A 57,671-nucleotide genomic window follows, 5' to 3' on the forward strand; every position below is an offset into this window, starting at 1 on the left:
CCCAGGATGATCGGGTTCAGCACGATGATGTACGCCATCGCGAAGAAGGTGGCGAAACCGCCGCGGATCTCCCGCGGAAGGCTGGAACCCCGCTCGGAGATCTTGAAGAAGCGGTCGAGGGCGCTCTGCGCGGGCCGGGACTCCGGCTCCTGCGGGGCGGGGGCCTTGGTGGCGGCCGAGGTGGACATGCGGGTCCTCAAACGTGCGGGGGACGGGGAACATGATCGAGCCTGGTCAGTGATCGACCACCAGAAGGTTTCCCCCAGATCCCTTTTGGTGATTCATACGAATACAACTGGCCAGACTCGGACCGTTTCAGTATGAACATATGAGTCAGAAATCGCTATCTCCGCGCGTAGACCCTTGCCGCACAAGGGGAGGCCGGGTGCGGACACAACCGGTCGCCGACCCTCGTAAGCTGTGCACATGGCGAAGTGGACCCCCAAGCACGAGGCGCCGGAGCCCCTGGAGGGCCCCGTCGTCGCCACCATCACGGGCGGCACGATCCTCTGGTTCGTCCTCTTCCTGGTGCAGCTGCCGTTCTACGGCTGGTTCGACGACCACGGACACCTGTGGTGGCTGTGGACCTGCCTGGCCGGCGCGGGCCTCGGCCTGATCGGCATCTGGTACGTCCGCAAGCGTGACGCCGCGATCAAGCGCGCCCGGACGGACGGCTCCCCCGCCACCCCCGTGACGGAGTAGGGGCCTGTAAGGGTCTTCTCCACCCAGGGCAGCATTGCCCGCCGCCTCCTCTCCTCCCCAAGTCGGAGGTTTGGCCCACTCGGCGGGTGAAGCCGCAAATCCGCACGTACCGTCGAGGGCATGACCCACACCGACGCGGACGCCGGACTCGATCCGGTTCACCCGGTGCCCATACCCGTCTCCCGGCGTGCCGAGGGGCTGTCGGCCGCCGAGGTGGCCGAGCGGGTCGCGCGCGGCGAGGTGAACGACGTCCCGGTGCGCAGCAGCCGCTCCGTCGGCGAGATCGTCCGGGCGAACGTGTTCACCCGGTTCAACGCGATCATCGGAGTCCTCTGGCTGGTCATGCTGATCGTGGCGCCGTTCCAGGACAGCCTGTTCGGCTACGTGATCATCGCCAACACCGGGATCGGCATCATCCAGGAGTGGCGGGCCAAGAAGACCCTGGACTCGCTCGCGGTGATCGGCGAGGTGAAACCGACCGTCCGCAGGGACGGGGTCGCCGCCGAGGTGAGTTCCTCGCAGATCGTGCTCGGGGACCTCCTCGAGATCGGGCCGGGCGACAAGGTCGCCGTCGACGGCACCTGCGCCGAGGCCGACGGGCTGGAGATCGACGAGTCGCTGCTCACCGGCGAGGCCGACCCCGTGGTCAAGCACGCCGGCGACCCGGTGATGTCGGGCAGCTTCGTGGTCGCGGGCAGCGGCGCCTTCACGGCGACGAAGGTGGGCCGGGAGGCGTACGCGGCCCAGCTCGCGGAGGAGGCCTCGCGGTTCACGCTGGTCCACTCGGAGCTGCGCAGCGGTATCTCCACGATCCTCAAGTACGTGACGTGGATGATGATCCCGACCGCCATCGGCCTGATCATCAGCCAGCTCGTCGTCAAGCAGCACGGCTTCAAGGACTCCGTCGCGCGGACCGTCGGCGGGATCGTGCCGATGGTCCCGGAGGGCCTGGTCCTGCTCACCTCCGTCGCCTTCGCGATCGGCGTCATCCGCCTTGGCCGAAAACAGTGCCTCGTACAGGAACTTCCCGCCATCGAGGGCCTCGCCCGCATCGACACCGTCTGTCTCGACAAGACCGGCACCCTCACCGAGGGCGGCATGGACATCACCGAGCTGCGGCCGCTGAACGGCGCCGACGAGTCGTATCTGCGCAAGGTCCTCGGCGCCCTCGGCGAGTCCGATCCGCGGCCGAACGCCTCCCTCCAGGCGATCATCGCCGCCTACCCGGACAGCGAGGAGTGGCGCTGCACCCAGTCCCTGCCTTTTTCCTCCGCCCGCAAATACAGCGGCGCCGGCTTCAGCGAGGGCAACGGCGAGTCGAGCACCTGGCTGCTCGGCGCCCCCGACGTCCTGCTGGCCCCGGGGGACGCGGCACTCGCCGAGACCGAGCGGCTCAACGAGGCGGGGCTGCGGGTGCTGCTGCTCGCGAGGACCACCAAGGACCTCGACGACGCCGGTGTCGCGGAGGCCGCCCGGCCCGCCGCCCTGGTCGTGCTGGAGCAGCGGCTGCGCCCGGACGCGGCCGACACCCTGCGCTATTTCGCCGATCAGGACGTCAAGGCCAAGGTCATCTCCGGCGACAACGCGGTGTCGGTGGGCGCGGTCGCCGGGAAGCTGGGGCTCACCGGCGAGGTCGTGGACGCGCGCCGGCTGCCGGACGAGCGCGAGGAGATGGCGAAGTCCCTGGAGAAGGGCACGGTCTTCGGGCGGGTCACCCCGCAGCAGAAACGGGACATGGTCGGCGCCCTGCAGTCGCGCGGGCACACGGTGGCGATGACCGGCGACGGCGTGAACGACGTCCTGGCCCTGAAGGACGCCGACATCGGGGTGAGCATGGGCTCGGGGTCCGAGGCGACCCGCGCGGTGGCCCAGATCGTGCTGCTGAACAACAGCTTCTCGACGCTGCCCTCGGTGGTCGGGGAGGGCCGCCGGGTCATCGGGAACATCACCCGGGTCGCGACGCTGTTCCTGGTGAAGACGGTCTACTCGGTGCTGCTGGCCGTCCTGGTGGTGTGCTGGCAGGTCGAGTACCCCTTCCTGCCGCGCCACCTGACCCTGCTGTCCACCCTCACGATCGGCGTCCCGGCGTTCTTCCTCGCCCTCGCCCCGAACAAGGAGCGCGCCCAGCCCCACTTCGTGCGGCGGGTGATGCGGTACTCGATCCCGGGCGGCGTCGTCGCGGGAGCGGCGACCTTCGCGATGTACCTGATCGCGCGCCACTACTACACGGGAGAGGGCTCGCTGGAGGCGGAGACGAGCGCCGCGACACTGACGCTGTTCCTGGTCTCGATGTGGGTGCTCGCGATCATCGCCCGGCCCTACACCTGGTGGCGGATCTGCCTCGTCGCCTCGATGGGCGGGGCGTTCCTGCTCGTGCTCGTGGTGCCGAGGCTCCAGCACTTCTTCGCGCTGAAGCTGGTCGGCACGACGATGCCGTGGGTCGCGGTGCTGATATCGGTGACAGCGGCGGCCGTCCTGGAGTTCCTGTGGAGACGGGTCGACCGCCGCGTGCCCGCGTAGGGCTACGTCACCTGATGGCTGTGCGTCCGGTCACTGCACGTCGACGTGGTCACCCGCAGACGAAAATCCCCGGCCCTGGGGCCGGGGATCTCCGCTGATGTCAAGCGATCAGGTGTTACTGCACGTCGACGTAGTCACCCGCGGCGCTGACGGCCGGGGTGGTCGAGGTGCCCGCGAAGCTGTAGCGGAAGTAACCGTCGACGGTGGCCGTCGTGGTGGTCTTCAGGTTGCCGGAGCTGTCCGTCTTGACCGTCTTCAGCGTGGTGTAGGTGCTGCTGGTCTTCTTGCGGAACTGCAGCTTCACCGGCTGGCCCGTGTAGCCGTGGTACTGGAGGTCGTCCCAGTTGGCGCGGGACAGCTTGCCGGTGACCGTGACGGTCTTGCCCTTCTTCACCGGCTCCGGCGCGGCGTTGACCGTCAGCGTGGAGGCGCGCTGCACCCGGGCGGTCTTGTAGGCGTCGATGATGGTGTAGTCACCGTCGTTGCCCATGGCGCCGGCCCACACCTTCCAGGTACCGGCCAGGATGTTGGCGTAGATGTTGTCGTTCGGGTCGGCGATGACCGTGACCTTGCAGGTCCCGGTGGTGGCGCCGGTGGCGGTGCAGGTGCCCATCTCGGCGTCCGGGACGATCGCGCCGTCGACGTTGTCCAGGTCCGAGCCGTGCCACAGCATGGCGTAGCCGTCGTAGATGCCGGTCGGGTCGGTGGCCGACACCGAGATGGTGAAGGTCTTCTTCTGGGTGGTGCCGACGACGATGTCCTTGCCGCTGTTCACGGTGACACCGGTGATCTTGGTGTCGCCGACGACCTCGTCCGCGGGCGTGGAGCCGGTGAACGGCGTGATCTTCGAGGTGGACGGCGTCATCGAGGCGAGCGACCCATGGCCGTCCGCCTGCGCGGCCGGCACAGCGAGAGCGGACAGAGCCAGGGCGCCGGAGACGGCGGCCACAGTGGCACGTATGCGCATGCGTTCCCCACGTAAGGAGTGGGGCCCCGGCGATGCCAGTCCTGACAGTTCGTCACCACAGGGGCCCAAGTGATGGTGGAGTCTGATGACCCGGAAGAGAAGATCGCTCAGGACCACCAATAGTTGTACGCCGGATGAATTTTTTTCTGCGGCCGTACGAGCGGGCAGGGACAGACAGGAATCCCCGGCCCGAGGAGGGCCGGGGATTCAGGTCGGATCAGGTGACCGGGTCACGCGACGGGATCACGGGACCGGATCAGGTGCGACCGCAGGCGGCGATCAGGTGCTACCGCACGTCGACGTAGTCACCCGCGGCGCTGACGGCCGGGGTGGTCGCGGTGCCCGCGAAGCTGTAGCGGAAGTAACCGTCGACGGTGGCCTTCGTGGTGGTCTTCAGGTTGCCGTGGCTGTCCGTCTTGATGGTCTTGACGGTGGTGTAGGTGCTGCTGTTCTTCTTGCGGAACTGCAGCTTCACCGACTGGCCCGTGTAGCCGTAGTAGTCGTGCAGCTCCCAGTTCGCGCGGGTGAGCTTGCCGGTGACCGTGACGGTCTTGCCCTTCTTCACCGGCTCCGGCGCGGCGTCGACCCTCAGCTTGGAGTAGCGCTGGAGCTTGCTGGTGGTGAGCGCGTCCTGGTCGATGTAGCCGACCTTGCTCAGGTCGGCGTCGTCGTCGCTCGGGTCGACCCCGTTGAAGGCGACCGCGAGGCCCATGGCCTTCCACGTGGTGGCGTCGGCGTTGACCAGTTCGTCGCCCGGGTAGATGTCGATGGTGCTCTTGCAGGTGGCGGTGGTCGACGAGGTGACGGAGCAGGACGGGAAGTCGTCACCGACCAGGACGCCGACCGGCTCGTCGAAGGAGCCGCGGTAGAGCTCGACGTCCAGGAAGAAGTCGTCGGCGGTGATGTCGACGGAGGCGCCGTGCTTGACGCTGAAGGTGACCGGGACGGTGACCTGGTTGGCGATACCGGCCACGATCGGCTTGCCGTTGTTGACCTTCACGTTCGAGAAGGAGAGGTCGAGGGCGTAGGGAGTGCCGGTGGTGGCGCCCGTGGATCCGGTGTACGCGGCCTTGCCCGAGGCGCTGCGGGCGGCATCCTGCACCTTGGCGATGTCCGCGCGGTGGTCGGTGGAGCCGGCGGCGTGGGCGCCCGGCGCGACGAAGGCGGAGAGAGCCAGGGCGCCGGAGACGGCGGCCACGGTGGCACGAAGACGCATGCGATCCCCCAGTGAAGACAGGGCCCGGTTGTGGTCGTTCCTCACGGCTCGCGGTCACAGGGGCCCAGGTGATGGCGGAGTCTGATGACTCGTTGGGAAAGATCGCCGGGGTGCTCGAATGGTTGCACGAGAGATGAAATCTTTGTGCGGTCCATACGGAGATCGGGACGGAGATCGGGACAAACAGAAATCCCCGGCCTAAAGGCCGGGGATTTCCGGTGACATCAGGTGGTACCGCGCGTTCAGGCGGTACCGCGTGTTCAGGTGTTACTGCACGTCGACGTAGTCGCCCCCGGCGCTGACGGCCGGGGTGGTCGTGGTGCCCGCGAAGCTGTAGCGGAAGTAACCGTCGGCGGTGGCCGTCGTGGTCGTCTTCAGGTTGCCGGAGCTGTCCGTCTTGACCGTCTTGAGCGTGGTGTAGGTGGTGCTGCCCTTCTTGCGGAACTGCAGCTTCACCGACTGGCCCGTGTAGCCCTGGTACTTGGCGTTGTCCCAGTTCGCGCGGGTCAGGGCGCCGGTGACCGTGACGGTCTTGCCCTTCTTGACCGGCTCGGGGGCGGCGTTGACCGTCAGCTTGGACAGACGCTGGACGTTCTTGGTGCCCAGGTCGCCCTGCCACTTGTCGTTGCCGCTGTCGTCGATGGCGAGCGCGCCGACCTTCCAGGCACCGGCCTGGGCGTCGGTCAGATCCACCTCGGCGGAGCCGGCCGGACGGAACTCGATCTTGGCCGTGCACTTGGCCACCGTGGAGGAGGAGGCGGTGCAGGTGCCGGGCTCGTCGCCGAAGACGACGTCGGTCGGCGAGGTGACCGAGGTGCCGCGGTAGAGCATCGGGCCGCTCGCGAAGGAGCTCAGGCTGACGCTGGAGGGGTGCGTCACCGTGTAGGTCGCGCTGATCGTGACCTGCGCGGAGGCGCCGACCACGATGTTCTTACCACTGTTGATCACGACGCTGGAGAAGGTGACGCCGGACACCGAGTTGCCTGCGGCCTGCGCGGCCGGCACGGCGAGAGCGGAGAGGGCCAGGGCGCCGGTGACGGCGGCCACGGTGGCTCGTATGCGCATGGGGTTCCCCAAGTGGAGAAAGGGGGTCCCGGCGGTGGTCGTTCCTCACGGCTCGTCGTCGGCACGGGACCCAAGTGATCGATGAGTCTGCTGACTCAAGAGATGAGATTAGTGAGGGGTGGGACTGGTTGTACGGGCGGGGTGAAGGAGTCGCAGTTTTTAGGTTCGCGTTACGCGGGGATGGCGAAACCCAGAGCACAGCCCGGCCCCGGAATTCCCGGGACCGGGCGAAACGCGCCGTCCGAAATACGGCGGAACCCGACCGGCCCGACCGCCCGGTCCGCCGTGAACAGTCGGCCGGGACGATCGGTCGGACCAGCGGTCACGGGGTCAGTCGAACCAGCGGTCCCGGGCCAGCTCCTCCGTGCGGGACGGGTCCTCGAGCAGGGCGGCCACCTCGAAGCGGCGCGGCCACTGGCCCGCCGACCAGGCGAGCCCGGCGGCGACACCCTCCAGGGTGGCGGCGTGCAGCACCCCGTCCCGGCTCCGGCGCCAGTCGAGTTCGGTTCCGTCGACCACGAGCTCCTCGTGCTCGACGTACGAAGCGGGGGTCGCGGGGCCCAGCAGGACCCGTACGGACTCCGGTACGTCGTGCTCGGTGCCCTCCGAGGTCACCTCGCCGGTGACGGACTCACTGAGCCGCCGCACCTGGAACAGCTCGGCGAGCTCCGCGGCCCGTGACGGCGGCACCGGCAGCAGCGGCACCCCGTCGGTGAACGCCAGGAGATCCGGTGAGTCCACGACCATCGCGTCGGCCGCGTCCACGACCTTCACCTCGCCGTCCACGACCGCCCGCAGCTCGTCCGGCAGGGTCACGCGCTCGGGGTCGAGATCGGCCAACGCGCTGTACAGGGCGTGCAGTTGGGCTCCGGAGACCCGGCGTCCGGGGTCGGCGAGCCGGTCGAGCAGTTCGGCCGCGCCGCCCGGCTCGTCGAGCAGGGCTGCCACGGACGTACGGACACCGAGCGCCCGCAGGACCTGCTCGTCGTCGAAGCCGGTCGCGTCGGCCTCGTCGTACAGGCCGCGCAGCAGCGGATCGCCGCCGGAGGCCAGTAGACCGGCCGGCCTGCGCCCGTCGAGCACCGGATGCCCGCGCAGCCACCACGCCGTGTACGGGCGGACGATCTCGTGCGTGCCGTCCGGAAGCAGGACGCGCACCTGCTGGATGATCGCGTCCCGCAGCGGCGGCTGGGCGAGCAGCGCCAAGGCCTCCGGCCACCGGTCGTCGTCCACCAGGTCCAGATCCCGTACGGCCACGATCTCGGTGGCGACGGGCGGCACCGGCGAGTCGGGCAGCCGGTCCAGGACGTCCTCGCACCACACGTCCACCGCGTCCAGCAGCCCCGCGTCGTCGGGTTCGGCGAAGTCCCCTTCGCGCGGCTCCAGTTCGTCCGGATCGAGGACGACGTCGGTGGCCCGCACCAGGGCGAAGCCGGCCAGCACGCCGCAGGCCGCGAGGGGCTGCTCGCCCCAGCGGTCGGCGAGCTCGGCGTCGACGAGGGCGAGTTCGTCCTCGCGCATGATCCGGGCGAACGGGCTGCCGGGAAGGACGAGTTCACCGGCGGGCACGAGCTCACCCTCCTCGTCCGGCAGGGCGAGAGCACCGAGCCAGGGCTCGTCGCCGGGTTCGAGCGCGGCGTCACGGACCAGCGCGAGAACGGTGTCCGCGAGCTCCTCCGCGTCCAGGGTGTCCTCGTCCCACGCCCCGCCCTCGTCGTCGAGCGAGGCGGCCACCGCGGCCCGCACCTGCGGGGTGGTGAGCACCGCGCGGGCCGAGGCCGGGAGAGCGCCCAGCTTCTCCAGCAGGGGGTGGGCCGCGTCCGGGTGCGCGACCTTGAGGCCGAGCCGGGCGAGCGTGCCGGGGGCCACCAGGGACCCCTCGGCGGTGGGCAGCAGGATCTGGCGGGGCCCGATCGTCGTACGGCCGTCGGCCAGCGGCACCGGCAGTCCCGACAGCCGGTCCGGGTCCACCCCGGCGAGGCTGTCGTACAGGCGGTACCACCACTCCGGGTCCTTCTCCAGGCCGGCCAGCCGGTCCACGGCCTCGGTGAGCGGCACCCGGGCGACGCCCAGCGTGCGCAGCTCCACCCGCCGTTCGAGCCCGGCCGGCAGCAGGCCGGTCAGCACCTCCGCGAGCACCCGGACGGTCTCGGCGCCCGCGCCCTCCACCACCTCGGCGTCGCGCGGCCGCAGGGCGGCGGGGTTCTCCGCGGGGCTGCTCCCGGGCCAGTCCTCGGGGGCGTCGACGTCCGGCAGCCGGGCCGGCGGGGTGGCGGGCGGCAGGAACGCGGTGCGCGGCAGCCGGTCCAGGATCGCCCGGCGCAGCGCTCCGTCGAGTTCGCCCTTGCCGAGCGGGCCGGGCACCAGGTCGATGATCCCGGTGTCCACCGGCCGCCAGTCGGCGAGGAGTTCGGCGTAGGCGTCGGCCGCGCGCTCCACCAGGAAGTCGGTCAGCGGGCCGGGGGCCGCGTGACGCCGGGTGGTGTCGAGGGGGAGCGAGGCGATGAGGAGCGCCGGGACGCCGAGGGCTTCGTCGCTCGGTGTCGGCGCGTGCACGACGGGGCTGGTCCTCGGGCGGGCCGGGGATCCCTCCGGGTCGACCGGGACGGCCCAGGTCACGGACCAGTGCGGGCGCAGCCGCTCCTCGACCGGGCGGCCGGCGAGCAGGGCGGGGTCGAGGGGGCCGTGCGCCGCGACGGTGCGGTAGCGGGTGGTGCCGTCGCGGGAGTCGTCGATGAGGGCGCCGTGCTCGGCGGCGGTCCGGCGCAGGGTGCGGATCTCCGCGTCGCCGATCTCCACCACCACTTCCTCCAGGCCGGGAAGGGCCAGCAGGAGGGCGTCGTCGATGGTCCGCAGGAGGCGCTCGGCGAGATCCTCCGCGGCGGTGTCGCGCAGCGGCATGATCACGGCGGTGTCGTACGGGTCCGGGGCGGTGCCCTCGGCCGCGAACGGCAGCCTCAGCAGCGGCACATGGCCGTCCCGTCGGCGGATCTCGTCGCCGAGACCGGGGCTGTCCGCAGCGATGCCGGCGGCGAGGTCGTGGGCCTCGGCGAGCGCCCAGCGGACGCCGCCGTGCCGGCCGACGACGGCGGGCTCGTCGGTGACGGCGAGGACCGCGGCGAAGCCGACGCCGAAGCGGCCCACGGCGGTGTCGTGCGCGTCCCGCTTCGCGGAGGCCCTGAGGGTGGCGAGGGACTCGACGCCGGCCGCGTCGAGGGGGGCGCCGGTGTTGGCCGCCACCAGGACGCCGTCGCGGAGCGTGAGACGCAGCCGTCCCGGGGTGCCCGCGCGGGCCGAGGCGTCCGCGGCGTTCTGGGCGAGTTCCACGACGAGCCGGTCGCGGTACCCGCCGAGGACCAGGTCCTCCTCGGCGTTGGCGTCCTCGCGGAACCTGGCCGGGCTGGTCGCCCAGGCGTCCAGTACTCCGCGGCGCAGGCGGGCCGTGCCGAACGGGTCCGCACCCTCGGCAGCAGGCCGCACGAACTTACTCACGGGTTCACTCTCCCTCTAGCCTGGCGCGACCGCGAATGCTGCACCGGGTCGCGGCTTGAAGGTACCGCGCGCTGTCCCCCGCTCCGGGCGGGGTCCGCGTGCCGGTTCGCTGCGCTGGCGTCTGCGGGTCTCGGTCCGGTTCGGTGGGGGGGCGGCGCCGTGCCGGTACATCCGCCCGTCGCCGTTGGATCAGACGTGAGTTTTCCGGGGAGCCGCTGCTCGATCCGAACGTAAGCGACGGGCATCCGATGTACCGGCACGGCCCCTCACGCCGGATCCCGGCTGCGGGTGCGAGATCCGGTCCGTACGGACCACTTTTGGCTGCGGGGGCAAGATCCAGCCCCTCCGGCGTTTGAGGAGCGGGGTCTGGGGCGGAGCCCCAGGTACGGGACGGGTAGGGGCGGAGGGGGCGAGAGAAGGCTGGGGGTACACCCGGCTGGGGGTACACCCGTGCCGGGAACGGTGAGAGCACCGGTTCCTGGCCCCGGGACCAGTGAAAAGCACCGGTTCCAGGCCCCGGGGCCAGTGAAAAGCACTGGTCCCCCCGGACCCGGGTGAAACCTACGAGTGGCCCAGTTCCGCCGTGGATTCGTCCGTGGTGGCCGGCACCGAGCCCGAGTCGGGGGACGGTCGGAGCGGGAAGGGGTCGACCTGGGTCTCGTCGATCACCGGAAGCGGCGGCCGCGGAGGCGTCGGCATGACCGCCGCCTCGGAGTGCCCACCGCACCCGTACGCGAGAGACACCACACGCCCGTCCGCCGGCGAGAACTCATTCGCACAGACACCGAACGCCTGTCCGAGCGAGCCCCCGATACGGTTCAGGAAGCCACAGCTCACGCACGTCGCGGGCGCGGCCTGCGCCATCGCCGTCTTGGCGCCGTACGAGTCCTCCCAGCGGTCGGCCGCGACATGCAGCCCGTACCGGGAGAGCACCCGGGCCCGGCGCAGCCCCAGTTCCTCGGCCACGGCGGCGATCGAGCCCCGGCGCGGAGCCATCGGCAGGTTCGCGGGCGTTCCCGCGGTCACCTCCGCGTCCTCCGCCTCCACCAGCTCGGCCATGTCCTCGGAGACCGCGGAGTTCGGCGCGGGCTCGTCCTCGCCGGAGTAGCCCGGCTCCAGCCGCAGATCCTCGGCGTCCGTGGGGAGCAGGTCCCCCGGTCCCATGTCGCCGGGGCGGAGCCGCTCGCTCCACGGCACCCACTCGGGGGCCAGCAGAGCGTCCGTGCCGGGCAGCAGAACCGTCTCGTCAAGAGTGACGATCTTCGCCCGGGAGGCGCGGGCCACGGTCGACGCCCAGCGCCAGCCGCGGTACCCGGGTTCCTTGCACTCGAAGTAGTGCGTGACAACGCGGTCCCCCTCGGAGACCAGCCCGAGGTGCTCGCCGACGACGCCGGGGTACGCGGCTTCCTCGGCGGCCGCGCGGGCGAGATCGACGGCCTCTGCGCACAGGCGGTCAGGGGTGCGGCTTCGCGTTGTCGCTGCGCTCACAGGTATCGCTTCTCTCCTACGCCGTCTCACGGGTGCGCCATTCCTCCGGCGGGGGTGCGGACGGAGCGGACCGGTGGGCCGCGTCGACGTCCGCGCCCGATCGCACTCGGGCGCACCTACGCCATCCATTCTGCGGGATGGCCGAGAGGCGCGCGGCCGAGAACAATCGCCGCAGGCGCGTTACGCACGCTACCTTCTCCTGGCCCCTGGGCCCACACCGGCGGCCGTCTTCGGCGCTCCGCGCCGGGATCTTCGCCGCTCCACGGCTCCCGGACCCGGCCGCTCCGCAGCCCGTTCCCCGCCGCTCCACGTCAGAAGTTTCCCATCCGCCCACCCGTCTCGCCCAGTCCGATGGGCCCCACTCGGCACCCATACGCGCGGTAACCGCACTACGCACCCCGAAGTCGGGGCACTATGGCGGAGTGGCGTCCGCAAGGTCACCCCAGGGAGCAACCGGTGTCGGTGGCTCCAAGGGGAACAACCGAAGTGGCGGATCGGGCCGGGTGACCGGATCCGTCCGTGCGGTGGGTCGTGCCCTGCACTTCCCGGTGACACGGACCGCCCGCGGCATCCGCAAGGCGACGCACGCGCACGGAGCGGGCGAGTCCGGCCTCGGGAAACTGATCGAACTGCACGCGGTGAACGGCGCGGGCGACGTCATGATCACGGTGGCTCTGGCGTCCACCGTGTTCTTCTCCGTGCCGACCGACGAGGCCCGCGGAAGAGTCGCCCTCTACCTGGGCATCACCATGGCGCCCTTCGCCGTCCTGGCCCCCGTGATCGGCCCGCTGCTCGACCGTCTGCCGCACGGCCGGCGGGCCGCGATGGCGGGCTCGATGCTCGCTCGGGCCATGCTCGCCCTGATGCTGTCGGGCGCGGTCGTCACCGGCACCTTCGAGCTGTATCCCGCCGCGCTCGGCGTGCTCGTCGCCTCCAAGGCGTACGGCGTGGTGCGCAGCGCCGTCGTACCCCGGCTGCTGCCACCCACGTTCTCCCTGGTCAAGGCGAACTCCCGCGTCACTCTGGGCGGGCTCCTGGCCACCGGTGTGGCCGGGCCGATCGCCGTCCTGCTCCATTCGCTGGGGGCGCGCTATCCGCTCTACGGCGCCTTCACGATCTTCATCGCGGGCACGTTCCTGTCGTTCTCGCTGCCGCCCAAGGTCGACTCCGCCAAGGGCGAGGACACGGCGCTGCTCGCCGCCGACCCCGACCATCTGCACGGCCCGCGCCTGAAGAAACCCCCGCGCCCCGGGCTGCGGACCGTGGGGACGGCCGTCACCCACGCTCTGGGCGCCAACGCCTCACTGCGCTGTCTGTCCGGCTTCCTGATCTTCTTCCTCGCCTTCCTGCTGCGCGAGAGCCCGCTCACCGGCAAGACCGCCGCGGTCTCGCTCGGCCTGGTGGTCGTCTCGGCGGGAGTGGGCAACGCGATCGGCACGGCCGTCGGCGCCTGGCTGAAGCAGCGCTCCCCGGAGATCATCATCGTGACGGTGGTGGCGGTCGTGCTGGCCACCGCGATCACGGCGGCGCTCTTCTTCGGCACCCTGATGGTGGCGTGCCTCGCGGCGATCGCCGGCTTCGCCCAGGCCCTCGCCAAACTGTCCCTGGACGCCCTGATCCAGCGAGACGTCCCCGAACTTGTCCGGAATTCGGCCTTCGCACGCTCCGAGACGCTGCTCCAGATGGCCTGGGTGCTCGGCGGAGCCGTCGGTATCGCGATGCCGCTCAACGGCCCGCTCGGCCTCTCGGTGGCGGCCGGGATCGTGGCCGTGGGGTGGCTGACGACCGTGCGGGGACTGCTCCAGGTGGCACGGCGCGGCGGATCGGCCCGCGGTCACGTCTCCTGAGCCGCGCGGGGGCCACACACGGCACGCCGCACCCCACGTGGGGGCACCGGTGGGCCTGCCCGATAGCCTTCGGTCATGACCTCCCTGCCCCGCGGCAGAGCCGCTAATGGACAACGCGCAGCGCGCCGTCGCCGCGCCGTCGCCACGGTCGGCGCCGTTTCCGCCGGACTCCTCGTCCTGTCCGCCTGTGACAAACCGACCCCGATGGCCACCGTCACGGTCGGCGACAAGTCGGTGAGCTCCGAGGCCGACTGCTACAACGACGGCGACGCCCTGAAGGCCACGGACCTGTCGGGCTGCCTGCGGTCCAAGGACATCAAGTCCATCACCGTCGACCCCGACGCGACCGTGCGGTTCGGCGTGGACCCGGACATCGCGGACAAAGGCTGGACGCTCCTGATGAACGGGCAGCAGCTGCTGCCCGAAACCACCAAGAAGACGTACCTGACGATTCCGGGCAGCGTCTTCTTCAACCAGCAGTACGGCGCCACCGGCAGCTCGACGCTCGTCTCCATCAAGGAGGGCAAGGCGACGGCCACCGGCCTGTGGTCCTTCAAGTTCAAGAAGGACACGGACAACTGATCGCCGCCGCCGGGCCGAGTGTGCTCGTGGCCACCGCCGTCCCCGCGGAGCGGGAAGCGGTGGCCGCGGCGTCGTCCGGCACGGCGCGGGAGATACGGCTCCCGGGGGCGACGCTCCACCGGACCGGCGGGCACGATCTGCTCGCCGCCGGTGTCGGCCCCGCGCTCGCCGCCGCCTCCGTCTCCGCCGCACTGACCGCCGCCGCCCTAGGCGGCACTCCCTACCGCCTCGTCGTCTGCGCGGGGATCGCCGGCGGCTTCCAGCCCGGCGCGCCCGTGGGATCGCTCGTGGTCGCCGACGACATCGTCGCGGCGGACCTGGGCGCCGAGGCGCCGGAGGGCTTCCTGCCGGTCACCGAGCTCGGCTTCGGGACCGTCAGCCACCGGCCCCCGAAATCACTCGTCCGAGAAGCCGCGGCCGTCACCGCCGCCCTCGTCGGAACAGTCCTCACGGTGTCGACCGTGACCGGCAGCGCCGCACGTGCCGCCGAACTGCGTGCCCGGCACCCGCGTGCCCTCGCCGAGGCGATGGAGGGCTTCGGGGTCGCCGAGGCCGCCGCCGCCCACGGTGTGCCGGTGCTGGAGATCCGCGCGGTGTCCAATCCCGTCGGCCCGCGGGACCGCGCCGCGTGGCGCATCGGCGACGCCCTCGCGGCCCTCACGGGCGCCTTCGGGAAGCTGGGGCCCCTGCTGGAGAGTTGGAACCCTCATGAGCACACCGACTGAATCCGCCGAAGCCCTGCGGATCGCCTACTCGCCCTGTCCGAACGACACCTTCGTCTTCGACGCCTGGGCACACGGCCGCGTCCCCGGCGCGCCCTCCCTCGACGTGACCTTCGCGGACATCGACATCACCAACGGCATGGCCGAGCGCGGCGAGTTCGACGTGCTGAAGGTGTCGTACGCCGTGCTGCCGTACGTCCTCGACGACTACGCGCTGCTGCCGTGCGGCGGCGCGCTGGGGCGGGGCTGCGGGCCGCTGGTGCTGACGAAGGAGGCCGGCACCGACTTGACGGGCCGCACGGTCGCCGTGCCGAGCGAGCGGTCGACGGCGTATCTGCTGTTCCGGCTGTGGGCGGCGGACACGGTTCCCGGCGGGGTCGGCGAGATCGTGGTCATGCCGTTCCACGAGATCATGCCGGCCGTGCGGGACGGGAAGGTCGACGCGGGACTCGTCATCCACGAGGCGCGTTTCACGTACCAGAACTACGGGCTGCACAAGCTCGCCGACATGGGCGAGCACTGGGAGCACACCACGGGGCTGCCGATCCCGCTGGGCGCGATCATCGCCAGGCGGTCGCTGGGGGCCGAGCGGCTCCTGGAGCTCGCCGAGGCCGCCCGCGCCTCGGTCCGCGCCGCCTGGGACGACCCCGAGGCCTCCCGCCCCTACGTCCTGGAGCACGCTCAGGAAATGGACCCGGGCGTCGCGGACCAGCACATCGGCCTGTACGTCAACGAGTTCACGGCCGATCTGGGCGAGCCCGGATACGCGGCGGTCCGCGGGCTGCTCACGCGTGCGGCGGCCGAGGGGCTGGTACCGCCCCTCGGACCGGACGCGCTGGCGTTTCCCTGATGCCCGGCTCCCGCTCCGGAACCGGCCGGGTCCCTCAGGAACCCGGCGGCTCCGGCCGCTGACGGCCGGTCATACGTCGAGCTGGTCGGCGACCGCGCGCAGCAGGCCCGCGATCTTCTTGCCGGAGGTCTTGTCGGGGTAGCGGCCCTGTTCCAGGGTGGGCGTGATGTTCTCGAGGAGGGTCGTCAGGTCCTGCACGATGGACGCCAGTTCATCCGGTTTGCGGCGCTGGGCGGCCGCGACCGAGGGAGTCGGGTCCAAAAGGGTCACCGAGAGGGCCTGATCGCCGCGCTGACCGGCGACGACGCCGAACTCGACACGCTGGCCGGGCTTGAGGGCGTCTACTCCGGCGGGCAGGACCGAGGAATGGACGAAGACGTCGCCGCCGTCGTCGCGGGAGAGAAAGCCGAAGCCCTTCTCAGTGTTGAACCACTTGACTTTGCCGGTGGGCACGTCTGTCCTCGTCCTCGTACTCGTCGGAAACTTCTCTGGGAACGTCTCGGGCGGTTGCAGGGGCAACTGCCCGGGAAACGCCTCTGGATAGCACTACAGCGGGTCAGCCGACCCGCCGGTACCAAGGCTAATGGTCCGTCGGCTCGTGACAAGACGTCGCTGGATTGTTCCTTCGCGCAGGGAACTACCCTGGTGGAGTGCGTGACAAAACCCAAGTGAATTCCCCCGAAGCCGGTGACAGGCTGATCCGTGCCGGTGCCATCGTGTTCTTCGTCGGAGCATTGGCCACTCTGGTCACCGTGGCCCCGCTGTTGCTCGGTACGAAACCTTTTCCGTTCTACATGTTCGGCTTGAGCATGCTCATGGGTGCCGGATTCCTGCTGGCCGGCGCGGGCGTGCTCCAGTCCGCCGCGCAGGGCCGCCGCCGGGCCCGCGCCGCCCGTTCCTGACGGCGGTCGTCCCGACGGTCGGTCCCGACGGTCGGCGGTCCTGAGGCCGCCGGTCCTGAGGCCGCCGGTCCTGAGGGCGGTCTCCCTGGCGGCGGCTGTTCCTGTGGGCCGGGGCCGGGTTCGGCGTGCCCTCAGCGGTGGTTCTCCAGCCACGCCGGGAACTCCGTGAGGTCGCCGAGGACGACATCCGCGCCCGCCGCGCGCAGTTCCTCGGCGTCGCACGGCCCGGTCGCCACGGCCACGCTGTACGCCCGCGCGGTGCGCGCTCCGCGTACGTCGCCGATGTGGTCGCCCACGTACACGCTCGCGCCGTGCTCGCGCAGCGCGACCGCCTTCTGTTCGGCCCACAGGCCCCCGACGACGTCGTCCGCGTCGATGCCGAGGTGGTCCAGGTGCAGCCTGGCGTTGGGCTCCCACTTCGCGGTCACGACGACGGCGCGCCCGCCGGCCGCCCGCACCGCTGTGACGGCCTCGCGCGCGCCGGGCATCGCGAGCGAGCCGGTGATCGCGTGCTCGGGGTACATCGCGCGGTAGATGTCGGCCATCGCCGGTATGTCCTCGGCCGGGAACCAGTGGGCGAGTTCCTCCTCCAGCGGGGGCCCGAGACGCGTGACCACGAGATCGGAGTCGATGTACGTCCCGGTCCGTGCCGCCATCGCCTCGAAGCAGGCGTGGATCCCGGGGCGGGAGTCGATCAGGGTCATGTCGAGGTCGAAGCCGACGGTCAGCGCTGGTGAGGTCATATGGGCCATTGTGCCCAGGTCGCCGGGGAACCGGTCCAGGCCTTTTCGCGCGGGCGCCTCGGGGTGCGCGCCTCTGGGTGCGGGTCCGGGGCGGGTGCGGGTCCGGGTGCGGGTCCGGGAAGGCCTCACGGGGCTCCGGAGGGCCTCTCCCGGGCGCCGGGCCCGCGTCGCTGCCTCTCCCGGACGCCGGTCCCGCGTCGCCGTCTCTCCCCCACCCCGCTCCCGGGCGCCCGGGAGCACGTCTCTCGCGGGCGCCTTCCGGAGCCGTGCCGGGCGTCAGCGGTTTCGCTGGGAGCGCCAGACCAGGTACAGGGCCGAGGCGATCGCCGCGCCGCGGACGACGAAGGGCCAGGTCTGGGTCATCGCCTCGTTCATGTGGCCCTCGGCGACGGGCGTGCCCCAGCGGCCGTCCGAACGGCCCCAGAGCCAGACGATGCCGGCCGCGGCGGACAGGCCCGGCAGGACGAGGACGGCCCATTTCGACTCCGCCCGGGTCAGCCGGCGCGAGCCGTAGGCGATCAGCCAGCCGAGGCCGAGCGCGAACCAGTTGCCGAGGACCGCGCCGGCGACGAGGAGGGCGGCGGCGAGCAGGAGCAGCGGGTTGGTGTAGCCGCCGAGGCGCGGGAGGAGACGACGGGGCAGGCGGCGCAGGGCGCCGGCCCCGGCGGGCGGCTCGTCCTCGGGGGCCGGTGCCGTCTCCTCGGCCGGGTGCGCCTCGTCCGCGGGCCCGCCGTCCTTGTCCCCCGGGGGCGGCTTGAGCAGCTCGGGGATCTCCACGCCGCCGACGAACCCGGGCACGCTGTCGCCGAGCCCGAAGGGGCTGCCGGTGGCACGCCACCAGTCGGGCCGCGTCGCGCTGTCGCCCAGTTCGGACGCGCTCGCCAGATGGGGCGGGGACGGCGCGTCGGCCCCGGCGCTCTCGGCGGGCTCCCGGGCCGGGCGGGGGCGGGGGACGACGCGGCGCAGTCCCTTGGGGCGCGCCTCCGGTTCGGCGGCGGCACGCTGGGACGGCACGGCGGCCCAGGTCCGGGTGCCGGCCTCGGTGCCTCCGGTGCCCCCTCCGGCCGCCGCGACGATCGCGTCGGGGGTGCCGAGGCGGTCGAGGATGCGGCGGACCGCGGCGGGGGTGTCGGCGATGGCTCCGGCCCGGCGGCGGCCGATCTCCTCGCGCAGTTCCGTGACCAGCCGCATGCGGGTGGCCGACGGCAACTGCCGCTGCTGGGCCAGGTCGCCGACCCGGCTCAGGTAGTCGAAGACCAGCTGGTCGCTCTCGATCCCCACGAAGTCCCCTCCGGGGCGGGTGCGTTGGATACCCCGTGGGGACGAAGGTACCGGTTTCCGGCGCGCGAAAGCGTCCGCTCCGGGGCTCGGCCTGCCGTACGACGTCCGCCGGCCCGGGAGATCGCGTGGCCTCCTGACGGTCCACCGGGCGGGGGCCGGGCCCGGCGGGCGTGCCACCCGCTACCGTTGACAGGATGAGCCCCGAGACGACCGCCCCGCGGTCCCTGGCGGAAGCACTCCGCGCGCGGGACGACGCCTCGCTGTCCGCCCTCCTGCGGTCCCGGCCGGACCTGATCACCCCCGTCCCCACGGATCTCACCCAGCTCGCCACGCGGGCGGGCACCCGGGCGTCGGTCGTACGTGCCCTGGAGCGTCTGGACCGGTTCACGCTCCAGACGGCGGAGGCGCTCGCGGTGGCGCGGGAACCGGCGACGTACGACGAACTGCTCGGGCTGCTGGCGGGCGACGACGGCGACCCGGCGGTCACGGCGGCCTTCCCGCACGCGCTCGGGACCTTGCGCGAGCAGGCTCTCCTGTGGGGGGCCGACGACCGCCTCCGGCTCGTGCGCACGGCACGTGAACTGCTCGCCCCGTCCCCGCAGCACCCGTCCCCGACGGGGCTAGGGCCGACGGTCGGCGAGGCCACGGCCGGCATGTCGCCGGGGCGCATCCAGGAGATCGTGGCCGCGGCGGGGCTGGCGTCCACCCATGACTCCGTGTCGGCGGTGGCGTCGCTGAGCGGCCTGTTCGCCGACCGGAGCCGGATGTCGGCGCTGCTCGACGAGGCGCCCGCCGAGGCGGTGGGGGTGCTGGCCCGGCTGGTGTGGGGGCCGCCGTACGGGCAGGTGACGGCCGAACCGGCGGCGCATCTGCGCTGGCTGATCGGGCGGGGGCTGCTGCTGCCGACGGCACCGGGCACGGTCGTGCTGCCTCGGGAGGTCGCCCTGCATCTGCGGGCGGGCCGCGCGCACCGGGTGACGGAACCGGTGGCGCCCGCGGTCGAGGCCGCGACCAGCCACCGTCCACAGGCGGTGGACGCCGCCGCGGCCGGTCAGGCGTACACGACGCTGGCGACCGTCGAGGAGCTGCTGAAGGACTGGCACGAGGGCGGTCCCGCCGTGCTGCGCGCGGGCGGCCTGAGCGTGCGGGACCTGAAGCGGACGGCGGTGGCGCTCGACGTCCCCGAACCGGTCGCCGCCTTCTGGGTGGAACTCGCCTACGCGGCGGGCCTGCTGGCCTCGGACGGCGAGGCCGAGGAACGCTACGCGGCGACACCGGCGTACGACACGTGGATGGAGCTGCCCGCCGCGGAGCGCTGGGCGCGGCTCGCCTCGGCGTGGCTCGCGGCGACCCGCACGGCCGGTCTGGTCGGCGGACGGGACGCGAAGGACCGTACGCTCTCGGCGCTCGGCCCGGGCCTCGACCGCTCCGCGGCACCCGAGGTCCGCCACCGCGTCCTCGCCCTGCTCGCGGAGCTTCCCGAGGGCGTCTCCCCCGACACGGACTCGCTCCTCGCCCGGCTGTACTGGGAGCGGCCCTCGCGCAGTGTCCGGCCCGCTCCGGACGAGCTGCGGGCCCGGCTGGCCCGCTGGACGCTGTCCGAGTCGGAGCTGCTCGGGGTGACCGGCCGGGGCGCGCTGTCCGCGCAGGGGCGGGCGCTGCTGGGCCTGCCCGCCCCGGCGGGCGCGCGGGTGGCGGAGCCGTCCGGTCCGGGCGACAGACTTCCCGCGCCGCACAGGCGGCGCCCGCCGGTGACCGCCCCCGTACCGCACTCCCCCGCCGAGCAAGCCGCGGCGGCGGCCCGGGCCGCCGCGCTCCTCGCGCCGCTGCTGCCCGAGCCGCTCGACCACGTCCTGCTCCAGGCGGATCTGACGGCGGTCGCGCCCGGCCCGCTGGAGCGTCCGCTGGCCGACACGCTCGGGGTCCTCGCGGACGTCGAGTCCAAGGGTGGGGCGACGGTCTACCGCTTCACCCCGGCCTCGGTGCGCCGGGCGCTCGACGCGGGCCGTTCGGCGTCCGACCTGCACGCCTTCCTCGCCGCCCACTCCCGTACGCCGGTCCCGCAGCCGCTGGCCTATCTGATCGACGACATGGCGCGCCGGCACGGCCATCTGCGGATCGGGGCGGCCTCGGCGTACGTCCGCTGCGACGACGAGGCGGTACTCAACGAGATCCTCGCCGACAAGCGTTCGCAGGAGTTCGCGCTGCGGCGGATCGCGCCGACGGTGCTGGTCGCGCAGACCGACCCGGCGAGCCTCCTGACCGGTCTCAGGACGATGGGCTTCGCGCCGGCCGCCGAGTCGGCGGAGGGTGACGTGCTGATCAGCCGTGCGCACGCCCACCGCACCCCGCCGCGCACGGCGCCCGAGCCCGTCCCGGACGGTCCGCCGGTCCCCGACGCCACGCTCCTCGGTGCGGCGGTCCGCGCGATCCGGGCCGGTGACCTCGCCTCCACGGCCCCGCGCAAGGACGACCCGGCCGCCGGCCGTCCCGGTAACGGCGCGCTGCCCCGCACCAGCTCCGCCGAGACCCTCGCGACCATGCAGGCCGCCGTGATGACGGGCGAGGCGGTGTGGATCGGCTACGTCAACGCCGAGGGGTCGGCCAGCCAGCGCGTCATCGCCCCCATCCGGGTCGAGGGCGGCTTCGTCACGGCGTACGACCACACGGCGGACGAGGTCCGCACCTATCCGCTGCACCGGGTCACGGGGGTCGCGGAGCTGGCCGACGACCAGCCGTGACCGCCCGCCGGTAGGGCACACTGGACGTTTGGCCAAGCATCCGCGCCGGGTGCCGCCACGTGCCACGCAGAAAGGGACGCGTGTGAACGGACCGCTCATCGTCCAGTCCGACAAAACGCTTCTGTTGGAAGTCGATCACGAGCGGGCCGACGCCTGCCGTCGGGTCATCGCCCCCTTCGCCGAGCTGGAGCGGGCGCCCGAGCACATCCACACCTACCGGGTGACGCCGCTCGGCCTGTGGAACGCGCGGGCCGCCGGGCACGACGCCGAGCAGGTCGTGGACGCGCTGGTGGAGTTCAGCCGCTATCCGGTCCCGCACGCGCTGCTCGTGGACATCGCCGAGACGATGGACCGCTACGGACGCCTCACGCTGAGCAAGCATCCGGCCCACGGGCTCGTCCTGACCACCACCGACCGGCCCGTCCTCGAAGAGGTGCTGCGCTCCAAGCGCGTCGCGCCGCTCGTCGGCAACCGGATCGACCCGGACACCGTGGCCGTGCACCCCTCCGAGCGCGGCCAGATCAAGCAGACCCTGCTGAAGCTCGGCTGGCCGGCCGAGGACCTCGCCGGGTACGTGGACGGCGAGGCGCACGCCATCGAGCTCGACGAGACCGGCTGGGCGCTGCGGCCCTACCAGCGGCAGGCCGTGGAGAACTTCTGGCACGGCGGGTCCGGGGTGGTCGTGCTGCCCTGTGGCGCGGGCAAGACGCTCGTCGGAGCCGGTGCCATGGCGCAGGCCAAGGCGACCACGCTCATCCTCGTCACCAACACCGTCTCCGCCCGGCAGTGGAAGCACGAGCTGGTGAAGCGGACCTCGCTGACCGAGGACGAGATCGGCGAGTACAGCGGCACCCGCAAGGAGATCCGCCCGGTCACCATCGCCACCTACCAGGTGCTGACGACCCGGCGGAAGGGCGTCTACCCGCACCTGGAGCTCTTCGACTCCCGCGACTGGGGCCTCATCCTCTACGACGAGGTCCACCTGCTGCCCGCCCCGGTCTTCAAGTTCACCGCCGACCTCCAGGCCAGGCGCCGGCTGGGGCTGACCGCCACGCTGGTGCGCGAGGACGGGCGCGAGTCGGACGTCTTCTCGCTCATCGGGCCCAAGCGGTTCGACGCGCCCTGGAAGGAGATCGAGGCGCAGGGCTACATCGCGCCGGCCGACTGTGTCGAGGTGCGGGTGAACCTCACCGACTCCGAGCGGCTCGCGTACGCCACCGCCGAGAACGAGGAGAAGTACCGCTTCTGCGCCACCACCGCGACCAAGCGGAAGGTGACCGAGGCGCTGGTCCGCCGGTTCGCGGGTCAGCAGATCCTCGTGATCGGCCAGTACATCGACCAGCTCGACGAGCTGGGCGAGCATCTGAACGCGCCCGTCATCAAGGGCGAGACCAGCAACGCCCAGCGGGAGAAGCTGTTCGACGCCTTCCGGCAGGGCGAGATCAGCGTGCTCGTCGTGTCCAAGGTCGCCAACTTCTCCATCGACCTGCCGGAGGCCACGGTGGCCATCCAGGTCTCGGGCACCTTCGGCTCCCGCCAGGAGGAGGCCCAGCGTCTGGGCCGCGTCCTGCGCCCGAAGGCCGACGGCCACCAGGCCCACTTCTACTCCGTGGTCGCCCGCGACACGATCGACCAGGACTTCGCAGCCCACCGCCAGCGCTTCCTGGCGGAACAGGGCTACGCCTACCGAATCATGGACGCCGACGAAATCCTGAACTAGGTTCCAGCCCCTCCGGCGTTTGAGGAGCGGGGTCCGGGGCGGAGCCCCGGGGGTGGGCAAGTCAAACGGGGCCGAGCCGTCTGCCGGCGGGACCGGACCGGGGTGCCGGAGCCGGTCCCCGGCAAAGGAAGCGGGCGTACACGTCAGTGGCGCCGTACGCCCGCTTCTTCGCCGTATTCGCCGAGCAGGACGACCCCGATGGCCGCGCGCCCGAACACCTTGACGGCCTTCAGTGCGTCGCCGAGGCGATGGCGGTGGTCGACGGAAGTGACGGCCGTCGCGCCGTGCGCGACGGACCCGGGATGGGCAGGACCTGGGATGAAAGTGGCTGCGCTCATACCTCCATGGTGCGACTGCCCCGACCCGAACGGCGTCGGTCTCCGGACCGAACCCCACCCACCCCCAGGTACGGCTCCGGACGGTCCGCCCTCCGCCTCACGACGGACCCCGCCCCCTAGGGACTCAGGGGCCGGACCCTGACACGCCAGGCGGGTACCGGAAGGACGCGGCGCTCGGGCACCGGGAAAACCATTGGCCCCGGCATCCATCCTTCGCCTAGAATCTTCGGTCTTGCCCGCCTCCCTTCACGGAGTGCCGCCGCCCGGCCGGAAACCGGACGGCACCCGGAATCACCACGGATTCCGCAGGGATTCCCGACGGATTCCCGACGAAATCCGCAGCGATTCACGATCTGCATCATCGCGCAGCACTGCCAGAGCGCCGCGGTACTCCCGCAGCACCCCCACGCAGGTTTCCGGAGGCAATTCCCCGTGTCCCCCCTGTCCGACGGTCCGGCCGGCGTCCCGACCGATTCCGACGATCCCCTCTCCCGCGAGCGCTCCCACCTCGCCCGGTCCCGTTCCGCGCTCCGCGCGATGCGCGAGGACGCGGAGAACCTCGACATCCGCGACGTCACCGCGAACTGGGTGAACGCCGAGGTGCTGCACCGGCAGATCGCCGAGCGCATCAAGGCCCTCGCCGACCTCAGCCACACCCCGCTGTTCTTCGGGCGGCTCGACTATCTGCACGCCCCGGGCTCCGACCTGGCGGAGGGCGCCGAGGGCGAGCGGTTCTACATCGGGCGCCGCCATGTCCACGACGACGACGGCGACCCGATGGTCATCGACTGGCGCGCGCCGGTGTCCCAGCCGTTCTACCGGGCCTCCAAGAAGGACCCGATGGACGTCGGGCTGCGCCGCCGCTTCGGCTACACCGGCGGCGACCTCACGGCCTACGAGGACGAGCACCTGTCCGACCCGGCCGAGGCGGCGTCCACCAGCAAGCTGCTCCAGCAGGAGATCGAGCGCCCGCGCGTCGGCCCGATGCGCGACATCGTGGCGACCATCCAGCCCGAACAGGACGAGATCGTACGGTCCGGGCTGTCCGGTTCGGTCTGTGTGCAGGGAGGTCCCGGCACCGGAAAGACCGCCGTCGGCCTGCACCGGGTCGCGTATCTGCTGTACGCGCACCGGGAGCGGCTCGCCCGCACCGGCACCCTGGTGATCGGACCGAACAAGTCCTTCCTGCACTACATCGAGCAGGTCCTCCCCGCGCTCGGTGAGCTGGAGGTCAGGCAGGCGACCGTCGACGACCTCGTCGCGCATGTCGAGGTGCGCGGGAGCGACGACGCGGCCGCGGCCGTGATCAAGGGCGACGCCCGGATGGCCCAGGTGCTGCGCCGGGCCGTGCGCTCGCATGTGACCGTCCCGGCCGAGCCGGTGGTGGTGGTCAGGGGGTCCCGGCGCTGGCGCGTCCCGGCGTACGAACTGGAGGAGATCGTCCGGGAGCTGCTCGACCGCGACATCCGGTACGGCGCAGCCCACCAGGCCCTTCCGCAGCGCATCGCGCATGCCGTGCTGGTCCAGATGGAGCGCTCCGGGGAGGCGCCGGACGACCGGGTGCAGGACGCCGTGGCCCGCAACCCCGCGGTGAAGGCCGCCGTGAAGGCGATCTGGCCGCAGGTCGACCCCGCGAAGCTGGTGCTCCGGCTGCTGACCGACGCGGAGTTCCTCGCCGCGCACGCGGAGGGGCTGCTGGACGAGGGTGAGCAGAAGGAGATCCTCTGGGCGAAGCCGGTGCGCAGCGTGAAGAGCGCGAAGTGGTCGGCCGCCGACGCCGTGCTGATCGACGAGGCCACGGATCTCGTCCAGCGCACGCACTCCCTCGGGCACGTGGTGCTCGACGAGGCGCAGGACCTCTCCCCGATGCAGTACCGCGCGGTGGGCCGGCGCTGCACGACGGGGTCGGCGACCGTGCTCGGGGACCTGGCGCAGGGGACGACCCCGTGGGCGACGCGGAGCTGGGCGGAGGCCCTCGGGCATCTGGGCAAGGGGGACGCGGTCGTCGAGGAGCTGACCGCGGGTTTCCGTGTCCCCACGGACGTCATCACCTACGCCTCCCGGCTGCTGCCGCACATCGCGCCCGGTCTCGCGCCGGTCGCCTCGGTGCGTGAGAACCCGGGCTTCTTCGAGGTGCGCGCGAGCACGGCGGACGCCGAAGTCCTCGGTGCGGTGGAGGAGTTGCTGGGCCACGAGGGGTCGGTCGGGCTGATCGCCGCCGACGCCCGCATCCCCGTGCTCGCCGAGGCGCTGACGGCGGCCGGGCGGACGTATCTCGGTCCGGGCGAGGAGACGACGGCCGAGACCCGGCTGACGCTGGTGCCGGCCTCGCTCGCCAAGGGCCTGGAGTACGACTACGTGGTCCTGGACGAGCCGCGGGCCGTCGTCGACGGCGAGCCCGACGAGCGCACCGGGCTGCGCCGTCTGTACGTGGCGCTCACCCGTGCGGTCTCGGGGCTGGTCGTGACCCACGCGGCACCGCTCCCGGCCGAACTGGGCTGACCGGCCGAGCGGACGGCCCCCGCCCGGGCCCGCGCCCTCGCCCCACACGCCGACGGCCCCCGGCACGTACGCCGGGGGCCGTCCGCCGTGTGACGCGAGGCCCTACCTGAACTTCCTGCTGGTGGCCAGGTAGACCTGCTTGGCGTTCTCACCGAGGCGGGGCCCGGTGATGAACGTCTTGCGGTCGCTCAGCGAGTTGTTGGAGACCAGATAGGTCCGGCCGTTGTGGCTCATGAACCAAGGCCCTCCGGACGCACCGCCGTTCATGGTGCAGCCGATCATGAACTGGGCGGGGACGTTGCTCGCGAGCACGAACCGCTTCGTGGCGCCGTGGCAGTCGTACATCTTCGAGCCGTCGTAGGGCGACTCGGCCGGGTAGCCGCGGACCTTCATGGACGTGACCTTGTTGGCGGCCGGAGCGCCGAACCACACCGGCAGCGCCGAACCGAGCTGCTCCTGAAGGGACTTGCCGCCCTTCTCGGGCTTGACGTGAAGCACGGCGTAGTCGTATCCGGAGGCCGCGTTGCCCGTGTGGCCGCCGCCCTTCATCCACTGGGACGAGGTGGTGGCCCAGTCGGCCCACCAGATGCCGTACGGCGAGACGGACTTGGCGCGCGGGTCGGTGATCTGACGGCTGCTCAGGCTCGCGCTGTTGTTGTACGAGGGGACGAAGGCGATGTTGCGGAACCAGCCGCCGCCCTTGCCCGCGTGCACGCAGTGGCCCGCGGTCCACACCAGGTTGGACTTGCCGGGGTGGGCCGGGTCGGTGACGACGGCGGCCGAGCAGACCATGCTGCCCTGGGGCGAGGAGAAGAACATCTTGCCGACGGGCGGCGCGTAGCGGTGATAGGTGCCCTTGACCTTGGCGGCGGTCTGCTTCTTCACCTTGCCGTCGGGCAGGTAGGAGGTGGCACCGCTGCCCGAGCCCGAACTGGTGCTGCCCGCCTGGGCGACCGGGATACTGGCCTTGGCCTCGGCCATCTTCTCCGGGGACCAGAAGTCCTTGATGTACGGGTTGGCGAAGTCCTCGGCCTTGGAAGCCCAGTTGCTGTAGTCCTTCCACCCCCCGAGCCTCCACTTGTCCAGGGCGGCGCCACTGAGTTCGGTGGGAATGCCCGCGGGCAGCTTGTAGCCGCCGAGCGAGAGGGAGCCGTCGTCCTGACCGGTGTCGACGCCCTTGTCGGCCTGGGCGGACGACGTGGGCTCGGCGACGGCCCCCTCGTCGTCCTTCTTGCTGTCACAGGCCGTGGTGGTGATCATGACGGCCGCGATCACGGCCGCGGCCGCCGCGAGCGTGCGGCTGCGTATGGATGGCATGAAGCCTGGTCCCCCTGATGCTGCTGTGCTGCCGCACCGCTTTCGCCGGCACGCACATATGTGTGATTGTCATGCCCCGGCCGATCGGGGCACGACCAAATATGCACGCAAAAGGCTGCTCGGTGATCGCCGTGCGCCTCTCACAACACAACAACTACGTGGCGGAGATGGATCCGTGACCTGCCGGTCCGGATCGCCCGCACCTGACCGGAACGCGGGACCGACGCGCCGGACCCGCCCCGTGGAACCAGCCGCCTACGCGTCGACGGCCGTCCGCCACGCCCGTACCGACTCCGCGGAGACCGGCCCCGCCCAGCCCCCGGGACGTGCGGCACCGCCGATGTGGAAGGCGTCGAGGCCCGCCGCGCGCAGCCGCGGCAGATGGTCGAGGCGCAGACCGCCGCCGACCATGATCCGCGGCTCGTACCCCGGCTCCCCGTGGCGGGCACCCTCGGCCGTGAGGACGGGGAGTCCGCCGTCGACGCCCGTCGGGGACCCGGCGGTCAGATAGGCGTCGAGACCGGGCAGGTCCGCGAGCTGCTTGCGCAGGGCGTCACGGTCGGCGGCGCGGTCGATCGCGCGGTGGAACGTCCAGCGGCAGCCGTCCAGTTCGGCGACGATCCGCTCCAGGGCGGCCAGGTCGGGGCCGCCGTGCTCGTCGAGGAAACCGAGGACGAACTCGTCCGCGCCCGCGTCCCGCAGCCCGCCCGCGGCCCGCACGAGAGCGTCGACGCCCGCCGCGCCGCCGGCCGAGAAGCCGTCGGACAGGCGCAGCATCACGCGCAGCGCGATGTCGACGGAAGCACGGATCCCGGCGAAGGTCTCCACCGACGGGGTCAGCCCGTCGGCCGCCATGTCCGCGACCAGCTCCAGCCGGTCCGCCCCGCCGGCCTGAGCGGCGACCGCGTCCTCCACGCCGAGGGCGATCACCTCCAGGACTGCGCTCTTCCGCTCACTCATCGGACCTCTTCTCCTGGGCCGCTATAGGTCTAGTCCAATCAAACAGTACGCGGGCGGGAGCGGAGGCGCGAGAAGATCACGGCGAACGAAGGGGAGGTCGCGGCGGTTTCCGGCCCGGACCCCTCCCGGAACCCCGGGCCCGCGGGCCCGACTCCGCCCCGTTCCGGCCATAGTTGAACTCTCATATACCCTCCCCCATACATGGAGATCATGTAAAGGTCGCGTGAAAGGGTGGGGCAGTGCGACGACGCGGATGGGGTGCGGCCGTTCTGGCGGTCGCGGTGGTGTCCGGGACACTGGTCGTCCAGGGGGCGGGCGGCGGGGACGCGGGCGGCTCCGGAGGCGACGGGAGGTCCGGGCCGATCCGGACCGGTTCGGCCACCGCCGCGCTGACGGTGGCCGACGGTGGCACGTCCGCCCGGCTGGACCGGCGGGACACCGCGCCCTTCAGCATGCTCGGCATCACCTGGGCCGAGGCGTCCACACGGGTGAGCGGCACCATCGAGGTCCGGACCCGGGACACGGCGCGTCACACGTGGTCGACGTGGCTGCGGCTGGACGGTGACAGCGGCGAGGGCGAGCGGGGCGCGTCCCGCGGCGGCACCACGCCCGCGTGGGTGGGCCCGTCCGACGGGGTCCAGGTGCGGATGTCGAGCGGTGCGTCGCGGCGGCTGCCCGAGGGCCTCCGGCTGGACATGATCGACCCCGGCGGTACGACCTCGGCGATGGAGCCCGCCGGGTTCCTGATGGACCCGGTCGACCCGACCGGCGAAGCCGACCCGACCGGCCCGGCGGACGCGACCGGCACGGCGGACGCGACCGGTCCAGCCACGACGGACGCCCCCGCGGACACCGCCTCTCCCGACCCGTCCTCGACCCGGACCTCCGGGCCCTCGTCCGGTCCGACGGACTCCGCCGAACCCACGCGGACGCAGACGCAGCCGTCCACCGGGAGCGCGAGTCCTTCCCCGACCGTCTCCGCGCCGGACCCGGCCTCGCCGACCGCGACCGTGCCCCCGGCCCCGCCGTCCACCGCGCCCCGCCCGCCGATCACCTCGCGGGAGGGCTGGGGCGCCGACGAGTCCATCAGCCCCGAGGAGCCCGGCTATCTGCCCGGAGGGAGGATCAAGGCGGTGGTGCTGCACCACACCGCCACCTCCAACGACTACACCTGCGCCGAGGCCCCTGCCCTCATCCGGGCCGTCTACGCCTACGACGTACAGCAGTTGACCTGGAAGGACATCGGCTACAACTTCCTCGTCGACAAGTGCGGCACGATCTACGAAGGCCGCAAGGGAGGCGTCGACCGGCCCGTGATGGGCGCGCACGCCTACGGCTTCAACTCCGAGACCACGGGCATCGCCGTCATCGGTGACTACAGCGGCATCGCCCCCTCGAAAGAGGCGATGACCTCGGTCGCCCGGCTCGCCGCGTGGAAGCTCGGCCAGTACGGCGTCGACCCGACGGGCACCACCACCCTCACCGCGGGCGCGAGCGGGCCGAACTACTTCCGCCAGACCTGGGACGCGGGCACCAGGATGACCCTCCCCGTCATCCACGGCCACCGCGACGGCTACAACACCGTGTGCCCGGGCGACGCGTACTACGCCATGCTGCCCACGGTCCGCGCCTGGGCGGGCGGGACGGTCGAAGGGCTCAAGCTCGACTCGGTCACCGGTACCGGCGTGTCCGGCACCACCGTCCTCACCGACACCGCCGTCACCGTGAAGTGGTCGGCCTCGACCCCGGCCGCCCTGGTCAGGCAGTACGACGTCCTGGTCGACGGCGAGGTCGCGGCCACCGTCGCCGGCACCGCCTCCTCCGCCGAGGTGAACCTGGCCCCGGGTACCCACAAGGTCTCGGTCCGGGGAGTCCACCAGTCCGGCCGGACCGCGATCACGGAGGACGTCACCGTCCTCGCCGATCCCGCCCCGGCCCTCACGCCCCCCGCCGCGACCACCACACCCACGGCCAAGGCCACCACCCCCGCCGCGACCGTCTCACCCACCTCACCCGCCTCACCCACCGCGAAGGCGACCACCCCCACCCCGACCGCCTCGCCCACCACGAAGGCCCCCACCCCCGCCGACACCACGCCGCCGGTCTTCTCCACCCAGCCGAATCTCGCCCTGCGCACCGGCACGGTGAGCACCACGGCCGTCCCGCTCACCCTGAAGTGGAAGGCCACCGACACGAAGGAACTGAAGGAGGTCCGCCTCACCGCCCCGGTCGCCAGGACGTACGGCCCGACGGTCACGAGCGCGAGCCTCACCGCCAAGTCCGGTGTGGCCACGACCTGGAGGATGACGGCGTACGACCGGGCCGGCAACGCCCGCTCGGCCTCCGTGAGCGGCACCCCCGTGATCCTCCAGGAGAGCGCGGCCACCAGAACCGGCACCTGGACGTCCAAGTCGTCGAGCGGCTACCTGGGCGGCAAGTCGTACAGCAGCTCCACGAAGAGCTCCTCGCTGACCTGGACCTTCACCGGACGCTCGGCGGCCCTGGTGGTCTCGCGCGCCGCGACCTCCGGTCAGGTGTACGTCTACGTCGACGGCAAGAAGACCGCCACCGTGGACCTGAGGACGACGACCACCAAGTACCGCGACGCGATCTGGGCGACGACCTGGACCGCCGCCGCCAAACACACGGTGAAGCTCGTGGTCGTCGGCACCGGCGGACGGCCCACGGTCACGACCGACGGACTCGTGTACCTCAAGTAGTCGTCCGGCCGGTCAGGGCCACCGCGCCGGTGCGGTGGCCCTGTCGGCCGGATCCGTCGCGCTCGCCGAGGATCCGTTCCGCGGTTCGACCGACGGCTCAACCGACGGCTCAACCGAACAGATTGAGCTCTTCCTCCCGCACCCCCACCAGCTCGTACACCGTCGTCTTCGGGACCGGCCGCCCCGAGAAGAGCCGTACGAGGGTCGCGGCGTCGCCGATGTAACGGGCCGGGGGACGGTCGCCGGGGACGCCGCCCAGGCGCAGCGGGTCGTCGAGATGGTCGAGGTCGGCGTGCAGCGGGACCCCGTCGCTCACGCGGCTGAAGCGGACCAGGAGCGCGAGGGCGTGCGGGAGCCCCTCCCCCTCGTAGGCGCCCGGTTCGCCGAACGCCTCGCGCACGTCTCCGGCGTGGATCCACTCGCCGAGCGCGACCGCGTCGAGCATGCCCCGGGTACGGGCGATCGCCGGGCCCACCTCGGTCATCCCGTGTTCCAGCTCGTCGATGACCCGCGCCGTCGTCCAGTCGGCACGCTCGGCGATGTCTCGGTCGTTGACCTCGGCCTCGAACACCCCTGGTTCGAAGCGGCGCTCGACGACCCGTGTCAGCACGGCCGAGCAATGCGCCAGCAGGTCCCGCACCGTCCACGCCGGACACCCTGCCGTCAGGCGGGCGAAGTCGTCCTCCGGGCGGGCCCGCAGCAGCGGGATCAGCGCGTCGCGCTCGGTGCGCAGGAGCAGACCGGGCAGTTCCGGGTCCCGTACATCGTGTGCGTCTTGAGGAATCATGACTCCACGCTAGGGCCTGTCCGGTCGGTCACGGTGGAGGATGCCGACGGCCCCTGGTGGACCCCGCGTCTCCGCCGTGATCGACCGGACAGGTCCTAGGGGCTACCCGCGCAGTTCGAAGGAGATGTGCGGGGACAGCGCGCGGAGGAAGTCCCGGGCGTCGAAGATCTCGCCGGCGGAGGCGACGCCGACCGTCCTGGTGCGTCCCGTCAGGATGCGGTCGAGTGCCTCCACCACGAGCGGCGCGGTGACGGCGTAGATGTCCTGGCCCCGTGCCACGGCACGCCGTTCGGCGCCGCCGGAGCGCACCACGACGTCGACGAGGAAGGTCTGCCCGGACCGCCCGCGCTCGTCGGCCGGGCTCGGAGCGGGGGTGTCCGGGGCCGCCAGTTCCCCGGCCGCCTCGACGGTCATGTAGGTGCACACCTCGGAGACGGCGAGGTGGCTGGGCACGGTGACCACGTCGGCCATCGAGAACTCCCCGAGAACGGCACGCGGGCCCATCGGCTCGGGGAACGGCCACTCCAGGGTGGGCAGGGCGTCCTCGACGTACTCCAGCCGCCCTTCGGTGTAACGGACGCGCCGGCCGCCGCGCCGCTCCCGGGAGACCGCGCCCGCGGCGCGCGTCCCGGCGGTGGGGTGCCAGCCGCTCAGCCCGTACGCGATGTGCGCCTCGTCGGCCGCCGTCCACTCGCCCATCGCGGCGGTGACCAGCAGGTCGCCGAAGCCGCCGTAGAAGGCCATCGCGGGGACGATCACCGTTCCCGCGGCCTCGGCCGGCTCCGCGAAGTGCGCGAACGTGTCGAGGTTGGCCTCGATCTCGGCCGCCACGTCCACGTACGGGATCCCGGCGCGCAGGGCCGCCTCGATCACGGGGCCGGCCGTCGTGGCGAACGGCCCGGCGCAGTTGACCACCGCCGCGGCGCCGGTCAGCGCCTGGTCGAGGGACGCCGGGTCGTCGACCGTGGCCGGCCGGACGTCCAGGCCCGGCCACGAGGCCGCCAGTTCCTTCAGCTTCCCGGCGTCCCGGCCGGAGAGGACCGGCGTGAACCCGCGCTCCAGCAGTTCGGCCACCACGAACCGGCCGGTGTGCCCGTACGCGCCGAACACCGTCACTGCCTGCCCCGACTCCATGGGTTCTCCCCCGTGCTCGAAGTGAACTGCCTTGATCCGTAAGGACATCCTGGCGAGAACGGGCGCCCCGCACGAGTGTCCGGAACGCCAGGCCCCATACAATTCCGGACATGACTTCTGTCGCGCTGGCCGTCACCGACGGGATGCTGCACTTCGAACTGGCCCTGGCCTGCGAGGTCTTCGGCTCCGCTCCGGACGCCGTGCGGGTGCCCTGGTACGACCTCGCGCTCTGCGGGCCGAAGGCGGTGCGCGTCGGACCGTTCCGGCTGGAGCCCGACCGCGGCCTCGACCGGCTCCCGTACGCCGACACGGTGATCGTCCCGGGCTGGGCCGACATCGACCGGGAGCCGCCCGCCGCCCTCGTCGACGCGGTCCGTGCGGCCCACGAGGCGGGCGCGCGCGTGGCCTCCCTGTGCACCGGCGCGTTCGTCCTGGCCGCCGCCGGGCTGCTGGACGGGAAGCGCGCGACCACGCACTGGGCGCACACCCGGACCCTGGCCGCCCGCCATCCCCGGGTGCTGGTGGACCCGGACGTCCTGTACGTGGACGACGGCAGCGTGCTCACCTCTGCCGGCAAGGCCGCCGCCATGGACCTGTGCCTGCACCTCGTCCGCCTCGACCACGGCTCCTCGGTCGCCAACACCGTCGCCCGCAACCTGGTCGTGCCCCCGCACCGGGACGGCGGCCAGGCCCAGTTCGTCAGCACGCCGGTGCCCGCACCCGACCACCATCCGCTCGCCGAGCTGTTCCCCTGGGTCATCGAGCGGCTGGACCGTCCGCTGACCGTGGAGGACCTGGCCCGCCAGGCGCGGATGAGCTCACGCAACCTGGGCCGCCACTTCAGGTCGGTGACCGGCACCACCCCGCTCCAGTGGCTGCTGACCCAACGGATCCGCCATGCGCAGGAGTTGCTGGAGACCACCGACGCGGGCGTCGACGCCGTCGCGGCGGCCACCGGCATGGGAACCGGGACGACACTGCGCCGGCACTTCAACCGCACGGTGGGCGTGCCCCCGGACGCCTACCGCCGCACCTTCCGCGCACGGACCCGCCCCGGCCCTGTCCCCGGCCCCGCGCCCGCGCCTTCGCCTTCGCCTTCGCCTTCGGACAGCACCACGACGGGGACCGATCCGGGCACCACGACGGGGAGCCCCGGGGCGGGGACAATGGCGGCATGGCAGCAGAGAGCAACCGCCACCCGGCCCACCCGGAGCTGACGAAGCGCTGGGCGGACACCGTCCTGGCCGCACGTGAGGGCGAGGGCTCCGGCCCCGCGCCGGAGCCCTACGCGGCCGACCTCCTGGCCCGCTGGGCCGAACCCCGGCGCCGGTACCACACCACCGACCATCTCCTCGCGGTCCTCGGCCACATCGACGTGCTGGAGGCCCACGGGGAGCGCGCCGGCGATCCGGACGCCGTACGCCTGGCCGCCTGGTTCCACGACGCCGTGTACCTCCCGGACCGTTCGGAGAACGAGGAGCGCTCCGCCCGGCTCGCCGAACGCGCGCTGGCCGAACTGGGCGTCGACCCGGACCGCACCGCCGAGGTCGCCCGGCTCGTCCGGCTCACCGTCTCCCACGACCCCGCCGACCACGACACCGACGGCGCCGTCCTGTGCGACGCGGATCTCGCGATCCTGGCCTCGCCCCCGGCCGCGTACGCCGCCTACACCGCCGCCGTCCGCGAGGAGTACGCCTTCGTCCCCGACGACGCCTTCCGCGTGGGCCGCGCGGCCGTCCTGCGTCAACTCCTGGACCTGCCAAGGCTGTTCAGGACTCCGTACGGCGAACGTGTCTGGGCGGCACCGGCCCGCCGGAACATGGAGGACGAACTGGCGTCGCTGACGGAGGCCTGACGGGCGAGGTTCCGGCCCCTCCGGCGGATGAGGAGCGGGGTCCGGGGCGCAGCGCCGGGTCCGGGGAGGGGCGAGGGGGCCGAAGAGGGCCGAGGGGTATGCGGAAGGCCGAGGGGTACGGGGGAGGGCCGAGGGAAACGGGTTCGACTGCGGGCTCCGGACCACGTACCAAGGAGCCATGCCTCCGAGCCCCGGCCCCCTGACGCCGGACATACCCGCCGCCGCCCGGGCCTTCGCCCCCGGCTCCGCCCCGGACGTCACCCCGGACGTCACCCCGGCCACCGGCCGGCCCCGTATGCCCCTGTCCGTCTACGTCCTCGCCCTGTGCGTCTTCGCCCTCGGCACCAGTGAGTTCATGCTGTCCGGGCTGCTGCCGTCCATCGCGAAAGACCTGGGCGTGACGATCCCGCGGGCGGGACTGCTGATCTCGGCGTTCGCGATCGGCATGGTCGTCGGCGCGCCGCTGCTCGCCGTGGCCACGCTCCGGCTGCCGAGGCGGACCACCCTCGTCGCCCTGATCTCGGTCTTCGGGCTCGGCCAGGTGGCGGGAGCGCTGGCGCCGGACTACGCCGTGCTCTTTGCCTCACGTGTCGTCAGCGCCCTGGCCTGCGCGGGCTTCTGGGCGGTCGGCGCGGCCGTGGCCGTCGCGGCGGTGCCGGTGACCTCACGGGCGCGGGCGCTGGCCGTGATGATCGGAGGCCTGTCGATCGCGAACGTGCTGGGCGTGCCCGCGGGCGCCTTCCTCGGCCAGGGACTCGGCTGGCGGGCCGCCTTCTGGGCCGTCGGAGCGGCGTCCGTCGTCGCGCTCGTGGGCATCGTGACCCTCGTCCCGCCCATCGCGCCCCCGGACGTGCGACCGCGGATCCGGGGAGAGCTGCTCGTCTACCGCGACCGGCGGGTCTGGCTGTCCGTCGGCACGATCGTGCTCGCCGCGGCCGGTGTCTTCTGCGCCTTCAGCTATCTCGCCCCGCTGCTCACCGAGGTCGCCCATCTCCAGGAGCGCTGGGTCCCGACCGTGCTGGCGCTGTTCGGCGCAGGCGCGATCATCGGGACGACGCTCGGCGGGCGGTTCGCCGACGCGTATCCGTTCGAGGTCCTGCTCTGCGGCATGGCGGCGGACATCGTCGTCCTCGTCGCGTTCGCCCTTCTCGGGCGGTACGCCGTCGCGGCCGTCCTTCTCTCCTTCCTCCTCGGGATCGCCTGCTTCAGCACCGCCCCGGCCCTGAACGCCCGGATGTTCCAGGTCGCGGCGGCCGCCCCGACCCTGGCTGCCGCCACCACCACCGCCGCCTTCAACCTGGGCAACACCGCAGGTCCCTGGCTCGGCGGGGCCGTCATCGACGCGGGGCTCGGATACCCGGCCACCGCCTGGGTGGGCGCGGCACTGACGGCCGCCGCCGTCTGTCTGACCCTCGTGGCCAGGAAACCCGTACGCTCCCAGGGATGATCCGTCCTATTCTCGGCCGCATGACAGACATGGGCGGGGATCAGATCGAGGAAGCCGTCGCGAGCTGTGCCGCGCTGCTGCGGGCGGCGGCCGGACGTGACTGGGACGGCGTACGGGCGGGACGGCTGGAGTGGAGCTGCCGGCGGACCGCCGAACACATCGCGAGTGATCTCATCGCGTACGCCGGGCAGTTGGCCGGGCGGGCCGGCACGGCGTACGTGCCGTTCAAGATCGCGGTGGACGAGGGCACCGGCGACGCTGGGGTCGTCGACGTGATCGAGACGACCGGCGCCCTGCTCGCCGCCGCCGTCCGCACGACCCCGCGCGAGGTGCGCGCCTTCCACCCGTACCCGTTCCGCAGCGCGAACCGCGAGGGCTTCGCCGCGATGGGGGTCGCCGAGGTCCTGCTGCACACGCACGACATCGCCGAGGGCCTCGGCCTGCCGTACGAGCCGCCGGCCGAGCTGTGCGCCCGGGTCCTCGCCACGATCTTCCCGCACGTGCGCCCCGAGCCCGACGCCCCGTGGAGCACGCTCCTGTGGGCCACCGGGCGCGGCGACCTGCCCGGCCGGGAACCGCTCACCGAGTGGCGCTGGAACAACAACCTGGTGATCGACACCGAGCGGCTCACCCTCGAGGGGGTCACCCCGGCCGCCGCGGCCGATCTGCACACGGGCGGCACCGGCGGCTTCGAGTGGATCGAGGGCGGCCCCTTCGAGGGCACCCGGGACGCCTCCGGGATGGCCGTGAGCGCCTACGAGAAGGGGCTGCACCGGCCGGAGTGGGGGATATTCGTGCTCGTGCGGCGCGAGGACGGGCGGGCGGTCGGCGCGATGGGCTTCCACGGCGCGCCCGACGAGAAGGAGCGCGCCGAGGTCGGCTACGACCTCGCGGAGAACGCCCGCGGCCAGGGGTACGCCACCGAGGCCCTGCGCGCCCTGGCCGAGTACGCCCTCGCCCGCGACGACGTCAAGCTCCTGTTCGCGACCATCGACCAGGACAACGCTTCCTCCCAACGCGTGGTCGCCCGCGCCGGATTCACCCTCGTGAGCGAGGACCTTGAGCAGTTCGGCGACGAACTGAACGACGGGGAGGGGTCGTTGCGGCTGTACGCCCGCGACAGCTGAGACCGTCGGAGTGTCCCGGCGCGCCTCCGCCCGTACGCTGGCCCGCACTCCGTCGGCCTCCCCGCGCGAGCGGGTCTCCTCCGGTCACCGCGCGCGCTTGCGCCGTCGCAGCCCCGCCCCGTGCAGCAGCCGTACGACCTCACGGCTGCTGACCTCCACCGCGCCGGCGGCGACCGCGTCGGCGTAGCGGTGCGAGGGGATGTCGTAGTGGTCGCGCTCGAAGGCCCGCGGGGGCGCGCCCAGCCGGTCGGCGAACGCATGGAGTTCGTCGTAGGAGACATCGCTGATCAGGTGGGACCACACCCGGCCGTGGCCCGGCCAGGTGGGCGGATCGATGTACACGGTCACGAGGGCGGATTCGTGCCGGTCGCCGAGCCGAGGGCGCCCACCGGGGAGATCTTCACGCCCGCCTGGTGGCACACCCAGTGCGGGTCGGGGCCCAGCTCGGGCTCCACCTCCAGGGCGTGCGGGTCGCCGCTGGAGCACACCGGGCACAGCGGCCACCGTCCGTGCCGCTCCAGGATCGCGTCCTGCACGTCCTGGGCGACGAGCCCGGCGACGAACCCGGCGCCTTCCGGCCACTGCTCGACCCACCAGCGGCGCTGCACCACCGAGTCCTCGACCAGGGAGACGACGTCCGCCTCGGCCACCTGGCCCGCGATCAGGTCGGCGAGCACACGGGCGCGCGCCGCGTGCAAAGCCTGCTCCAGGGGGTTGAGGGGGTTGCCGGTGGGGTCCATGTCCTCATTGTGCGCACCCTTGACCGTATGCCCCAATGGAAAATATCTTTCATGGTGTGACCCATGACGTGAAGGAAATTTTCGCGGGTGAGGCACCGCCCGCCCCCGCGGCCCTCGCGGCCAAGGTGCGGACCCTCGCTCCCTCGATGACACGCTCCATGCAGCGGGTCGCCGAGGCCGTCGCCGCTGACCCGGCCGGCTGCGCGGCCCTCACGGTCACCGGACTCGCCGAGCTCACCGGCACCAGCGAGGCCACGGTCGTGCGCACGGCCCGCCTCCTCGGCTACCCCGGATACCGCGACCTGCGCCTCGCGCTCGCCGGGCTCGCCGCGCAGCAACAGTCGGGCCGGGCCCCCGCCGTCACCGCCGACATAGCGGTCGACGACCCCATCGCCGACGTCGTCGCCAAGCTCGCCTACGACGAGCAGCAGACCCTCGCCGACACCGCCGCCGCGCTCGACACGGTCCAGCTCGGCGCCGCCGTCGCCGCCATCGCCACCGCCCGCCGCGTCGACATCTACGGTGTCGGCGCGTCCGGGCTCGTCGCCCAGGATCTCCTGCAGAAACTCCTGCGGATCGGGCTCATGGCCCACGCGCACAGCGACCCGCACCTCGCGGTGACGGGCGCGGTGCAGCTGCGCGCCAAGGACGTGGCGATAGCCATCACGCACTCCGGCTCGACCGGCGACGTCATCGAACCGCTGCGGGTCGCCTTCGAGCACGGGGCGACGACGGTGGCGATCACCGGCCGCCCGAGCGGACCGGTCGCGCAGTACGCCGACCACGTCCTCACCACCTCGACCGCCCGGGAGAGCGAGCTGCGCCCGGCGGCCATGTCGTCGCGCACCAGCCAGCTCCTGGTGGTGGACTGTCTGTTCGTGGGGGTGGCCCAGCGCACCTACGAGACGGCGGCGCCCGCGCTGTCCGCCTCGTACGAGGCCCTGGCGCACCGCCACTCCCCGCGCGGCGGCCGCTAGCCGCACCGCACGACCGGCGGGCCCGGGACCCGGGGTCCAGGGCCGCGGCACCGACCGGCGGAGCTGGAGCCGGTGCCACGGGACACCCCGGGAACTTGAATCAGCAGGGAGAGCGCGGTCCCGCGGGCGGCTGTCGGCGCCCGCGCGGCGGTGCCGCGCGTCGTCCCGGCCCGCGCCCCGCCCCCGGGGCCGCGGATACGACACCTCACCGGAAAGAGCCGACCCTGTCATGACCTCCATGCCCAACTACGGCGATCTTCGAGCAGAGTTGGAGACGCTGACCACCGAGGCGTTCCGCCCCGAACTGTCCGACATCGACCGCCTGTCCACGCTGGAGATCGCGCGGCTCATGAACGGCGAGGACATGACGGTGCCGGCGGCCGTCGCCGCGCAGCTCCCGCTCATCGCCGCCGCGATCGACGGCATCGCGGAGCGCATGGCCCGCGGCGGCCGCCTCGTCTACGCGGGCGCCGGCACCGCGGGCCGCCTCGGCGTTTTGGACGCCTCGGAGTGCCCGCCCACCTTCAACACCGATCCCTCCCGGGTCGTCGGCGTGATCGCGGGCGGCCCGACCGCCATGGTCACCTCGGTCGAGGGCGCCGAGGACTCCCGGGAACTCGCGGCGGCCGACCTGGACGCGCTCGCCCTGACGGCCGACGACACCGTGGTCGGCGTCTCCGCCTCGGGCCGCACCCCGTACGCCGTCGGCGCGGTCGAGCACGCCCGCAAACAGGGCGCGCTCACGATCGGCCTGTCCTGCAACGCGCACAGCGCGCTCGCCTCCGCCGCGGACCACGGCATCGAGGTCGTGGTCGGCCCCGAACTGCTCACGGGCTCCACCCGGTTGAAGTCCGGCACCGCGCAGAAGCTCGTCCTCAACATGCTCTCGACGATCACGATGATCCGGCTCGGCAAGACGTACGGGAACCTGATGGTCGACGTACGGGCCTCGAACGAGAAACTGCGAGCCCGCTCCCGCCGCATCGTCGCCCTCGCCACCGGGGCCTCCGACGAGGAGATCGAGCGCGCGCTCGCCGCCACCGACGGCGAGGTGAAGAACGCCATCCTGACGATCCTCGGCGGCGTCGACGGGCCCACCGCCGCCCGCCTTCTGGAGGACTCGGAGGGCCATCTGCGCGCCGCGCTGGCGGCTTCGGCCGACTGACCAGCACGCTCGGGGAGTGAGCACACCGGACTCCATCACAGCGGCGGCCATCCTCCCCCTCGTGGGCGGACCCGCGAACGTCCTCACCGTCGCCCACTGCATGACCCGGCTCCGGCTGGGTCTGCGGGACGGCGGTCTGGTGGACGAGGCGGGCCTGCGGGCCCTTCCCGCCGTCCTCGGCCTGGTCGCGGACGGCGGCTCGTACCAGATCGTGCTGGGCCCCGGCACGGTCGCCCGGGTGACGCCCGCCTTCGAGGCGCTGCTGGCGAGCGCTCTGTCACCCCTCGCCCCGCCCGGCGCGGACCCGGCCACCGCTCCGGCCACCACGCCGGGTGCCGAACCGGGTGCCGAAGCGGGTGCCGAACCGGCGACCACCGCGGACCGGCTCGCCCTGCGCGGCGCCGAGCTGCGGGCCTCCCGGTCCCGCCGCAACGCCACCCCCTTCAAGCTGTTCCTGCGGCGCGTCGCGGACGTCTTCGTGCCCCTGATCCCCGCCCTGATCGGCTGCGGGGTCATCGCCGGCCTCAACGGCCTGCTGATCAACCTCGGGGTACTGAGGGGTCTGACCCCCGCACTGACCGCCATCGCCGCCGGGTTCATGGCGCTGATCGCCGTCTTCGTGGGATTCAACACGGCCAAGGTGTTCGGCGGCACCCCGGTCCTGGGCGGCGCGGTGGCCTCGGTCGTCGTGTACGCGGGGGTCGCCAAGGTGACCGTCCTCGGGGTGACGCTCGCCCCCGGCCAGGGCGGTGTCCTCGGCGCCCTGGCCGCGGCCCTGCTCGGGACGCACGTGGAGAAGTGGTGCCGCCGCTGGGTCCCGCCGACCCTGGACGTCCTGGTCACCCCCACCCTCACCGTGCTGCTGACCGGCCTGGTCACGCTGTACGCGCTGATGTACGCGGCCGGTGAGCTCTCCGCCGCCATCGGCACCGCCGCCGCCTGGCTGCTCTCCACCACCGGCGCCCTCGCCGGGCTCGTCCTCGGCGCCTTGTTCCTCCCCCTGGTGATGCTGGGCCTGCACCAGGCCCTCATCCCCGTCCACACCACGCTCATCGAACAGCAGGGCTACACCGTCCTGCTGCCCGTGCTCGCCATGGCGGGCGCGGGCCAGGTGGGCGCCGCCCTCGCGGTCTACGTCCGGCTGCGCCACGACACCTCGATCCGTACGACGATCAGATCGGCGCTCCCGGCCGGACTCCTCGGCGTCGGCGAGCCCCTGATCTACGGCGTCTCCCTGCCCCTCGGCCGCCCCTTCGTCACGGCCTGCGCGGGCGGCGCGGCGGGCGGCGCCTTCATCGGCTTCTTCTCGATGCTGGGCGACCACGTCGGCTCGACGGCCATCGGACCCTCCGGCGTGGCCCTGTTCCCGCTGCTGTCCGGCAACCGGGGCCTCGCCGTCACCGCGGCGATCTACGCGGGCGGCCTGCTGACCGGGTACGCCGTCGGGTTCGCGGCCACCTACTTCTTCGGCCTCGGCGGCGCCCTCCGAAACGGTCCCGACGGCGGACTCGACCGTGACACCGGCGGCACGTCACCGGCCCGCCGGTCGGAACAGGCCGCCGTGTAGGACCTGTCCCAGCCGCGCTGTCGGTGGCGCATGCGAGGCTGGGAGCATGAACCACGCACAGCTGACCGAACTGGGCCGCGCCCTGCGGCTGCTCGGGGAGCACGGCGACGCCCTGAGCACCGACACCCCCGACGCCAAGCTGCACGAGGTCAAGGCGGACCTGAAGCGGGCCCTGAGCCTGCTCGACGAGACGGTGGCGACGGCCAAGCCGACCACCCGCTGCTCCGAGCATCCGAACGGCCCGGTGGACGAGAGCGCCCCGGACCGCTGTCTGCTCTGCGAGACCCGCCGCCGCACCGCCCGCCGCACCGAGGTCAACGACGCGTACCCGCACGGCCGGCCACTCGCCCCGGACGAACTGCCCGACCGCACGATGTCCCGCTACGGAGTGCGCGGCGACCGCCCCCAGCCCCAGCAGCGCTGGCTCCCGGAGGTCTGGAACGGCCAGACGTGGCTCCTGTGCGGCACGCCTCGCCGCGACCGCCAGGAGGCCGAGCGCTACCTCGCCGCCGAGCGCCGGGCCCCCCGCCCCGGCATGGCCTACCGCCTCGTCCACGAGTTCACGGACTACGAGGTGCTCCGCATCTGGGGCACCCCGGTCAAGGTCGACATCGAGCCGATGGGGAACCTTTAGGCAGCCCGGGGGGCCTTCAGGCAGGCTGGGGGCCCGAAAGCGGGCCCCCTCCCCGGCTCCCTGGTCAGGGCAGCCGCCCCTCCGCGTTGAGCCGCCGCACGCGGGCCCGCAGCACCTCCCCCGGCGGTGCCTCACCGAGTGCCTCGGACGGACAGTCCCACTCGATCCCCCCGCCGGGCGGCCGCAGTTGCACGAGGCCGCCCTCGCGCCCCATCACCTGCCCGAGCCGCCCGTCCCGCACGTCGATTGCGTACTCCTCACCCGACGTCGCCTCCATCGCACCGAACCTTTCACGCTGAGTGTTCGCTTTCACCACCCAGCGTGGCCATCGTCCCCCTAGCCTGGGAAGGGACGCCGGTCCAACAACCCCACCTGTGTGACAGGGAGTCGCGATGCCGGGCCCCAAGGACCTCGATCCGTCCACCTCCCCCCGCGCGATGATCGGCGCCGAGCTGCGGCACGCCCGCGAGAACGCCGGCCTCAGCCAGGCCGAACTGGGCGAGCCCCTCTTCGTCAGCGGTTCCTTCATCGGCCAACTGGAGTCGGGGACGCGCCGCTTGCAGCTCGAATACGCCGTCCGGATAGACGAGATCCTCGGGACGAAGGGCTTCTTCGAGCGCAACTGCAGGGCCCTGGCCAGGTCGAAGTACCCGGACCACTTCGTGGAGGCGGCGGAGGCGGAGGCGGTTGCCACGGGGATCAGGCACTACCTCCCTCTGCTCATCCCCGGCCTGCTGCAGACCCCGGCATATGCGGCAGCCCTGTTCCGTACCTACCGGCCGACCGCCTGCGACGCGGAAATCGAGGAGCTGGTGGCGACCCGCATGGAGCGCACCCACCTCCTGGACCATCCAACAACCCCCCTGTTGTGGGTGATCCTGGACGAGGCCGCGATTCACCGGCCGGTCGGCGGGCCTGCAACGATGGCGATGGCCCTCCGCCATACGGCGGACCTTGCACACCGCCACCGAGTCATCCTGCAGGTCCTGCCGTTCGCCGCCGGTGCGCATGCCGGGATGGGCGGCTCCTTGAAGCTCATGGAGTTCAGAGACGCTCCCCCGCTCTGCTTCATCGAGGGGGTCGACATGGGGAAGCTGGTGGACGACCCGGCGACGGTGGCACGCCACAACCTCACGTTCAACCTTCTCCAGGCAGCAGCCCTCTCGCCTCAGGATTCCCTGGCCCTGCTTGAGACGGTGACTCATGCTTACGAACATGGAGAACAACACCCCTGATCGCGAACCACGTTCGGCGGTCTGGCGAAAGTCGAGCCACAGCGCAGGCGACGGCGGCGACTGCCTGGAAGTTGCCCTCGCTGCGGGCCACCCCACTCACATCCCCGTCCGGGACTCCAAGAAGCCCGGTTCCGTGATCACCTTCGGGGCCGCCGCCTGGGGCGCCTTCGTGGGCCACCTCGGTACCACCGGCTGACCGGCGCGGAGCGCGAGGCGCGAAAAAAGGGACGGCGCCCGCGTCGCGGCGGGCGCCGTCCCTCCCCCGTTCCCCCCGTCACCGGGAAGCTGTCAGCTCAGCTGAGGGAACCCAGCGCCGCCGCGTCGTACGGGGCCAGGTCCTCGAAGCGGCCGGCCAGGACCTTCGCCGCCCACTCGGGGTCCTGGAGCAGCGCGCGGCCGACGGCGACGAGGTCGAACTCGTCGCGCTCCATGCGGTCGAGGAGGTCGTCGATGCCCTTGACCGGGGAGCCCTCGCCCGCGAAGGCCTTGATGAAGTCGCCGTCCAGGCCGACCGAACCGACGGTGATGGTGGGCTTGCCCGTCAGCTTCTTCGTCCAGCCGGCGAGGTTGAGGTCGGAACCGTCGAACTCGGGCACCCAGTAGCGGCGGGTGGAGGCGTGGAAGGAGTCCACTCCGGCCGCGGCGAGCGGGGCGAGGATCGCCTCCAGCTCCTCCGGGGTCTCCGCGAGCCGGGCGTCGTACGCCTGCTGCTTCCACTGCGAGTAGCGGAAGATGACGGGGAACTCGGGCGAGACGGCGGCACGCACCGCGGCGACGATCTCCGCCGAGAACTTCGTACGGGCCACCGGGTCGCCGCCGTACGCGTCCTCGCGCCGGTTGGTGCCGGCCCAGTGGAACTGGTCGAGCAGGTAGCCGTGGGCGCCGTGCAGTTCGACACCGTCGAAGCCGATGCGCTCGGCGTCGGCGGCGGCCTTGGCGAACGCCTCGATGACGTCGTCGAGGTCCTGCTGGGTCATGCTCTTGCCGGTGACCTCGGCGCCCTCCTTGTAGAGGCCGGAGGGGCCGACGGGCGGGGCGTCCGTGAAGGGCGGCTCGCCCGTCTTGCGGACCATGCCGATGTGCCAGAGCTGCGGGACGATCGTGCCGCCCGCCGCGTGCACGGCGTCGGCGACCTTCGCCCATCCGGCGAGCTGCTCATCGCCGTGGAAGCGCGGCACCGCGTCGCTCTGTCCGGCCGAGTCGTGGCCGACGTAGGTGCCCTCGGTGACGATCAGGCCGACGCCCGCGGCGGCGCGGCGGGAGTAGTAGCCGACGACGTCCTCCCCCGGTACACCGCCCGGCGAGAACATCCGGGTCATCGGGGCCATGGCGATCCGGTTCGGGACGGTCAGGCCGTTGATCGAGACGGGACGGGACAGGATCTCGGCTGCGCGGGTCGCGGCGTCAGTGGTCACGTGGGGGCTCCTCGAAGAGGTGGTCGGTATGACGTCGAGCGGTCTGCGAAGCAGGAGATTCCATGCGGTATGTGCACATGCATCAACTGCTCGTCAGCGTCAACCTCCGCACCGGGCGGGGCATTCCGCCGTACCCGCGCCCACCCCTGTGATCCGGGCCACGTCGTGGACCCGGCGCATCCCGGGGAGCCGTCCGGGAGTCGTCCGGGAAACGCCCGAGGGCGGCACCCCCCTTGCGGGAAGGTGCCGCCCTCGGAACGTCAGGACGGTTGATCGACCGGGGTCGATCAGAAGTCCATGTCACCGCCCGGCATGCCGCCCGGAGCACCGCCGGCAGCGGCCTTCTCCGGCTTGTCGGCGATGACGGCCTCGGTGGTCAGGAACAGCGCGGCGATGGAGGCGGCATTCTGCAGGGCAGAGCGCGTCACCTTCGCCGGGTCGATGATGCCTTCGGCGATCATGTCGACGTACTCACCGGTCGCGGCGTTCAGGCCGTGGCCGACGGGCAGGTTGCGCACCTTCTCGACGATGACGCCACCCTCGAGACCACCGTTGACGGCGATCTGCTTGAGCGGGGCCTCCAGGGCGAGACGCACGGCGTTGGCGCCGGTCGCCTCGTCACCCGTGAGCTCGAGCTTCTCGAAGACCGAGGAAGCCTGGAGCAGGGCCACGCCACCACCGGCGACGATGCCCTCCTCGACGGCCGCCTTCGCGTTGCGAACGGCGTCCTCGATGCGGTGCTTGCGCTCCTTGAGCTCGACCTCGGTGGCGGCACCGGCCTTGATGACGGCCACGCCGCCGGCCAGCTTCGCCAGACGCTCCTGGAGCTTCTCGCGGTCGTAGTCCGAGTCCGAGTTCTCGATCTCGGCACGGATCTGGTTCACACGGCCGGCGACCTGGTCGGCGGAGCCGGACCCGTCGACGATCGTGGTCTCGTCCTTGGTGATGACGACCTTGCGGGCACGGCCCAGCAGGTCCAGACCCGCGTTCTCCAGCTTGAGGCCGACCTCCTCGGAGATGACCTCGCCGCCCGTGAGGATGGCGATGTCGCCGAGCATGGCCTTGCGGCGGTCACCGAAGCCCGGAGCCTTGACGGCGACGGACTTGAAGGTGCCACGGATCTTGTTGACGACCAGGGTCGACAGGGCCTCGCCCTCGACGTCCTCGGCGATGATCAGCAGCGGCTTGCCGCCCTGCATGACCTTCTCCAGGAGCGGGAGCAGGTCCTTCACGTTCGCGATCTTGGAGTTCGCGATCAGGATGTACGGGTCGTCGAGGACGGCCTCCATACGCTCCATGTCGGTGGCGAAGTACGCCGAGATGTAGCCCTTGTCGAAGCGCATACCCTCGGTGAGCTCCAGCTCCAGACCGAAGGTCTGGGACTCCTCGACGGTGATGACGCCTTCCTTGCCGACCTTGTCCATCGCCTCGGCGATGAGCTCGCCGATCTGGGTGTCGGCGGCGGAGATGGAGGCCGTCGAAGCGATCTGCTCCTTGGTCTCGACATCCTTCGCCTGCTCCAGCAGGGCACCGGAGACGGCCTCGACGGCCTTCTCGATACCGCGCTTGAGGGCCATCGGGTTGGCGCCGGCGGCGACGTTGCGCAGACCCTCGCGCACGAGCGCCTGGGCCAGCACGGTCGCCGTGGTCGTACCGTCGCCGGCGACGTCGTCCGTCTTCTTGGCGACTTCCTTGACCAGCTCGGCGCCGATCTTCTCGTACGGGTCCTCGAGCTCGATCTCCTTGGCGATGGAAACACCATCGTTGGTGATCGTGGGGGCGCCCCACTTCTTCTCGAGGACGACGTTACGGCCCTTGGGGCCGAGGGTGACCTTGACGGCGTCAGCGAGCTGGTTCATCCCGCGCTCGAGACCGCGCCGTGCCTCCTCGTTGAACGCGATGATCTTGGCCATGTGAAGTGGTCCTCCCGGACGGGGTGGATTGCTCCGGATCGTGCCCGCGCCCGCGACGGACGGCCTGCAAGCCTTGTGGTTCCTTGCCCCACAGGCCTGCGGGCCTCGCTGACCCGATCCAAGTTCTGTCACTCTCACTGGGAGAGTGCTAACGCCAATGATTAGCACTCGACCCCTGCGAGTGCAAGCGCCTCTCACGAAAACAGGGCCGACGGGCGACCTCCGCACGCGCCCCGGAGGTCGCCCCCGCGAGCGGCCTCCACACGGGGGCACTCGCGGGCGCGCGGGCGCGCGCAGGAGCAGGCGGAGGGCCGGCGGAGGACGGCCGGAGGCGGCCGGGGACGTACGAGGGGCCCGCATCCCGGTGGGATGCGGGCCCCTCGTATGTGAGTTGCGTCGGTGGTCGTTCGCGCCCGATCAGACGGCGAGTTTGACCATGTCCGCCTGCGGACCCTTCTGGCCCTGCGAGATTTCGAACTCCACTCGCTGACCCTCTTCAAGGGTGCGGTAGCCGTCCATCTGAATCGCGCTGTAGTGCACGAAGACGTCCGCACCACCGTCGACCGCGATGAAGCCGTACCCCTTCTCCGCGTTGAACCACTTGACGGTGCCCTGAGCCATGCCTAACTCCCCTATTACTGGCCCTTGCACAGATCCACACTTCGCGGATCCGGGTCAGACCTCACCCCCCAACGGTTGGGGGTGTGCGCCGGAACGCGTCGACCGCGGCTGAATGTATCTGTCCAACTGCCCTCTGCAACAGGTCAATCGGACGAGAATTCTGGGCATGGCCGATCAATGATATGCGGAGAATGTGCAAGGATTCGGGGCAAGTCGGGCCCCGCAAATGCCATAAAATGCCCAAAAAGGCGAGCCATTTTGGCTACTTCTTATCGGCCCGCGAACGCTCACTCATATGCGTCCGGCATGAAACCAACATCCAAATTGGAGCGGCTTCCCCAACTCTAGCGCGTTCAACCCAACAGAATTGCCCCCTCCGTTTGTCTCACGGAGGGGGCAATTCTGTGAACGCGCCGTGTTGGGCATTACCGAGGGTAACGATCAGCCTCCGGCGACGGCCGGAATGATCGAAACGCCGACACCGTCCGGAGTCGCCGTCTCCAGGCCCTGCTCGAAGCGCACGTCGTCGTCGTTGACGTACACGTTGACGAAGCGGCGCAGCTTGCCCTGGTCGTCCAGGACGCGCGCGGCGATGCCCGTGTGGTTCTTCTCCAGGTCGCTGATGACCTCGGCGAGGGTCGTGCCCTCGGCCGTCACCTCGGCGGCGCCACCGGTGTAGGTGCGCAGGATGGTGGGGATGCGGACGTTGACGCTCATGATGCGAGGCCAGCCTCTCGGAAGGAGTCGAGGTTCGGGCGGATGGTCGCGGTCAGCCCGGTGTCCGAGGCCACCGCGTCCAGAGTCTTGAGGCCGTCGCCGGTGTTCAGCACGACCGTGGTGAGGGTCGGGTCGAGGAGACCGTTCTCGATCAGCTTGCGGGTGACGCCGACGGTCACACCGCCCGCCGTCTCGGCGAAGATGCCCTCGGTGCGCGCGAGCAGCTTGATCGCGTCGACGATCTGCTCGTCGTTCACGTCCTCCACCGCACCGCCGGTGCGCCGCGCGATGTCGAGCACGTACGGCCCGTCCGCCGGGTTGCCGATGGCGAGCGACTTGGCGATGGTGTCCGGCTTCTGCGGCCGTACGACGTCGTGGCCGGCCTTGTAGGCGACGGACACCGGGGAGCAGCCCTCGGCCTGGGCTCCGAAGATCTTGTAGGGCCTGTCCTCGACGAGCCCGAGCTTGATCAGCTCCTGGAGGCCCTTGTCGATCTTCGTGAGCTGGGATCCGGAGGCGATCGGCACGACGAGCTGGTCGGGGAGCTTCCAGCCGAGCTGCTCGCAGATCTCGTACGCCAGGGTCTTGGAGCCCTCGGCGTAGTAGGGCCGCAGGTTGACGTTGACGAAGCCCCAGCCCTCGCCGGCCGGGTCGCCGATCAGCTCGGAGCAGAAGCGGTTCACGTCGTCGTAGTTGCCCTCGATGCCGACGAGCTCGCCGCCGTAGACCGCGGCCATGACGACCTTGCCCTGCTCCAGGTCGTGCGGGATGAACACGCAGGAACGGAAGCCGGCGCGGGCGGCCGCGGCGCCGACGGCACCGGCGAGGTTGCCGGTGGAGGAGCAGGAGAGGGTGGTGAAGCCGAAGGCGCGGGCCGCTTCGATGGCCTGGGCGACGACGCGGTCCTTGAAGGAGTGCGTCGGGTTGCCGGAGTCGTCCTTGACGAAGAGCTTTCCGGCGTCGACACCGAGCTCACGGGCCAGGTTGTCGGCCTGCACGAGCTTGGTCCAGCCGGGGTTGATGTTGGGCTTGTCCGCCACGTCCGCGGGGACGGGCAGCAGCGGCGCGTAGCGCCAGATGTTCGCGGGTCCCGCTTCGATGCGCTTGCGGAGTTCTTCGGTCTCGTAGGCCGAGAAGTCGTAGGCGATCTCCAGCGGGCCGAAACACTCCTCGCAGGCGAAGACCGGGCCGAGCGGGACGCGGTGCCCGCATTCGCGGCAGGAGAGCGCCGCGGCCGGGCCGAGGTCCACCGCTTCGGCGGAGTTCGTGGTACTTGCAACTGTCTGCGCAGCCATGGAGGCGAGGCCCTTTCCTCATCTTCCTCACGACGCACTTCGCCGTGAGACGGATTTGGCACCTTCCCGAGCCGGGAGCCTCGCGACGCGATCGACATCGATCGGTACGAGACCGGCTGGAGGGTTGCCGGGGCTTCATCGGGCCGTATCCCTCTGCCCCTCTGGATGAGCGGTATTTGATTGTTGAACCGTTGAACGCGATACGTACCGACGATCCAGGACATGCGATGGTCATCCGCGTTGTTCAAGACTGTAACCGAAGGCCAGGACAGTTGAGATAGTCGTCCGAACCGCGAGACGACGGCAATCGATCTGCCGCTGGCCGCAGCGGGCACGCCGATGAGAGCGTGTGATCAGACAGTGAGGAGCCGCAGACCGTGCTGAAAGACGTCGAAAGCTGGCTGAGCACACGCTCCTGGTCCGTGACCGACCGCCCGCTCCACAAGATCATGGCCGCGAAACGCATCACGGGATCGACGGTCAGTGTCGTGCTGCCCGCGCTCAACGAGGAGGAGACGGTAGGCGAGATCGTCGCGATCATCCGCCACGACCTGATGCAGCAGGTGCCCCTCGTCGACGAGATCGTCGTCGTCGACTCCGGCTCGACCGACCGCACCTCCGCGGTCGCCGCCGCCGCGGGCGCGAGAGTCGTGCACCGCGACGACATCCTCCCGCGGATCCCGGCCGTGCCCGGCAAGGGCGAGGTGCTGTGGCGGTCGCTCCTCGTCACGAGCGGGGACATCGTCTGTTTCATCGACGCGGACCTCAAGGAGTTCTCGTCCGACTTCGTCTCCGGGATCGTGGGCCCGCTGCTCACCGATCCCGGCGTCGACCTGGTCAAGGCCATGTACGACCGGCCGCTGGGCGGCGCCTCGGGACAGGGCGGCCGGGTCACGGAGCTGATGGCCCGCCCCCTGCTGAACATGCACTGGCCGCAGCTCGCGGGCTTCGTCCAGCCGCTCGGCGGCGAGTACGCGGCCCGCCGCTCGCTGCTCGAACAGCTCCCCTTCCCCGTCGGCTACGGCATCGAACTGGGCATGCTGGTCGACGCCCTGCACCTGGTGGGCCTGGACGCCCTCGCCCAGGTCGACGTCGGGGTGCGCAAGCACCGCCACCAGGACGGCCAGGCACTCGGCCGCATGGCCGCCGCGATCTACCGCACCGCCCAGCTCCGGCTGGCCCGCGGTCACCTGATCCGCCCCGCCCTCACCCAGTTCGAACGTGGCCGGGACGGTTTCCAGCCGCGCACGTACTCGGTGGACACCGAGGAAAGGCCGCCGATGAGCGAAATCTCCGAGTACCAGCGGCGCAGGGCCGCGTAGACCGGCCCTGACGGCCGCGATCACATACGGCCGAAGGGGCGCGTTTGAGCGTTTCGACACGGGGCTAGGTTTCGAGGCATGGCTTCAACGCATGGTGCCCACAGGATTCTGGTCGCCTCCAACCGCGGCCCGGTCACCTACGAGGTACGGGAGGACGACTCGCTGCACGCCAAGCGCGGCGGCGGCGGCCTCGTCTCGGGACTCTCGGCGATCGGGCCGGACGCGGGCGCCCTGTGGGTGTGCTCGGCCCTCGGCGACGGCGACCGGGAGGCGGTCCGGCGCGGGGTCGGCGAGGACGGCGTACGGATGCTGGCCATCGACGCCGGGGTCCACGCCGACGCGTACAACGGCATCGCCAACTCCGTGCTGTGGTTCGTCCACCACCTGCTCTACCAGACCCCGCTGGAGCCGGTCTTCGACGCGGAGTTCCGGCGCCGGTGGGAGTCGTACCGGACCTACAACCGGGCCTTCGCCGAGGCACTGGCCGAGGAGGCGGCCGAGGGCGCGGCCGTGCTGGTCCAGGACTACCACCTGTGCCTGGTGCCCGGGATGCTCCGCGAACTGCGCCCCGACCTGCGCATCGGCCACTTCTCCCACACCCCGTGGGCGCCCGAGGACTACTTCCGGATGCTCCCCGACGACATCCGCGCGGAACTGCTGGACGGCATGCTCGGCGCGGACCGCGTGGCGTTCCTGACCCGGCGGTGGGCGACGGCCTTCACGCGCTGCGTGGAGACGGCCGCCCCGGACCGCTACCGGGTCGCCACGTCCCCGGAGGACCGGCCGGAGATCGAGCACCTCGACGGCACCCCGCCCGGTCGGACCCTCGTCGGTGTGCACGGCCTCGGCGCCGACGCCGAGTTCCTGCGCGAGCGCTCGCACCGGGCGGACGTCGGCGAACGGATGGCCGCGCTGCGCGAGGAGATCGGCGCCGGCCGCAGGACGATCGTGCGCGTCGACCGGACCGAGCTGTCCAAGAACATCGTGCGGGGGCTGCTGGCGTACCGGCAGCTTCTCGACGACCACCCCGAGTGGCGCGAGCGGGTCGTCCACGTGGCGTTCGCCTACCCCTCGCGGCAGGACCTCGCGGTGTACCGGGACTACACGGCCGAGGTGCAGCGCGTCGCCGACGAGATCAACTCCCAGTACGGAACGCCCGGTTGGACCCCGGTGGTGCTGCACGTGAAGGACGACTTCGCGCGCTCGCTCGCCGCCTACCGGCTGGCCGACGTCGCCCTCGTCAACCCCATCAGGGACGGCATGAACCTCGTCGCCAAGGAGATCCCGGTCGTCTCCGACGAGGGCTGCGCGCTGGTCCTGTCACGGGAGGCCGGGGCGTACGAGGAACTGGGCGAGGACGCGATCTCCGTGAACCCGTACGACGTGACCGGTACGGCGCGGGCGCTGCACGAGGCCCTCGTCATGCAGCCGGGCGAACGAGCAGAACGCACCAAGCGCCTGGCCGCCGCAGCCACCGCCCTCCCCCCGGCCCAGTGGTTCCTGGACCAACTCCGCGAACTGGAGGCCTGAGCAGCGGGAGTTTCAGCCCCGGCCGGGGAACGTTTCAGCCCCTCCGGCGTTTGAGGAGCGGGGTCTGGGGCGGAGCCCCAGGTACGGGACGGGTAGGGGCGGAGGGGGCGAAACCAGCCTTCCGCCGCCCCGGCCCGCTCGGGCGACGACCGGCCGGTCAGGCGAGTTCGGCCGCGAGGGACGCGAGCAGGCGGACGACTCCGGCGGGCCCGTCGACCACCAGGTCCGCACGGTCGGCGAGTTCGGCGACCTCGGAGCTGCCGCTGCACACCAGAAGGCCGGGGATCCCGTCGGAGCGGAGCTTGTCGACGGCGGCGAAGGCGGGCAGGTCCCCCAGGTCGTCACCCGCGTACAGAACAGCCTCCGCACCGATCTCCCGGACGTACCCCATGAGAGCGACCCCCTTGTCCATCCCGGGCGGACGCAGCTCCAGGACCATGCGCCCCGGCTCGACGATCAGCCCGTGCCGGGCGGCCAGTTCACCCAGCGGCTCCCGGAGCGCCTCGAACGCGGCCTGAGGATCGTCGGCACGCCGCGTGTGCACCGCGACGGCACGGCCCTTCTCCTCGATCCAGGTGCCCTGCCAGGCGCCGATACCGTCGAGGAACCCCGGCAGCTCGGCGCGGACGGCGGCCACGCCGGGATGCGGGGCGGGGGCGGTGACGGTGCCGCTCACCGCGTCCCAGCGCTCGGCGCCGTAGTGGCCGAGGACGACCAGGTGCTCCAGTCCGGCCACGCCCGCGAAGCCGCCGTGGCGCACGGCCACACCGGCGGGGCGGCCGGTGACCACGGCGACGGAGGCGACCTTGGGGGCGAGTGCGGCAAGTGCGGGGACCGCGTCGGGGTGCGCGCGGGCCCGGTCGGGGTCGGGGACGATGGGGGCGAGGGTTCCGTCGAAGTCGAGTGCGACGACGGTGTGGGTGGGGCGCGTGAGGATCGCTTCCAGAGCGTCGCGTCCGGCGGGGGTCACCGGGGCCGGCAAGGAGTCCTTGGATTCGGGGTGGCTGCCCATGGGGCGACCCTATCCGGGCGGGGGCGACCGTACCGTTCCTATGGATGAGCGGATGTGAGTACTACTGCCCGGACTCGTACTCGATCAGGCCGGACGCCGGCCCTCGATCAGGCCGGACGCCCGGCCCTCAGCCAGGCCGGACGCCCCGATCTCACCGCTCGTCCCGGCGGGCCTCCCGAACCCGGCGCAGTCTGTTCACCGTGACGGGGTCGTGCGCGAGGGCGCGCGGGTCGTTCAGCAGCGCGTTCAGGAGCTGGTAGTAGCGGACCGGGGCCAGGCCCAGTTGCTCGCGTATGGCGCGCTCCTTGGCGCCGGGACCGGGGAAGCCGCGGCGTTCCAGGGCGAGAATGCTCCGTTCGCGCGCGGGCAGCTCTTCCATGGACAGCACGGTAGTCCCCGGCACCGACAAGCGCCGGGGCCGGGGCCGCCGTGCCACCGCGCCCGGGGTGCCGGTCCCGGAACGCGGAATACGACGCCCCCTATCGCGTGAGTGGACTAGACCTTTCAAGGGGTAAAGGGCGACACTGTCCCCCGTGAGACACGTCATCGCCCTCGATGTGGGCGGCACCGGGATGAAGGCCGCCCTCGTCGGGGTGGACACCGAGCCCTCCCCGGACCGCCCCGACGCGCCGCGACCGGGGGCCCCCGGGCACCCCGCGCTGCTGCACCAGGCCCGCCGGGCGACCGGCCGCGAACGCGGGCCCGACGCCGTCGTCGAGGAGATCCTCGACTTCGCCGCCGAACTGCGCGCCCACGGCGAGGAGCACTTCGGCGAGAGCGCCCTGGCCGCGGGCGTCGCCGTCCCCGGCATCGTCGACGCCGCCGAGGGCATCGCGGTCTACGCCGCCAACCTCGGCTGGCGCGACGTCCCGCTGCGCCGGCTGCTCGGCGAGCGACTCGGCGGCGTACCCGTCGCGCTCGGGCACGACGTGCGCACCGGCGGGCTCGCGGAGGGCCGGATCGGCGCCGGGCGGGGAGCGGACCGCTTCCTGTTCGTCCCGCTGGGCACCGGCATCGCGGGCGCCATCGGCATCAACGGCGCCGTCGAGGAGGGCGCGCACGGCTTCGCGGGCGAGATCGGCCACATCGTCGTACGGCCCGGCGGAGCCCCGTGCCCATGCGGGCAGCGCGGCTGTCTGGAACGGTTCGCCTCCGCGGCGGCCGTCAGCCAGGCCTGGGCCGAGGCGTCCGGCGACCCCGAGGCGGACGCGGCGGACTGCGCCAAGGCCGTCGAATCGGGCGACCCGAGGGCGCGGGCCGTCTGGCAGGAGGCCGTCGACGCGCTCGCCGACGGCCTGGTAACCGCGCTCACCCTCCTGGACCCGCGCACGCTGATCATCGGTGGCGGGCTCGCCGAGGCGGGGGAAACCTTGTTCACACCACTGCGGGCCGCGGTCGAGCGACGCGTCACGTTCCAGAAGCTGCCGTCCATCGTCCCCGCAGCCCTCGGGGACACCGCCGGATGCCTCGGTGCCGGGCTCCTCGCCCGGGACCTCCTGAACACCACTCCTACGACTCCCCGGAGGTAACCACCCGATGGCCCCTAGCAAGGTTCTCGCCGGCGCCCGGGTGGTACTGCCCACCGGGATCGTGCACGACGGCCGCGTGATCATCGACGGTGCGCGGATCGCCGGCGCGGGTGCCCCCGAGACGCGACCCGCCGGAGTTCCCGGGGGAGCCCCCGCGGACACGCCCGTGACCGACCTGTCCGGCCACTGGGTGGTCCCCGGCTTCGTCGACATCCACAACCACGGCGGCGGCGGCGCGTCCTTCACCTCGGGAACGGTCGAGGACGTCCTGCGGGGCATCCACACCCACCGGCTGCACGGCACCACGACCGTCGTCGCCTCGACCGTCACCGGTGACATGCACGGCCTCGCCGAACGCGCCGGGATGCTCTCCGAACTGGCCGAACAGGGCGATATCGCGGGCATCCACTTCGAGGGCCCGTTCATCTCGCCGTGCCGCAAGGGCGCGCACTCCGAGGAACTGCTGCGCGACCCGGACCCGGCCGACGTCCGCAAGCTCCTCGACGCGGCGCGAGGAAAGGCCAGCATGGTCACGCTCGCCCCCGAACTGCCGGGCGGACTCGACTCCGTACGGCTGCTCGCCGAACACGGGGTGATCGCCGCGATCGGGCACACCGACGCGACGTACGAGCAGACGAAGGCGGCCATCGACGCGGGCGCGACCGTGGCGACGCACCTGTTCAACGCGATGCCGGCGCTCGGGCATCGCGCGCCGGGCCCGATCGCCGCCCTCCTCGAGGACGGGCGGATCACCGTCGAGCTGATCAACGACGGCACGCATCTGCACCCCGCCTCACTGGAGCTGGCGTTCCATCACGCGGGCCCCGGCCGGGTCGCGTTCATCACCGACGCGATGGACGCGGCGGGCTTCGGCGACGGCCGCTACATGCTCGGTCCGCTGGAGGTCGAGGTCGCGGACGGCGTCGCCCGCCTGGTGGAGGGCGGTTCGATCGCGGGCTCCACGCTCACCCTCGACCGTGCCTTCCAGCGCGCCGTCACGGTCGACAGACTGCCGGTCGAGGACGTCGTGGCGGCCATCTCCGCCAACCCCGCCCGTCTGCTCGGCGCGTACGACCGGGTGGGCTCCCTGGAGCCGGGCAAGGACGCGGACCTCGTGGTTCTCGACGCCGACTTCGCGCTCAAGGGCGTGATGCGCGGCGGAGAATGGGTGGTCGATCCCCGACTGGGGTGATTCACACCTTTGTTGCTTGCGGCGGTTGGCCTGGGGGGACTGGGCCGACCGCCGTGGTGTTTGGCATGATCGAGCCTCCGGAACCACCGGCGGGCGTCCGACAGGCGCCCATGTCACAGAACTCTTCGGGGGAGGTCGGCCCAGGTGATCCTCACGGTCACACTGAACACCGCTCTCGACATCACCTATCGCGTGCGGGCGTTGCGCCCGCACAGCTCGCACCGGGTGAGCGAGGTGACCGAACGCCCGGGCGGCAAGGGCCTGAACGTGGGGCGGGTGCTCGCCGCGCTCGGGCACGAGGTGACGGTCACCGGTTTCACGGGCGGCGCGACCGGCCGCTCCGTGCGGGACCAACTGGCCGAGTCGGCCGGGGTGGTGGACGCGCTCGTCCCGGTGCGGGGCTCGACGCGACGCACGATAGCCGTGGTCGACACGACGACCGGTGACACGACTCAGCTCAACGAACCGGGACCGGCGATAACACCCGCCGAGTGGTCGGCCTTCCAGGAGAGGTACGAGCATCTGCTGCGTTCCGCCTCCGCGGTGGCCCTGTGCGGCAGCCTGCCCCCGGGCGTCCCGGTCGGCGCCTACGCCCAGCTGGTCCGCACCGCACGTGCCTCGGCCGTCCCGGTGCTCCTGGACACCAGTGGCGAGCCTCTGCGCCGGGGCGTCGCCGCCCGCCCCGACATCGTCAAGCCGAACGCCGAGGAACTGGCCGAACTCACCGGCTCCCACGAGCCGCTGCAGGCCACCCGCAACGCCCGGCGACGCGGCGCGCACGCGGTGGTCGCCTCCCTCGGCACGGACGGGCTGCTCGCCCACACCCCCGAGGGCCACTGGCGGGCCACCCCGCCCGTGCGGGCGCACGGCAATCCGACCGGCGCGGGCGACTCGGCCGTCGCGGGCCTGCTGTCGGGCCTGGTGGAGCAACTCGACTGGCCGGCCCGTCTCGCCCGCGCTGTCGCCCTGTCGACGGCGACCGCGGCGGCACCCGTGGCGGGCGAGTTCGACCGGGCCCTGTACGAGAGCCTGCTGGGCCGGGTGACCGTGACCGCGGAGTCCACCGCGGCGTAGCCCCCTGGCCCCCTTGGTCCTCTCAGCCCCGGGGGCTAGCGCTTGACCTGCCCCTTCTTCAGCGAGAGCTGGTCGAGCAGCACGTTGCAGCTGTCGCCGTCCCCGCAGGAGAGGGTGACCGTGTTGGTGCCCTTGTTGAGGGTGGGCCACGCGTAGGTCGTCGTCCAGCCCTTGGCGAAGTCGCCCTCGGCGGCGTGCGCGTAGTTCTCCATGCTCAGCTTGGAGCCGAAGGCCTTGCCGTTGACGGTGAGCGTCATCGACGCGTCCTGGCCGGGGACGCTGTAACGCGCGAACACGGTGTAGACGCCGTCCTCGGGGATGCCGTTGAACGTCCAGGTCACCGAGGCGCCCGGGGCGTTCAGGCCGGCCACGTAGACCCCGCCGTCGGACTGGGCGCCCTGGACGTCGGAGGCCGTCGTCACGCCGGTGCCCAGCTTCAGCGCCTTGGCGTCGATCTTGGGAAGCTCCGCGGGCTTGTCGGACCCCTTCGTCTCCGCATCGGTCGGGGACGCGCTCTGGGCGGTCGAGGGGGTCGAGCCCGCCTGGTCGCCCTTGTCGTCGTCCCCGCCGCCGCCCGTCATGGCGATGGCGATACCGATCACGACCGCGGCGACCACGGCGACCGCTCCGATGAGGAGGCCCTTGGTGTTCGGGCCGCGGCCGCGGCCGCCGTCACCGTGACCGGGCATCGGCGTCCGCGCCGTCTGC

At 72.0% G+C, this 57,671-nt stretch carries 50 protein-coding genes, 1 pseudogene and 1 riboswitch (2 of these 52 only partly in view); of the genes and pseudogenes, 26 read left to right on the forward strand and 25 right to left on the reverse strand.

The window, feature by feature from the left end; all coding sequences use genetic code 11:
• On the reverse strand, positions 1-188 hold the 5' end (the start) of the coding sequence (locus OG410_RS19350; RefSeq protein ID WP_329300337.1) for an NCS2 family permease. Its footprint begins 1,264 nt before the window's first position; 188 of the gene's 1,452 nt are visible here — the first part of the coding sequence; the start codon lies at positions 186-188; its stop codon lies beyond the left edge, outside the window.
• A 238-nt stretch (positions 189-426) separates the two neighbouring features.
• On the opposite strand from OG410_RS19350, the gene OG410_RS19355 reads away from it, so the two are divergent.
• Entirely contained in the window at positions 427-702 is a 276-nt protein-coding gene (locus tag OG410_RS19355; protein ID WP_329300338.1) for a DUF2530 domain-containing protein, read from the forward strand.
• A 120-nt stretch (positions 703-822) separates the two neighbouring features.
• Positions 823-3,222 (forward strand): cation-translocating P-type ATPase, encoded by a 2,400-nt coding sequence (locus OG410_RS19360; RefSeq protein ID WP_329300339.1) that lies wholly within the window; start codon positions 823-825, stop codon positions 3,220-3,222.
• A 115-nt stretch (positions 3,223-3,337) separates the two neighbouring features.
• Here OG410_RS19360 and OG410_RS19365 read toward each other — a convergent pair whose 3' ends face one another.
• The 5 genes from OG410_RS19365 to OG410_RS19385 form a co-directional block, all read right to left on the reverse strand.
• The gene (locus tag OG410_RS19365) at positions 3,338-4,189 is read right to left on the reverse strand and encodes a calcium-binding protein (RefSeq protein WP_329300340.1); all 852 of its coding nucleotides are present in this window, start codon (positions 4,187-4,189) and stop codon (positions 3,338-3,340) included.
• A gap of 286 nt (positions 4,190-4,475) precedes the next feature.
• Entirely contained in the window at positions 4,476-5,405 is a 930-nt protein-coding gene (locus OG410_RS19370; RefSeq protein WP_329300341.1) for a hypothetical protein, read from the reverse strand.
• A gap of 267 nt (positions 5,406-5,672) precedes the next feature.
• Positions 5,673-6,470: a hypothetical protein gene (locus tag OG410_RS19375; RefSeq protein ID WP_329300342.1), complete on the reverse strand. Its 798-nt coding sequence runs from the start codon at positions 6,468-6,470 to the stop codon at positions 5,673-5,675.
• Positions 6,471-6,800: 330 nt separating this feature from the next.
• Positions 6,801-9,962 carry a sacsin N-terminal ATP-binding-like domain-containing protein gene (locus tag OG410_RS19380; protein WP_329300343.1) on the reverse strand — a complete coding sequence of 1,054 codons (3,162 nt, stop codon included), beginning with the start codon at positions 9,960-9,962 and terminating at the stop codon, positions 6,801-6,803.
• Between the two features lie 561 nt (positions 9,963-10,523).
• Complete coding sequence (locus tag OG410_RS19385; protein ID WP_326787087.1) at positions 10,524-11,450, reverse strand: DUF3027 domain-containing protein; 927 nt, start codon at positions 11,448-11,450, stop codon at positions 10,524-10,526.
• 422 nt (positions 11,451-11,872) lie between these two features.
• Here OG410_RS19385 and OG410_RS19390 point away from each other — a divergent pair, with 422 nt between their 5' ends.
• From OG410_RS19390 to OG410_RS19405, 4 genes are all read left to right on the forward strand, one after another.
• Complete coding sequence (locus OG410_RS19390; RefSeq protein ID WP_329300344.1) at positions 11,873-13,297, forward strand: MFS transporter; 1,425 nt, start codon at positions 11,873-11,875, stop codon at positions 13,295-13,297.
• Positions 13,298-13,372: 75 nt separating this feature from the next.
• Positions 13,373-13,879: a DUF2771 domain-containing protein gene (locus OG410_RS19395; RefSeq protein WP_329300345.1), complete on the forward strand. Its 507-nt coding sequence runs from the start codon at positions 13,373-13,375 to the stop codon at positions 13,877-13,879.
• Positions 13,880-13,905: 26 nt separating this feature from the next.
• Positions 13,906-14,604, forward strand: a complete 699-nt coding sequence (locus OG410_RS19400) for a futalosine hydrolase (RefSeq protein WP_329300347.1) — start codon at positions 13,906-13,908, stop codon at positions 14,602-14,604.
• Entirely contained in the window at positions 14,588-15,451 is an 864-nt protein-coding gene (locus OG410_RS19405; RefSeq protein WP_329300348.1) for a 1,4-dihydroxy-6-naphthoate synthase, read from the forward strand. The genes OG410_RS19400 and OG410_RS19405 overlap by 17 nt, the downstream gene beginning before the upstream one ends.
• Positions 15,452-15,520: 69 nt before the next feature.
• Here OG410_RS19405 and OG410_RS19410 read toward each other — a convergent pair whose 3' ends face one another.
• Positions 15,521-15,904 carry a cold-shock protein gene (locus tag OG410_RS19410; protein ID WP_329300349.1) on the reverse strand — a complete coding sequence of 128 codons (384 nt, stop codon included), beginning with the start codon at positions 15,902-15,904 and terminating at the stop codon, positions 15,521-15,523.
• A 197-nt stretch (positions 15,905-16,101) separates the two neighbouring features.
• Here OG410_RS19410 and OG410_RS19415 point away from each other — a divergent pair, with 197 nt between their 5' ends.
• Positions 16,102-16,353, forward strand: a complete 252-nt coding sequence (locus OG410_RS19415; RefSeq protein ID WP_329300350.1) for a hypothetical protein — start codon at positions 16,102-16,104, stop codon at positions 16,351-16,353.
• Between the two features lie 131 nt (positions 16,354-16,484).
• On the opposite strand, the gene OG410_RS19420 is transcribed toward OG410_RS19415, so the two are convergent.
• Positions 16,485-17,105 carry an HAD family hydrolase gene (locus tag OG410_RS19420; RefSeq protein ID WP_329300351.1) on the reverse strand — a complete coding sequence of 207 codons (621 nt, stop codon included), beginning with the start codon at positions 17,103-17,105 and terminating at the stop codon, positions 16,485-16,487.
• 267 nt (positions 17,106-17,372) lie between these two features.
• Positions 17,373-18,377 carry a hypothetical protein gene (locus tag OG410_RS19425; protein WP_329300352.1) on the reverse strand — a complete coding sequence of 335 codons (1,005 nt, stop codon included), beginning with the start codon at positions 18,375-18,377 and terminating at the stop codon, positions 17,373-17,375.
• Positions 18,378-18,571: 194 nt separating this feature from the next.
• Here OG410_RS19425 and OG410_RS19430 point away from each other — a divergent pair, with 194 nt between their 5' ends.
• Positions 18,572-21,118 (forward strand): helicase C-terminal domain-containing protein, encoded by a 2,547-nt coding sequence (locus OG410_RS19430; protein ID WP_329300353.1) that lies wholly within the window; start codon positions 18,572-18,574, stop codon positions 21,116-21,118.
• Between the two features lie 82 nt (positions 21,119-21,200).
• Positions 21,201-22,838 carry a DNA repair helicase XPB gene (locus OG410_RS19435; RefSeq protein WP_329300354.1) on the forward strand — a complete coding sequence of 546 codons (1,638 nt, stop codon included), beginning with the start codon at positions 21,201-21,203 and terminating at the stop codon, positions 22,836-22,838.
• 143 nt (positions 22,839-22,981) lie between these two features.
• Here OG410_RS19435 and OG410_RS19440 read toward each other — a convergent pair whose 3' ends face one another.
• Complete coding sequence (locus OG410_RS19440) at positions 22,982-23,176, reverse strand: hypothetical protein (protein ID WP_329300355.1); 195 nt, start codon at positions 23,174-23,176, stop codon at positions 22,982-22,984.
• Between the two features lie 432 nt (positions 23,177-23,608).
• On the opposite strand from OG410_RS19440, the gene OG410_RS19445 reads away from it, so the two are divergent.
• On the forward strand, positions 23,609-25,678 hold the full coding sequence (locus OG410_RS19445; protein ID WP_329300356.1) for a HelD family protein: 2,070 nt from the start codon (positions 23,609-23,611) through the stop codon (positions 25,676-25,678).
• 102 nt (positions 25,679-25,780) lie between these two features.
• Here the strand turns inward: OG410_RS19445 and OG410_RS19450 are convergent, their stop codons facing one another.
• Entirely contained in the window at positions 25,781-26,995 is a 1,215-nt protein-coding gene (locus tag OG410_RS19450; protein WP_329300357.1) for a trypsin-like serine peptidase, read from the reverse strand.
• 255 nt (positions 26,996-27,250) lie between these two features.
• A complete protein-coding gene (locus OG410_RS19455) occupies positions 27,251-27,955 on the reverse strand; it encodes a copper homeostasis protein CutC (RefSeq protein ID WP_329300358.1) in 705 nt (234 codons plus the stop codon).
• Positions 27,956-28,407: 452 nt separating this feature from the next.
• Here OG410_RS19455 and OG410_RS19460 point away from each other — a divergent pair, with 452 nt between their 5' ends.
• A complete protein-coding gene (locus tag OG410_RS19460) occupies positions 28,408-30,675 on the forward strand; it encodes an N-acetylmuramoyl-L-alanine amidase (RefSeq protein ID WP_443063895.1) in 2,268 nt (755 codons plus the stop codon).
• Positions 30,676-30,784: 109 nt separating this feature from the next.
• On the opposite strand, the gene OG410_RS19465 is transcribed toward OG410_RS19460, so the two are convergent.
• Entirely contained in the window at positions 30,785-31,462 is a 678-nt protein-coding gene (locus OG410_RS19465) for a maleylpyruvate isomerase family mycothiol-dependent enzyme (RefSeq protein ID WP_329300360.1), read from the reverse strand.
• Between the two features lie 102 nt (positions 31,463-31,564).
• Complete coding sequence (locus tag OG410_RS19470) at positions 31,565-32,596, reverse strand: saccharopine dehydrogenase family protein (RefSeq protein ID WP_329300361.1); 1,032 nt, start codon at positions 32,594-32,596, stop codon at positions 31,565-31,567.
• 110 nt (positions 32,597-32,706) lie between these two features.
• On the opposite strand from OG410_RS19470, the pseudogene OG410_RS19475 reads away from it, so the two are divergent.
• The 4 genes and pseudogenes from OG410_RS19475 to OG410_RS19490 form a co-directional block, all read left to right on the forward strand.
• Positions 32,707-33,666 (forward strand): annotated as a pseudogene (locus tag OG410_RS19475) (helix-turn-helix domain-containing protein); the annotation flags it as partial.
• A gap of 104 nt (positions 33,667-33,770) precedes the next feature.
• Complete coding sequence (locus tag OG410_RS19480; RefSeq protein ID WP_329300363.1) at positions 33,771-34,451, forward strand: HD domain-containing protein; 681 nt, start codon at positions 33,771-33,773, stop codon at positions 34,449-34,451.
• Between the two features lie 295 nt (positions 34,452-34,746).
• Positions 34,747-35,898 (forward strand): Cmx/CmrA family chloramphenicol efflux MFS transporter, encoded by a 1,152-nt coding sequence (locus tag OG410_RS19485; protein WP_329304171.1) that lies wholly within the window; start codon positions 34,747-34,749, stop codon positions 35,896-35,898.
• A 20-nt stretch (positions 35,899-35,918) separates the two neighbouring features.
• On the forward strand, positions 35,919-37,025 hold the full coding sequence (locus OG410_RS19490) for a GNAT family N-acetyltransferase (protein ID WP_329300364.1): 1,107 nt from the start codon (positions 35,919-35,921) through the stop codon (positions 37,023-37,025).
• Between the two features lie 84 nt (positions 37,026-37,109).
• On the opposite strand, the gene OG410_RS19495 is transcribed toward OG410_RS19490, so the two are convergent.
• Both OG410_RS19495 and OG410_RS19500 read right to left on the reverse strand, forming a co-directional pair.
• The gene (locus OG410_RS19495; protein WP_329300365.1) at positions 37,110-37,373 is read right to left on the reverse strand and encodes a DUF4031 domain-containing protein; all 264 of its coding nucleotides are present in this window, start codon (positions 37,371-37,373) and stop codon (positions 37,110-37,112) included.
• Entirely contained in the window at positions 37,370-37,765 is a 396-nt protein-coding gene (locus tag OG410_RS19500) for a hypothetical protein (RefSeq protein WP_329300366.1), read from the reverse strand. Before OG410_RS19500 ends, OG410_RS19495 begins: the two co-directional genes overlap by 4 nt.
• Before the next feature lie 56 nt (positions 37,766-37,821).
• Between OG410_RS19500 and OG410_RS19505 the strand changes: the two genes are divergently transcribed.
• From OG410_RS19505 to OG410_RS19520, 4 genes are all read left to right on the forward strand, one after another.
• Positions 37,822-38,742: a MurR/RpiR family transcriptional regulator gene (locus OG410_RS19505; protein ID WP_329300367.1), complete on the forward strand. Its 921-nt coding sequence runs from the start codon at positions 37,822-37,824 to the stop codon at positions 38,740-38,742.
• A gap of 229 nt (positions 38,743-38,971) precedes the next feature.
• Entirely contained in the window at positions 38,972-39,907 is a 936-nt protein-coding gene (murQ, locus tag OG410_RS19510; RefSeq protein WP_329300368.1) for an N-acetylmuramic acid 6-phosphate etherase, read from the forward strand.
• Between the two features lie 16 nt (positions 39,908-39,923).
• Complete coding sequence (locus OG410_RS19515; RefSeq protein ID WP_329300369.1) at positions 39,924-41,474, forward strand: PTS transporter subunit EIIC; 1,551 nt, start codon at positions 39,924-39,926, stop codon at positions 41,472-41,474.
• Between the two features lie 46 nt (positions 41,475-41,520).
• Positions 41,521-42,108 (forward strand): hypothetical protein, encoded by a 588-nt coding sequence (locus tag OG410_RS19520; protein ID WP_329300370.1) that lies wholly within the window; start codon positions 41,521-41,523, stop codon positions 42,106-42,108.
• 64 nt (positions 42,109-42,172) lie between these two features.
• Here OG410_RS19520 and OG410_RS19525 read toward each other — a convergent pair whose 3' ends face one another.
• A complete protein-coding gene (locus tag OG410_RS19525; protein WP_329300371.1) occupies positions 42,173-42,385 on the reverse strand; it encodes a hypothetical protein in 213 nt (70 codons plus the stop codon).
• Positions 42,386-42,500: 115 nt separating this feature from the next.
• On the opposite strand from OG410_RS19525, the gene OG410_RS19530 reads away from it, so the two are divergent.
• Complete coding sequence (locus tag OG410_RS19530) at positions 42,501-43,343, forward strand: helix-turn-helix domain-containing protein (RefSeq protein ID WP_329300372.1); 843 nt, start codon at positions 42,501-42,503, stop codon at positions 43,341-43,343.
• On the forward strand, positions 43,324-43,539 hold the full coding sequence (locus OG410_RS19535; protein WP_329300373.1) for a DUF397 domain-containing protein: 216 nt from the start codon (positions 43,324-43,326) through the stop codon (positions 43,537-43,539). The genes OG410_RS19530 and OG410_RS19535 overlap by 20 nt, the downstream gene beginning before the upstream one ends.
• Positions 43,540-43,636: 97 nt before the next feature.
• Here OG410_RS19535 and OG410_RS19540 read toward each other — a convergent pair whose 3' ends face one another.
• The 5 genes from OG410_RS19540 to thrC form a co-directional block, all read right to left on the reverse strand.
• Positions 43,637-44,758 carry an NADH:flavin oxidoreductase gene (locus OG410_RS19540; protein WP_329300375.1) on the reverse strand — a complete coding sequence of 374 codons (1,122 nt, stop codon included), beginning with the start codon at positions 44,756-44,758 and terminating at the stop codon, positions 43,637-43,639.
• A 287-nt stretch (positions 44,759-45,045) separates the two neighbouring features.
• Positions 45,046-46,671: a chaperonin GroEL gene (gene groL / locus OG410_RS19545; RefSeq protein WP_326787049.1), complete on the reverse strand. Its 1,626-nt coding sequence runs from the start codon at positions 46,669-46,671 to the stop codon at positions 45,046-45,048.
• Between the two features lie 417 nt (positions 46,672-47,088).
• On the reverse strand, positions 47,089-47,292 hold the full coding sequence (locus OG410_RS19550; protein WP_005315736.1) for a cold-shock protein: 204 nt from the start codon (positions 47,290-47,292) through the stop codon (positions 47,089-47,091).
• Positions 47,293-47,733: 441 nt separating this feature from the next.
• Positions 47,734-48,009, reverse strand: coding sequence for a MoaD/ThiS family protein (locus OG410_RS19555; RefSeq protein WP_326787048.1), 276 nt, complete (start codon positions 48,007-48,009; stop codon positions 47,734-47,736).
• The gene (thrC, locus tag OG410_RS19560) at positions 48,006-49,304 is read right to left on the reverse strand and encodes a threonine synthase (RefSeq protein WP_329300376.1); all 1,299 of its coding nucleotides are present in this window, start codon (positions 49,302-49,304) and stop codon (positions 48,006-48,008) included. The genes OG410_RS19555 and thrC overlap by 4 nt, the downstream gene beginning before the upstream one ends.
• A gap of 15 nt (positions 49,305-49,319) precedes the next feature.
• A riboswitch (SAM riboswitch) is annotated at positions 49,320-49,476 on the reverse strand.
• Between the two features lie 205 nt (positions 49,477-49,681).
• Between thrC and OG410_RS19565 the strand changes: the two genes are divergently transcribed.
• Positions 49,682-50,626, forward strand: coding sequence for a glucosyl-3-phosphoglycerate synthase (locus OG410_RS19565; protein ID WP_326787046.1), 945 nt, complete (start codon positions 49,682-49,684; stop codon positions 50,624-50,626).
• A 78-nt stretch (positions 50,627-50,704) separates the two neighbouring features.
• Complete coding sequence (locus OG410_RS19570; protein ID WP_329300377.1) at positions 50,705-52,156, forward strand: alpha,alpha-trehalose-phosphate synthase (UDP-forming); 1,452 nt, start codon at positions 50,705-50,707, stop codon at positions 52,154-52,156.
• Positions 52,157-52,313: 157 nt separating this feature from the next.
• On the opposite strand, the gene otsB is transcribed toward OG410_RS19570, so the two are convergent.
• Entirely contained in the window at positions 52,314-53,168 is an 855-nt protein-coding gene (gene otsB / locus OG410_RS19575) for a trehalose-phosphatase (protein ID WP_329300378.1), read from the reverse strand.
• Positions 53,169-53,319: 151 nt separating this feature from the next.
• On the reverse strand, positions 53,320-53,547 hold the full coding sequence (locus tag OG410_RS19580) for a DUF3263 domain-containing protein (RefSeq protein ID WP_328669776.1): 228 nt from the start codon (positions 53,545-53,547) through the stop codon (positions 53,320-53,322).
• A 154-nt stretch (positions 53,548-53,701) separates the two neighbouring features.
• Between OG410_RS19580 and OG410_RS19585 the strand changes: the two genes are divergently transcribed.
• From OG410_RS19585 to OG410_RS19595, 3 genes are all read left to right on the forward strand, one after another.
• Positions 53,702-54,697 (forward strand): ROK family protein, encoded by a 996-nt coding sequence (locus OG410_RS19585; protein WP_329300379.1) that lies wholly within the window; start codon positions 53,702-53,704, stop codon positions 54,695-54,697.
• 7 nt (positions 54,698-54,704) lie between these two features.
• Entirely contained in the window at positions 54,705-55,889 is a 1,185-nt protein-coding gene (gene nagA / locus OG410_RS19590; protein ID WP_329300380.1) for an N-acetylglucosamine-6-phosphate deacetylase, read from the forward strand.
• Positions 55,890-56,033: 144 nt separating this feature from the next.
• A complete protein-coding gene (locus OG410_RS19595; RefSeq protein ID WP_329300381.1) occupies positions 56,034-56,963 on the forward strand; it encodes a 1-phosphofructokinase family hexose kinase in 930 nt (309 codons plus the stop codon).
• Between the two features lie 35 nt (positions 56,964-56,998).
• Here the strand turns inward: OG410_RS19595 and OG410_RS19600 are convergent, their stop codons facing one another.
• Positions 56,999-57,671 carry the 3' portion of a carbohydrate-binding protein gene (locus OG410_RS19600; RefSeq protein ID WP_329300382.1) on the reverse strand. The gene runs 296 nt beyond the window's last position, so 673 of the gene's 969 nt are visible here — the last part of the coding sequence; the start codon falls outside the window, past its right edge — the gene reads right to left on this strand; the stop codon is at positions 56,999-57,001.

Origin of the sequence: Streptomyces sp. NBC_00659, assembly GCF_036226925.1 — a bacterium.
Taxonomy (GTDB): domain Bacteria; phylum Actinomycetota; class Actinomycetes; order Streptomycetales; family Streptomycetaceae; genus Streptomyces.

Excerpts from the sequence above, each read along its gene's own strand:
- OG410_RS19355 (WP_329300338.1), top strand. The coding sequence starts at position 427 with ATGGCGAAGTGGACCCCCAAGCACGAGGCGCCGGAGCCCCTGGAGGGC.
- OG410_RS19360 (WP_329300339.1), top strand. The coding sequence starts at position 823 with ATGACCCACACCGACGCGGACGCCGGACTCGATCCGGTTCACCCGGTG.
- OG410_RS19365 (WP_329300340.1), bottom strand. The coding sequence starts at position 4,189 with ATGCGCATACGTGCCACTGTGGCCGCCGTCTCCGGCGCCCTGGCTCTG.
- OG410_RS19370 (WP_329300341.1), bottom strand. The coding sequence starts at position 5,405 with ATGCGTCTTCGTGCCACCGTGGCCGCCGTCTCCGGCGCCCTGGCTCTC.
- OG410_RS19375 (WP_329300342.1), bottom strand. The coding sequence starts at position 6,470 with ATGCGCATACGAGCCACCGTGGCCGCCGTCACCGGCGCCCTGGCCCTC.
- OG410_RS19395 (WP_329300345.1), top strand. The coding sequence starts at position 13,373 with ATGACCTCCCTGCCCCGCGGCAGAGCCGCTAATGGACAACGCGCAGCG.
- OG410_RS19405 (WP_329300348.1), top strand. The coding sequence starts at position 14,588 with ATGAGCACACCGACTGAATCCGCCGAAGCCCTGCGGATCGCCTACTCG.
- OG410_RS19420 (WP_329300351.1), bottom strand. The coding sequence starts at position 17,105 with ATGGCCCATATGACCTCACCAGCGCTGACCGTCGGCTTCGACCTCGAC.
- OG410_RS19430 (WP_329300353.1), top strand. The coding sequence starts at position 18,572 with ATGAGCCCCGAGACGACCGCCCCGCGGTCCCTGGCGGAAGCACTCCGC.
- OG410_RS19440 (WP_329300355.1), bottom strand. The coding sequence starts at position 23,176 with ATGAGCGCAGCCACTTTCATCCCAGGTCCTGCCCATCCCGGGTCCGTC.
- OG410_RS19450 (WP_329300357.1), bottom strand. The coding sequence starts at position 26,995 with ATGCCATCCATACGCAGCCGCACGCTCGCGGCGGCCGCGGCCGTGATC.
- OG410_RS19455 (WP_329300358.1), bottom strand. The coding sequence starts at position 27,955 with ATGAGTGAGCGGAAGAGCGCAGTCCTGGAGGTGATCGCCCTCGGCGTG.
- OG410_RS19460 (WP_443063895.1), top strand. The coding sequence starts at position 28,408 with ATGCTCGGCATCACCTGGGCCGAGGCGTCCACACGGGTGAGCGGCACC.
- OG410_RS19465 (WP_329300360.1), bottom strand. The coding sequence starts at position 31,462 with ATGATTCCTCAAGACGCACACGATGTACGGGACCCGGAACTGCCCGGT.
- OG410_RS19470 (WP_329300361.1), bottom strand. The coding sequence starts at position 32,596 with ATGGAGTCGGGGCAGGCAGTGACGGTGTTCGGCGCGTACGGGCACACC.
- OG410_RS19480 (WP_329300363.1), top strand. The coding sequence starts at position 33,771 with ATGGCAGCAGAGAGCAACCGCCACCCGGCCCACCCGGAGCTGACGAAG.
- OG410_RS19485 (WP_329304171.1), top strand. The coding sequence starts at position 34,747 with ATGCCCCTGTCCGTCTACGTCCTCGCCCTGTGCGTCTTCGCCCTCGGC.
- OG410_RS19490 (WP_329300364.1), top strand. The coding sequence starts at position 35,919 with ATGACAGACATGGGCGGGGATCAGATCGAGGAAGCCGTCGCGAGCTGT.
- OG410_RS19500 (WP_329300366.1), bottom strand. The coding sequence starts at position 37,765 with ATGGACCCCACCGGCAACCCCCTCAACCCCCTGGAGCAGGCTTTGCAC.
- murQ (WP_329300368.1), top strand. The coding sequence starts at position 38,972 with ATGACCTCCATGCCCAACTACGGCGATCTTCGAGCAGAGTTGGAGACG.
- OG410_RS19520 (WP_329300370.1), top strand. The coding sequence starts at position 41,521 with ATGAACCACGCACAGCTGACCGAACTGGGCCGCGCCCTGCGGCTGCTC.
- OG410_RS19525 (WP_329300371.1), bottom strand. The coding sequence starts at position 42,385 with ATGGAGGCGACGTCGGGTGAGGAGTACGCAATCGACGTGCGGGACGGG.
- OG410_RS19530 (WP_329300372.1), top strand. The coding sequence starts at position 42,501 with ATGCCGGGCCCCAAGGACCTCGATCCGTCCACCTCCCCCCGCGCGATG.
- OG410_RS19535 (WP_329300373.1), top strand. The coding sequence starts at position 43,324 with ATGGAGAACAACACCCCTGATCGCGAACCACGTTCGGCGGTCTGGCGA.
- groL (WP_326787049.1), bottom strand. The coding sequence starts at position 46,671 with ATGGCCAAGATCATCGCGTTCAACGAGGAGGCACGGCGCGGTCTCGAG.
- OG410_RS19550 (WP_005315736.1), bottom strand. The coding sequence starts at position 47,292 with ATGGCTCAGGGCACCGTCAAGTGGTTCAACGCGGAGAAGGGGTACGGC.
- OG410_RS19555 (WP_326787048.1), bottom strand. The coding sequence starts at position 48,009 with ATGAGCGTCAACGTCCGCATCCCCACCATCCTGCGCACCTACACCGGT.
- thrC (WP_329300376.1), bottom strand. The coding sequence starts at position 49,304 with ATGGCTGCGCAGACAGTTGCAAGTACCACGAACTCCGCCGAAGCGGTG.
- OG410_RS19570 (WP_329300377.1), top strand. The coding sequence starts at position 50,705 with ATGGCTTCAACGCATGGTGCCCACAGGATTCTGGTCGCCTCCAACCGC.
- otsB (WP_329300378.1), bottom strand. The coding sequence starts at position 53,168 with ATGGGCAGCCACCCCGAATCCAAGGACTCCTTGCCGGCCCCGGTGACC.
- OG410_RS19580 (WP_328669776.1), bottom strand. The coding sequence starts at position 53,547 with ATGGAAGAGCTGCCCGCGCGCGAACGGAGCATTCTCGCCCTGGAACGC.
- nagA (WP_329300380.1), top strand. The coding sequence starts at position 54,705 with ATGGCCCCTAGCAAGGTTCTCGCCGGCGCCCGGGTGGTACTGCCCACC.